This window comes from Sphingomonas sp. Leaf32, assembly GCF_001421765.1.
Classification (GTDB): Bacteria; Pseudomonadota; Alphaproteobacteria; order Sphingomonadales; family Sphingomonadaceae; genus Sphingomonas.
In genome coordinates this window covers 53,235-108,832 of sequence record NZ_LMLA01000010.1, presented here as the reverse complement: position 1 = coordinate 108,832, position 55,598 = coordinate 53,235, and the positions used below count along the sequence as shown (strand labels likewise).

Annotated in this window: 57 protein-coding genes (2 of these 57 cut by a window edge); 27 read left to right on the top strand and 30 right to left on the bottom strand. The window is 67.3% G+C overall.

The window, feature by feature from the left end:
* On the top strand, window positions 1–173 hold the end of the coding sequence (locus tag ASE83_RS14360) for a 5'-methylthioadenosine/S-adenosylhomocysteine nucleosidase (protein ID WP_443024322.1). 415 nt of this gene lie to the left of the window's left edge; the window shows 173 of its 588 coding nt (coding positions 416–588); the start codon falls outside the window, past its left edge; its stop codon occupies window positions 171–173.
* 3 nt (window positions 174–176) lie between these two features.
* On the opposite strand, the gene ASE83_RS14355 is transcribed toward ASE83_RS14360, so the two are convergent.
* From ASE83_RS14355 to xseA, 5 genes are read right to left on the bottom strand one after another with little or no spacing between them, the layout of a single operon-like run.
* The gene (locus ASE83_RS14355; protein ID WP_055791570.1) at window positions 177–1,253 is read right to left on the bottom strand and encodes a lactonase family protein; all 1,077 of its coding nucleotides are present in this window, start codon (window positions 1,251–1,253) and stop codon (window positions 177–179) included.
* Between the two features lie 35 nt (window positions 1,254–1,288).
* Window positions 1,289–1,819, bottom strand: coding sequence for a superoxide dismutase family protein (locus tag ASE83_RS14350; protein ID WP_055791566.1), 531 nt, complete (start codon window positions 1,817–1,819; stop codon window positions 1,289–1,291).
* A 56-nt stretch (window positions 1,820–1,875) separates the two neighbouring features.
* Window positions 1,876–2,667, bottom strand: a complete 792-nt coding sequence (locus ASE83_RS14345) for a M23 family metallopeptidase (protein ID WP_055791565.1) — start codon at window positions 2,665–2,667, stop codon at window positions 1,876–1,878.
* Window positions 2,664–2,861, bottom strand: coding sequence for a DUF2093 domain-containing protein (locus tag ASE83_RS14340; RefSeq protein WP_055791562.1), 198 nt, complete (start codon window positions 2,859–2,861; stop codon window positions 2,664–2,666). Before ASE83_RS14340 ends, ASE83_RS14345 begins: the two co-directional genes overlap by 4 nt.
* A 13-nt stretch (window positions 2,862–2,874) precedes the next feature.
* Entirely contained in the window at window positions 2,875–4,248 is a 1,374-nt protein-coding gene (gene xseA, locus ASE83_RS14335) for an exodeoxyribonuclease VII large subunit (RefSeq protein WP_055791559.1), read from the bottom strand.
* On the opposite strand from xseA, the gene purD reads away from it, so the two are divergent.
* The 3 genes from purD (at window position 4,247) to ASE83_RS14320 (ending at window position 7,072) form a co-directional block, all read left to right on the top strand.
* Entirely contained in the window at window positions 4,247–5,521 is a 1,275-nt protein-coding gene (gene purD / locus ASE83_RS14330; RefSeq protein WP_055791555.1) for a phosphoribosylamine--glycine ligase, read from the top strand. The genes xseA and purD overlap by 2 nt on opposite strands.
* 2 nt (window positions 5,522–5,523) lie before the next feature.
* Complete coding sequence (locus ASE83_RS14325; protein ID WP_055791550.1) at window positions 5,524–6,150, top strand: helix-hairpin-helix domain-containing protein; 627 nt, start codon at window positions 5,524–5,526, stop codon at window positions 6,148–6,150.
* A 94-nt stretch (window positions 6,151–6,244) separates the two neighbouring features.
* Window positions 6,245–7,072 carry an alpha/beta hydrolase family protein gene (locus ASE83_RS14320; RefSeq protein WP_055791546.1) on the top strand — a complete coding sequence of 276 codons (828 nt, stop codon included), beginning with the start codon at window positions 6,245–6,247 and terminating at the stop codon, window positions 7,070–7,072.
* Window positions 7,073–7,184: 112 nt separating this feature from the next.
* Here the strand turns inward: ASE83_RS14320 and ASE83_RS14315 are convergent, their stop codons facing one another.
* Window positions 7,185–8,489: a hemolysin family protein gene (locus tag ASE83_RS14315; RefSeq protein ID WP_055791542.1), complete on the bottom strand. Its 1,305-nt coding sequence runs from the start codon at window positions 8,487–8,489 to the stop codon at window positions 7,185–7,187.
* Between the two features lie 176 nt (window positions 8,490–8,665).
* Here ASE83_RS14315 and ASE83_RS14310 point away from each other — a divergent pair, with 176 nt between their 5' ends.
* Window positions 8,666–9,343 carry an OmpA family protein gene (locus tag ASE83_RS14310; RefSeq protein ID WP_055791540.1) on the top strand — a complete coding sequence of 226 codons (678 nt, stop codon included), beginning with the start codon at window positions 8,666–8,668 and terminating at the stop codon, window positions 9,341–9,343.
* A 122-nt stretch (window positions 9,344–9,465) separates the two neighbouring features.
* Here ASE83_RS14310 and map read toward each other — a convergent pair whose 3' ends face one another.
* The 4 genes from map to ASE83_RS14290 are packed head-to-tail and all read right to left on the bottom strand — an operon-like array spanning window position 9,466 to window position 11,218.
* Entirely contained in the window at window positions 9,466–10,239 is a 774-nt protein-coding gene (gene map, locus ASE83_RS14305) for a type I methionyl aminopeptidase (protein WP_055791538.1), read from the bottom strand.
* 1 nt (window position 10,240) lies between these two features.
* Window positions 10,241–10,447: a ParD-like family protein gene (locus ASE83_RS14300; protein WP_055791535.1), complete on the bottom strand. Its 207-nt coding sequence runs from the start codon at window positions 10,445–10,447 to the stop codon at window positions 10,241–10,243.
* 48 nt (window positions 10,448–10,495) lie between these two features.
* On the bottom strand, window positions 10,496–10,930 hold the full coding sequence (locus ASE83_RS14295; protein ID WP_055791870.1) for a nucleoside deaminase: 435 nt from the start codon (window positions 10,928–10,930) through the stop codon (window positions 10,496–10,498).
* Window positions 10,931–10,987: 57 nt separating this feature from the next.
* Entirely contained in the window at window positions 10,988–11,218 is a 231-nt protein-coding gene (locus ASE83_RS14290; RefSeq protein ID WP_055791532.1) for a hypothetical protein, read from the bottom strand.
* Between the two features lie 165 nt (window positions 11,219–11,383).
* Here ASE83_RS14290 and rpmB point away from each other — a divergent pair, with 165 nt between their 5' ends.
* Complete coding sequence (rpmB, locus tag ASE83_RS14285) at window positions 11,384–11,683, top strand: 50S ribosomal protein L28 (RefSeq protein WP_055791529.1); 300 nt, start codon at window positions 11,384–11,386, stop codon at window positions 11,681–11,683.
* 282 nt (window positions 11,684–11,965) lie between these two features.
* On the opposite strand, the gene ASE83_RS14280 is transcribed toward rpmB, so the two are convergent.
* Entirely contained in the window at window positions 11,966–12,940 is a 975-nt protein-coding gene (locus ASE83_RS14280) for an esterase-like activity of phytase family protein (RefSeq protein WP_055791527.1), read from the bottom strand.
* A 112-nt stretch (window positions 12,941–13,052) separates the two neighbouring features.
* On the opposite strand from ASE83_RS14280, the gene dapE reads away from it, so the two are divergent.
* The gene (gene dapE / locus ASE83_RS14275) at window positions 13,053–14,174 is read left to right on the top strand and encodes a succinyl-diaminopimelate desuccinylase (protein ID WP_055791524.1); all 1,122 of its coding nucleotides are present in this window, start codon (window positions 13,053–13,055) and stop codon (window positions 14,172–14,174) included.
* A gap of 207 nt (window positions 14,175–14,381) precedes the next feature.
* On the opposite strand, the gene ASE83_RS14270 is transcribed toward dapE, so the two are convergent.
* Complete coding sequence (locus tag ASE83_RS14270; protein WP_055791521.1) at window positions 14,382–15,362, bottom strand: SDR family NAD(P)-dependent oxidoreductase; 981 nt, start codon at window positions 15,360–15,362, stop codon at window positions 14,382–14,384.
* A gap of 134 nt (window positions 15,363–15,496) precedes the next feature.
* On the opposite strand from ASE83_RS14270, the gene ASE83_RS18635 reads away from it, so the two are divergent.
* Together ASE83_RS18635 and ASE83_RS18975 are read left to right on the top strand one after the other, a co-directional pair.
* The gene (locus tag ASE83_RS18635; RefSeq protein WP_156353193.1) at window positions 15,497–15,751 is read left to right on the top strand and encodes a hypothetical protein; all 255 of its coding nucleotides are present in this window, start codon (window positions 15,497–15,499) and stop codon (window positions 15,749–15,751) included.
* A 56-nt stretch (window positions 15,752–15,807) separates the two neighbouring features.
* Window positions 15,808–17,196: a sugar transferase gene (locus tag ASE83_RS18975; RefSeq protein WP_235513257.1), complete on the top strand. Its 1,389-nt coding sequence runs from the start codon at window positions 15,808–15,810 to the stop codon at window positions 17,194–17,196.
* A 286-nt stretch (window positions 17,197–17,482) separates the two neighbouring features.
* Here the strand turns inward: ASE83_RS18975 and ASE83_RS14260 are convergent, their stop codons facing one another.
* The 3 genes from ASE83_RS14260 to ASE83_RS14250 are packed head-to-tail and all read right to left on the bottom strand — an operon-like array spanning window position 17,483 to window position 19,975.
* Window positions 17,483–18,043 (bottom strand): Smr/MutS family protein, encoded by a 561-nt coding sequence (locus ASE83_RS14260; protein ID WP_055791515.1) that lies wholly within the window; start codon window positions 18,041–18,043, stop codon window positions 17,483–17,485.
* Entirely contained in the window at window positions 18,024–19,310 is a 1,287-nt protein-coding gene (locus ASE83_RS14255; RefSeq protein WP_235513256.1) for a murein transglycosylase A, read from the bottom strand. Before ASE83_RS14255 ends, ASE83_RS14260 begins: the two co-directional genes overlap by 20 nt.
* A gap of 20 nt (window positions 19,311–19,330) precedes the next feature.
* The gene (locus ASE83_RS14250) at window positions 19,331–19,975 is read right to left on the bottom strand and encodes a Tim44/TimA family putative adaptor protein (protein ID WP_443024321.1); all 645 of its coding nucleotides are present in this window, start codon (window positions 19,973–19,975) and stop codon (window positions 19,331–19,333) included.
* 179 nt (window positions 19,976–20,154) lie between these two features.
* Between ASE83_RS14250 and secB the strand changes: the two genes are divergently transcribed.
* The 4 genes from secB (at window position 20,155) to ASE83_RS14230 (ending at window position 25,000) form a co-directional block, all read left to right on the top strand.
* A complete protein-coding gene (secB, locus tag ASE83_RS14245) occupies window positions 20,155–20,655 on the top strand; it encodes a protein-export chaperone SecB (RefSeq protein WP_055791509.1) in 501 nt (166 codons plus the stop codon).
* Between the two features lie 28 nt (window positions 20,656–20,683).
* Window positions 20,684–22,264, top strand: coding sequence for a murein biosynthesis integral membrane protein MurJ (gene murJ, locus ASE83_RS14240; RefSeq protein ID WP_055791507.1), 1,581 nt, complete (start codon window positions 20,684–20,686; stop codon window positions 22,262–22,264).
* Between the two features lie 13 nt (window positions 22,265–22,277).
* Window positions 22,278–23,282, top strand: coding sequence for a tryptophan--tRNA ligase (gene trpS, locus ASE83_RS14235; protein ID WP_055791864.1), 1,005 nt, complete (start codon window positions 22,278–22,280; stop codon window positions 23,280–23,282).
* Between the two features lie 89 nt (window positions 23,283–23,371).
* The gene (locus tag ASE83_RS14230; protein ID WP_055791504.1) at window positions 23,372–25,000 is read left to right on the top strand and encodes an alpha-D-glucose phosphate-specific phosphoglucomutase; all 1,629 of its coding nucleotides are present in this window, start codon (window positions 23,372–23,374) and stop codon (window positions 24,998–25,000) included.
* 247 nt (window positions 25,001–25,247) lie between these two features.
* Here the strand turns inward: ASE83_RS14230 and dnaA are convergent, their stop codons facing one another.
* The 3 genes from dnaA to mutM all read right to left on the bottom strand — a co-directional run bounded on the left by dnaA (window position 25,248) and on the right by mutM (window position 28,309).
* Window positions 25,248–26,663 carry a chromosomal replication initiator protein DnaA gene (dnaA, locus tag ASE83_RS14225; RefSeq protein ID WP_055791500.1) on the bottom strand — a complete coding sequence of 472 codons (1,416 nt, stop codon included), beginning with the start codon at window positions 26,661–26,663 and terminating at the stop codon, window positions 25,248–25,250.
* Between the two features lie 476 nt (window positions 26,664–27,139).
* Entirely contained in the window at window positions 27,140–27,403 is a 264-nt protein-coding gene (rpsT, locus tag ASE83_RS14220) for a 30S ribosomal protein S20 (protein WP_055791497.1), read from the bottom strand.
* 93 nt (window positions 27,404–27,496) lie between these two features.
* Window positions 27,497–28,309 carry a bifunctional DNA-formamidopyrimidine glycosylase/DNA-(apurinic or apyrimidinic site) lyase gene (gene mutM, locus ASE83_RS14215; RefSeq protein ID WP_055791494.1) on the bottom strand — a complete coding sequence of 271 codons (813 nt, stop codon included), beginning with the start codon at window positions 28,307–28,309 and terminating at the stop codon, window positions 27,497–27,499.
* 177 nt (window positions 28,310–28,486) lie between these two features.
* Between mutM and ASE83_RS14210 the strand changes: the two genes are divergently transcribed.
* The 9 genes from ASE83_RS14210 (at window position 28,487) to ASE83_RS14170 (ending at window position 35,886) form a co-directional block, all read left to right on the top strand.
* Window positions 28,487–29,218 carry a class I SAM-dependent methyltransferase gene (locus tag ASE83_RS14210; RefSeq protein WP_055791491.1) on the top strand — a complete coding sequence of 244 codons (732 nt, stop codon included), beginning with the start codon at window positions 28,487–28,489 and terminating at the stop codon, window positions 29,216–29,218.
* A gap of 142 nt (window positions 29,219–29,360) precedes the next feature.
* A complete protein-coding gene (gene ubiB / locus ASE83_RS14205) occupies window positions 29,361–30,893 on the top strand; it encodes a 2-polyprenylphenol 6-hydroxylase (RefSeq protein WP_055791488.1) in 1,533 nt (510 codons plus the stop codon).
* Complete coding sequence (locus ASE83_RS14200) at window positions 30,890–31,984, top strand: hypothetical protein (protein ID WP_055791485.1); 1,095 nt, start codon at window positions 30,890–30,892, stop codon at window positions 31,982–31,984. Before ubiB ends, ASE83_RS14200 begins: the two co-directional genes overlap by 4 nt.
* Window positions 31,981–33,159, top strand: coding sequence for a bifunctional phosphopantothenoylcysteine decarboxylase/phosphopantothenate--cysteine ligase CoaBC (gene coaBC, locus ASE83_RS14195; protein ID WP_055791482.1), 1,179 nt, complete (start codon window positions 31,981–31,983; stop codon window positions 33,157–33,159). Before ASE83_RS14200 ends, coaBC begins: the two co-directional genes overlap by 4 nt.
* Window positions 33,146–33,952 carry an alpha/beta hydrolase gene (locus ASE83_RS14190; protein ID WP_235513255.1) on the top strand — a complete coding sequence of 269 codons (807 nt, stop codon included), beginning with the start codon at window positions 33,146–33,148 and terminating at the stop codon, window positions 33,950–33,952. The genes coaBC and ASE83_RS14190 overlap by 14 nt, the downstream gene beginning before the upstream one ends.
* A complete protein-coding gene (gene dut / locus ASE83_RS14185; RefSeq protein ID WP_055791479.1) occupies window positions 33,949–34,386 on the top strand; it encodes a dUTP diphosphatase in 438 nt (145 codons plus the stop codon). Before ASE83_RS14190 ends, dut begins: the two co-directional genes overlap by 4 nt.
* Window positions 34,383–34,817, top strand: coding sequence for a hypothetical protein (locus tag ASE83_RS14180; protein ID WP_235513254.1), 435 nt, complete (start codon window positions 34,383–34,385; stop codon window positions 34,815–34,817). The genes dut and ASE83_RS14180 overlap by 4 nt, the downstream gene beginning before the upstream one ends.
* A complete protein-coding gene (locus tag ASE83_RS14175) occupies window positions 34,814–35,563 on the top strand; it encodes a HesA/MoeB/ThiF family protein (RefSeq protein WP_055791477.1) in 750 nt (249 codons plus the stop codon). Before ASE83_RS14180 ends, ASE83_RS14175 begins: the two co-directional genes overlap by 4 nt.
* Window positions 35,551–35,886 (top strand): DsrE family protein, encoded by a 336-nt coding sequence (locus tag ASE83_RS14170; RefSeq protein WP_055791474.1) that lies wholly within the window; start codon window positions 35,551–35,553, stop codon window positions 35,884–35,886. The genes ASE83_RS14175 and ASE83_RS14170 overlap by 13 nt, the downstream gene beginning before the upstream one ends.
* A gap of 33 nt (window positions 35,887–35,919) precedes the next feature.
* Here ASE83_RS14170 and galU read toward each other — a convergent pair whose 3' ends face one another.
* Window positions 35,920–36,786 (bottom strand): UTP--glucose-1-phosphate uridylyltransferase GalU, encoded by an 867-nt coding sequence (galU, locus tag ASE83_RS14165; protein ID WP_055791854.1) that lies wholly within the window; start codon window positions 36,784–36,786, stop codon window positions 35,920–35,922.
* Window positions 36,787–36,915: 129 nt separating this feature from the next.
* On the opposite strand from galU, the gene ASE83_RS14160 reads away from it, so the two are divergent.
* On the top strand, window positions 36,916–37,698 hold the full coding sequence (locus ASE83_RS14160; RefSeq protein WP_055791471.1) for a metallophosphoesterase family protein: 783 nt from the start codon (window positions 36,916–36,918) through the stop codon (window positions 37,696–37,698).
* A 648-nt stretch (window positions 37,699–38,346) separates the two neighbouring features.
* On the opposite strand, the gene ASE83_RS14155 is transcribed toward ASE83_RS14160, so the two are convergent.
* The 7 genes from ASE83_RS14155 to ASE83_RS18250 all read right to left on the bottom strand — a co-directional run bounded on the left by ASE83_RS14155 (window position 38,347) and on the right by ASE83_RS18250 (window position 45,552).
* Window positions 38,347–38,583, bottom strand: coding sequence for a hypothetical protein (locus tag ASE83_RS14155; RefSeq protein WP_200909374.1), 237 nt, complete (start codon window positions 38,581–38,583; stop codon window positions 38,347–38,349).
* Window positions 38,584–38,798: 215 nt separating this feature from the next.
* A complete protein-coding gene (locus ASE83_RS14150) occupies window positions 38,799–39,830 on the bottom strand; it encodes a M48 family metallopeptidase (RefSeq protein WP_156353191.1) in 1,032 nt (343 codons plus the stop codon).
* 607 nt (window positions 39,831–40,437) lie between these two features.
* Window positions 40,438–41,049, bottom strand: coding sequence for an FKBP-type peptidyl-prolyl cis-trans isomerase (locus ASE83_RS14145; RefSeq protein WP_055791468.1), 612 nt, complete (start codon window positions 41,047–41,049; stop codon window positions 40,438–40,440).
* Between the two features lie 84 nt (window positions 41,050–41,133).
* Window positions 41,134–41,340, bottom strand: coding sequence for a 30S ribosomal protein S21 (rpsU, locus tag ASE83_RS14140; RefSeq protein WP_010545388.1), 207 nt, complete (start codon window positions 41,338–41,340; stop codon window positions 41,134–41,136).
* Between the two features lie 118 nt (window positions 41,341–41,458).
* The gene (locus tag ASE83_RS14135) at window positions 41,459–41,848 is read right to left on the bottom strand and encodes a response regulator (RefSeq protein ID WP_055791465.1); all 390 of its coding nucleotides are present in this window, start codon (window positions 41,846–41,848) and stop codon (window positions 41,459–41,461) included.
* Between the two features lie 63 nt (window positions 41,849–41,911).
* Window positions 41,912–44,101 (bottom strand): ATP-binding protein, encoded by a 2,190-nt coding sequence (locus ASE83_RS14130; RefSeq protein WP_055791463.1) that lies wholly within the window; start codon window positions 44,099–44,101, stop codon window positions 41,912–41,914.
* A gap of 296 nt (window positions 44,102–44,397) precedes the next feature.
* On the bottom strand, window positions 44,398–45,552 hold the full coding sequence (locus ASE83_RS18250; RefSeq protein WP_235513253.1) for an EAL domain-containing protein: 1,155 nt from the start codon (window positions 45,550–45,552) through the stop codon (window positions 44,398–44,400).
* Window positions 45,553–46,165: 613 nt separating this feature from the next.
* Between ASE83_RS18250 and cysD the strand changes: the two genes are divergently transcribed.
* Genes cysD through ASE83_RS14110 form a run of 3 tightly spaced genes read left to right on the top strand, consistent with a single transcriptional unit; the run spans window position 46,166 to window position 49,733 of the window.
* Window positions 46,166–47,083 carry a sulfate adenylyltransferase subunit CysD gene (gene cysD / locus ASE83_RS14120; protein ID WP_055791460.1) on the top strand — a complete coding sequence of 306 codons (918 nt, stop codon included), beginning with the start codon at window positions 46,166–46,168 and terminating at the stop codon, window positions 47,081–47,083.
* Window positions 47,083–49,008 carry a sulfate adenylyltransferase subunit CysN gene (cysN, locus tag ASE83_RS14115; RefSeq protein WP_055791457.1) on the top strand — a complete coding sequence of 642 codons (1,926 nt, stop codon included), beginning with the start codon at window positions 47,083–47,085 and terminating at the stop codon, window positions 49,006–49,008. Before cysD ends, cysN begins: the two co-directional genes overlap by 1 nt.
* Complete coding sequence (locus tag ASE83_RS14110) at window positions 49,005–49,733, top strand: 3'(2'),5'-bisphosphate nucleotidase CysQ (RefSeq protein WP_082443356.1); 729 nt, start codon at window positions 49,005–49,007, stop codon at window positions 49,731–49,733. Before cysN ends, ASE83_RS14110 begins: the two co-directional genes overlap by 4 nt.
* A gap of 10 nt (window positions 49,734–49,743) precedes the next feature.
* Here ASE83_RS14110 and ASE83_RS14105 read toward each other — a convergent pair whose 3' ends face one another.
* Together ASE83_RS14105 and ASE83_RS14100 are read right to left on the bottom strand one after the other, a co-directional pair.
* Window positions 49,744–50,880, bottom strand: a complete 1,137-nt coding sequence (locus ASE83_RS14105; protein WP_055791453.1) for a sensor histidine kinase — start codon at window positions 50,878–50,880, stop codon at window positions 49,744–49,746.
* Window positions 50,877–52,748: a putative bifunctional diguanylate cyclase/phosphodiesterase gene (locus tag ASE83_RS14100; protein WP_055791449.1), complete on the bottom strand. Its 1,872-nt coding sequence runs from the start codon at window positions 52,746–52,748 to the stop codon at window positions 50,877–50,879. Before ASE83_RS14100 ends, ASE83_RS14105 begins: the two co-directional genes overlap by 4 nt.
* A 479-nt stretch (window positions 52,749–53,227) precedes the next feature.
* Here ASE83_RS14100 and ASE83_RS14095 point away from each other — a divergent pair, with 479 nt between their 5' ends.
* Entirely contained in the window at window positions 53,228–54,178 is a 951-nt protein-coding gene (locus ASE83_RS14095) for a cation diffusion facilitator family transporter (protein ID WP_055791446.1), read from the top strand.
* Window positions 54,179–54,324: 146 nt separating this feature from the next.
* Here the strand turns inward: ASE83_RS14095 and ASE83_RS14090 are convergent, their stop codons facing one another.
* Entirely contained in the window at window positions 54,325–55,464 is a 1,140-nt protein-coding gene (locus ASE83_RS14090) for an aldose epimerase family protein (protein WP_055791443.1), read from the bottom strand.
* Window positions 55,465–55,562: 98 nt separating this feature from the next.
* Window positions 55,563–55,598, bottom strand: partial view of a UDP-N-acetylglucosamine 1-carboxyvinyltransferase gene (murA, locus tag ASE83_RS14085; protein ID WP_055791441.1) — the end only. 1,248 nt of this gene lie beyond the right edge of the window; 36 of the gene's 1,284 nt are visible here — the last part of the coding sequence; the start codon falls outside the window, past its right edge; its stop codon occupies window positions 55,563–55,565.

Here is a 55,598-nt window from a genome sequence, read left to right as displayed (position 1 = left end):
TCGATATGGAAACCTATGCCGTCGTGCGCGCCTGCCAGCGCTTCGGCGTGCCCGTCATGGGCCTGCGCGGTATTTCCGACGGGCCGGGCGAGCTGGAAGCGCTGGGCGGATGGACCGCGATGCTGGGCGTGCTGGACGAACGGCTGGCGGAGGTGGTCGACCGGCTGGGATAGGCGTCACGCCCGGTCGAGGAACACCACGCCCGGAACCGCGATGCGCGCGGGGGTAGCGCGCAGGCGGCCGTCATAGCCGAGATCGAAGACCGCGACTTCGCCGCTGCGTTCGTTAGCGACCAGCAACTGCCCGCTATCCTCCAGCAGCAGGAAGAAGCGCGGCCAGTCGCCACCGCACGGGATATGCTGGTCGAGGGTCGCGGTCCCGTCTTCGGCAAGGTCGAACACGGCGATGCTGTTATGCCCGCGGTTCGAGGCATAGAGGCGGCGGCCGGCGCTATCGATCGTGATATGGGCGCCATAGGAGGTCCCCTGCCAGTCGGGCGGGAGCAGCGAGGTCGTGGCGCGCGCCGTCAGCGTGCCGTCGAACTGCGCGTCGAGCGTGGTCAGCGTGTTGGCGAACTCGGTAACGACATAGGCGACCGGCAGCGTCGGATGATAGGCGAGGTGGCGCGGACCGGAGCCTGCGGGTGCGCGCCACGCGACGGCAGGCTCGCTGATCTCGCCGCTCGACAGCGCATAGGCGAAGACCGCATCGGCGCCGAGATCGACCGCATGAAGGAAGCGATTGTCGGGTGTGAAGCCGACCCAGTGGGCGTGCGGCCCCGCCTGACGATCGGCGCGCGGCCCGGTGCCCTTGTGCTGGCGGATGATCGGGGCTTGCGGCATCCCGGCGGCGAGGGGATAAAGTGCCACGGTGCCCGACGAATAATTCGCGACCGCCAGCAGCGCGCCATTCGGAGCGATCGCGATATGGCAGGGATCGTCCCCGCCGCTCGGCAGATCAGCCAGGATCTTGCCGTCGCGGTTCGTGGCGACCATCCGGCCCGCTGCTGTTTCGCGGACGAAATACCGCATGTCTCCCCGCGACACGCCGAACGAGGCGTCCTTGAGCGCCGGATCGGCAGTGCCCACGCTCCAGCCACGACCACGGGCAGGCAGGCGATAGACGCCCGCCCCGCCCTTTCCGGCATAGGTGCCGGCAATCAGCGCCTGCCGCCACCCCTGCGCCCGGACGGGCAGTGCGGACAAGGTGGCGGTGGCGGCCATGCCGGCCAGAACGGAGCGTCGCGTGGTCATGGACCCGCTATGCTCCGCTCGGGCGTGCGGCGCAATCAGGCGGCGGCGAACACACCGCAGGCGATGCGACCGCCCGAATTGCCCGATGGGTCGGTCTTATAGTCATCGGCCTGCGCGTGGATCACGAACGCCGATCCGTCGGCGTCGAGCAGCCCGTCCATCGTCCCGGCGGGCAGCATGATCGTGACCGACCCGGTGCCGTCGGCGCCGATGGTCAGGTTGGGTGCATCACCAGCGTGCGGGCCGGCCGGGTTGCTGGTGCCGTGCTGCTTGGCGGTCGGATTCCAGTGGCCGCCGGCCGTGGTGAAGTCGGGCGCGTCGCAACGGCCGGTGGTGTGGACATGCGCCCCGTGCATTCCGGCGGGCATACCACGCGCGTCGATCCGGATCTGGATGCCGCCGGCCATTTCGGTCGCGGTGACGGTGCCGACATCGGCCCCGGTGGCGGTGCGCAGCGGCGCGGTGGCGGTGCGCATCGTCTTGTCACCGGCCATGCCGGCCCCGGTGGTGGCGCAGCCGGCGAGGGTTGTAGCGGCAATGGCGGTGAGGAGGGTGGTACGCAGCATGATCTAATTCCCCTTCGATACAGATGCGGAATGTTTCGTGGCCCGGCGCGGTTCCGTCAGGGCGTCATCGGCCCGGCGAGCAGCAGCGGGTCGATCCGCGCATCGTGCCATTTCATGCCCCAATGGAGGTGTGGGCCAGTCGCGCGTCCGGTCGCGCCGATCGCGCCGACCACCTGCCCCTGCCGCACCCGGTCGCCCGGCTTCACGTCGATCCGCGACAGATGCAGGAACGCGCTGTTCAACCCCATGCCGTGGTCGATCATCAACAGATTGCCCTCCAGCGTGAAGGGCGCGGCCGCCGCGAGGATGACGACGCCATCGGCGGGCGCGGCTACCGGCGTGCCGGTCGGCCGCGCTACGTCGACGCCGGAATGATAAGCGCCGGGTGCGCCGGCATAGACGCGCTGCGATCCGAACCGGCCGGAGAGGCGGCCCTTTACCGGCCAGACGAAGCGCTGCCGCCAACCTTCCGCATCGCTCGATACCGCGCGCGCGGCATTGATCTGCGCCAGTTCGGGGGCGCGACGGCGCTGGAACTCGGCGGAGGGCTGCGACACGCGCGGGAGCGTCGGCAGGCGCTCGATCGCCCAGGCGCGGGGGGCGATGGCGAGCGGGCGGACGATCCGTTGGCCATCGGGCAGCGTCGCGATGAGCGTGGCGGCCGGACCGGCGTCACGGTCGAACGCGATCAGGAACCGGCCGTCGGCGGCGACATCGACCGGCTGTCCGTCCAATTGCAGCGTCGCGCCCGGTGCCACGCTGCCGGTCAGCGCCGCCCCCTGCCCCGGTGTACCGTCGAGCAGGATCGCCGCAGGCGCCGCCGCGATCAGGGCGGCGGCGGCGATCACTGGGGCGCCAGCGCCTTGGTCGACGCTTCGGCATCGACATAGGCTTCCTGCCGCGCGGCGTTCCAGTAGCGCAGTTCCTCGAGCGGGATGCGTGCGCCGGTGACTGCGCAGGTCACGAAATCGCCATCGGCCAGCACCCGGAAATTGTTGGTAAGGTAATGGAGCTTGGCGGGGCGGCTTTCGGGCTTCAGCATGGTCGTGTCCGGGTCAGAGCAGGGTGGGTTGGGTCGGTTCGACATAGGCGCGGCCCCCGGCCCGCTCAACCTTTGCATCCAGCACGCCGTCGCGGAAGTGGAGTTGCAGCGCGCCGGCCGCGCGGGCGTCGGCGGCGGTGGCGACCGTCTTGCCGTTCGTCTTCGCGACAACGCGGACATAGCCTTTTTGCAGCAGATTGTCCGGGTTCACCTGTTCCAGCATCCGTGCGGTGCCGTCGAAACGGGCGCGAGCCTGCGCCAGCCGCTGGGTCAGCATCGCGGGCCTGAGCGCATGGCCGTGGCGGTCGAGGTTGCGCCGCGCCGTGGCGACGCGCCGTTCGAGCGCCAGCGACAGGCGGCCGGCGACATCGTCCAGCCGCTGCCGCTGCGGTCCCAGCAGGGCGTCGCGGCGCGGCATCACGCGCACCAGCGCCGCCAGCTGCTCCCGGCCCCGGTCGTGATAGCGCCGCACGCAACGCTGGGTGCGCAGCGACAGGCTGGCGATGGTGTGGGCAAGGTCGGCGCGGACCGGCACGGCCAGTTCGGCGGCGGCGGTCGGGGTGGGTGCGCGCAGGTCGGCGGCGTGATCGCACAGGGTCGTGTCGGTCTCGTGGCCCACGGCGGAGATGACCGGGATCGGCGAGGCGGCGACCGCGCGGACCACGACTTCCTCGTTGAAGCACCACAAATCCTCGATCGACCCGCCGCCGCGTGCGACGATCAGGAGGTCGGGACGACGCACTGGCCCGTCCTCCGGCAGCGCGCCGAACCCCCGCACCGCCGCCGCGATCTCCGCCGCCGCACCCTCGCCCTGCACCTTCACCGGCCACACCAGCACATGGGTCGGGCAGCGATCCTCCAGCCGGTGGAGGATGTCGCGGATCACCGCGCCGGTGGGCGAGGTCACGATGCCGATGGTGCGCGGTAGATACGGCAACGGCCGTTTCTTCCCCGCGTCGAACAGCCCCTCGCCCGCCAGCTTCCCCTTGAGCTTTTCGAGCAGCGCCATCAGCGCGCCCTCGCCCGCCAGTTCCAGATGGTCGATCACGATCTGGTAACGCGAGCGGCCGGGATAGGTGGTGAGCTTACCCGTAGCGATCACCTCGACGCCGTCCTGCGGGGTGAAGGCCAGCCGCCCCGCCGATCCGCGCCACATCACCCCGTCGATCAATGCGGCATCGTCCTTCAGCGCCAGATAGACATGGCCCGACGACGCGCGCTTGTAGCCCGAGATTTCACCGCGCAGGCGGACGCGGCCGAACTCCCCCTCGACCATGCGCTTCAGCCGCCCGGCCAGTTCGCTGACGCTTTCCGGCGCGGCGTTGTCGTTCGCGCGCGGCTCGGCTACGAGCCGGCTCGACATAAAATCGGGGAAACGATCGTCCATGAATGTCCTGTTGATCGGATCGGGTGGGCGCGAACATGCGCTGGCGTGGAAGTTGGCGCGCTCGCCGCTTCTCGATACGCTTTATGCCGCGCCCGGCAACCCCGGCATCGCGAACTGCGCGACGCTGGTGCCGCTGGACGTGACCGATCACGCCGCGGTGGTGCGCTTCTGCGTCGAACGGACCGTGAAGCTGGTGGTGGTCGGGCCGGAAGCGCCGCTGGTAGCGGGGCTGGCCGACGACCTGCGGGCCGCCGGAATTGCGACGTTCGGGCCATCGGCGGCGGCCGCGCAGCTCGAAGGATCGAAGGGCTATACCAAGGACCTGTGTCGCGAGGCGGATATTCCGACCGCCGGCTATGTCCGGGTGACGTCGCTGGACGAAGGCGTCGCCGCGCTGTCGCCGTTTTCACTGCCGGTCGTCATCAAGGCGGACGGCCTTGCCGCGGGCAAGGGCGTGACGGTGGCGATGGACCGCGCCGAGGCCGAGGGCGCGCTCGCCGCGATCTTCGAACAGCCCGGCGGCGAGGCGGTGATCGAGGAGTTTCTGGCCGGCGAGGAGGCCAGCCTGTTCGTGCTGACCGATGGCGTGTCGCTGCTGCCGTTCGGATCGGCGCAGGACCACAAGCGGGTCGGCGATGGCGATACGGGTCCGAACACCGGCGGCATGGGTGCCTATTCCCCTGCCCCGGTGCTGACCCCCGCGCTGGAACGCCAAGCGATCGAGACGATCGTCGCCCCGACCGTGCGGGCGATGGCGGCGCGCGGCACGCCCTATTCGGGCGTGCTCTATGCCGGGCTGATGCTGACGACACGCGGGCCGAAGCTGATCGAATATAATGCGCGGTTCGGCGATCCGGAGGCGCAGGTGCTGATGGCGCGGCTGGACAGCGATCTGCTGCCGGTGCTGCTCGCGGTGGCGCAGGGGACGCTGGCGCAAGTCGAACCGCCGGTGTTCAGCGACGACACCGCGCTGACGGTGGTGATGGCCGCACCCGGCTATCCGGGCACGCCGGAGACGGGGCGTCCCATCGGCGGGATCGACGCGGCGGAGGCGACCGGCGCGACCGTGTTTCATGCCGGAACCCGATTTGGCGAGACGGGCGTTGTGACCGCCGGTGGCCGCGTGCTGGCCGTGACCGGGCGCGGAGCCGATGTGACCGCCGCGCAGGGTGCGGCGTACCGCGCGGTCGATGCGCTCGACTTCCCGGGCTTCTGCCGCCGCGACATCGGCTGGCGCGAAGTCGCGCGCGAAGCGGCGATGAAGGATGGATAACGATGGATAGCGGCACCACTCCCCTGCAATCGCCCGGTTTCCTGGGCGCGCTGACGACGGTTCATTTCGCCATCATCGCCGTGCTGGCGGTGCTGACCCTCATCGGGATCGCCTACGGCATGAAACTGGCGCGGGCGCGGCGTCAGGGCGTCCGCGATCTGGAGGATGCCGGGCATCTGACACGCGGCGATGCGCCGGTCGACGAGGCGGACATGGCGTCGTCGCAGGGGGAAGCGGCCAGCGTGTCCGCGCCGGTCGAGCGGGCGGCGGAACCCGCCGCGCCCGTGACGACGGCCGCGCCGGCGGAACAAGCCCTGGAAACGGCCGCAACACCTGCCCCTGCCCCCGTCGTCGTCGCAACTCCCGCCACGCCGGTCGCACCGGTTTCGGGCGACACCGACCTGACCCGCCTGAAGGGGCTGGGGCCGAAGGTGGCGGCGATGCTGGTCGAACAGGGCATTCCCGACATCGCGACGCTGGCAAAGCTCGACCCCGACCGCGCCGACGCCGTCGCCGGGCAACTGGGCATGTTCGCCCCACGCATGACGAAGGACCGCTGGGTCGAACAGGCGCAATTTCTGGCGGCAGGCAACATCGCCGGGTTCGAGGCCAGGTTCGGAAAACTGTAGGACAGGCAGCAAAGTCGCCGACAGGACGCATCCGCAGCTGGCAACCTTCCCCCATCCTGACTAGCGTCGTAGAAATCTCAGGGGGAAGCATATCATGACCATCGTCAGGCATCTGTCGATCGCACTCGCCGCCGCCCTATCGGTCGCGCCGGCATGGGCCGAGCCGGGACCCAGCGTACCGCTGGTAGTATCGCCCGCGCGATCCACGACGATGGTCATCTGGCTGCCGAAGCAGGTGCGCGGCGTGGTCCTGTTCTCGACCGGCCATGGGTCGTGGCCCGAGCGCTATGACGCGGTCGCGACGGCATGGCGGGACGCGGGGTTCGCCGTGCTGGCGCCGGTGCATGTCGATTCGATGCACTATCCCGACCGCGCGAAGTTCACGATGCAGGCGAGCTTCATGGAACGCATCGCCGATCAGCGCGCCGCGATCGCCTATGCCGCGCGGACATGGCCGGGCAAGCCGGTGGTCGCGGCGGGGCACAGTTTCGGCACGTTGATTGCGCTGTGCCTGGGCGGCGGACTGGCCCAGATCGCGCCGTTCCGCGAACCGGCGGTGAAGGCGGTGCTGGGATTTTCGTCGCCGGGCAAGATTCCCGGCCTGATCGGCGACGGCGCCTATGCCACCGATGCGTTGCCGATGATGGTCGTGACCGGCGATGCGGATGTCGTGCCGGGCTTTGTCAGCGATTGGCACGACCACCTCTTCCCGGTGCAGAGCGCACCGGCGGGCGACAAGTTCGCGCTGTCCTATCGCGGCGGCAGCCATGAGCTGATCGGCAAAGCCGACGCCCCCGGCCATGCAGACGCGATCGCGCAAAGCGTGCTGTTCCTCAAGGCCTATGGCCTGGGCGACACCGCCGCGCGCAAAAAGCTGGCAAAGGCGGCCGACACGCCGCAGGCGACGTGGCTGCGCCGGTGATTCCGGCGTGGCTCACCGGCCGATCGGCCCTTAGACTCTGACCCATCTGCCTGGAAACGTCGCCCCAGCGAAGGCTGGGATGACACCTGCGTCAAACGAGGTGGATCAGACCCTAATCGACCGCCTGCACCAGCAGCTTGTCGATCTTGCGGCCGTCCATGTCGACGATCTCGAAGCGCCAACGCTGTTCGGTGAAATACTCGCCCTCGGTCGGCAGATGCTTCAAAATGGCGAGCGCCAGGCCGGCGACGGTCGCATAGTCGCGGTCCTCGGGCAGGTCGATGCCGATGCGTTCGGCAAGCTGGTCGGCCGGGGTCTGGCCCGACACCAGCAGCGACCCGTCCTCGCGACGGATGATGTGCGGCGAATCGCCTTCCTCAGCATCCGATGCGAAGTCGCCGGCGATCGCGCGCAGCAGGTCGGCGGGGGTCACGATCCCTTCGAAATGGCCATATTCGTCATGGACGAGGCCGACCGGAACGGCGGCGCGACGGATCGCTTGCAACGCGTCCATGGCGTCGACCTGATCCGGCAGCACCGGCGCTTCGTGGAGCAGTGTGCGCAGGTCCAGCGGCTCGCCCCGGCACATCGCCGCCACGATGTCGCGCGCCTGCACGACGCCGATCACCGCGTCGACCGATCCTTCGGCGACCGGCAGGCGAGTGTGCGGCGTAGTCGCCATCGCCGCGCGGATGCCGGCTTCGTCGAGCGTGACGTCGAGCCATTCGACCTCGGTCCGCGGCGTCATCACCTCGCGCACCGGACGGTCGGCCAAGCGAACGACGCCGGAGATGATCGAGCGCTCATGCTCCTCGATCACGCCCGACTTGCTGGCTTCGGCGACCAGCAGGTGCAGCTCCTCCGCCGTCACCCGGTTTTCGGATTCGCGGTTCATCCGCAGCAGTTTGAAGATCAGGCTGGAGGTGGTGTCGAGCAACCACACGAACGGCGCGGTGATCCGCGACAGCCACAGCATCGGCACCGCGACCAGCACCGCGATCGGCTCCGGACTGCGCAGCGCGAACTGCTTGGGCACCAGCTCGCCGATCACCAGACTGGCGAAGGTCGTGACGCCGATAACCACGCCGAAGCCGACATTGGCCGCCAGCGATTCGGGCAGGCCCAGCAGCACCATCCGTTCGCCGACCGGCCCGCCCAGGCTCGACCCCGAATAGGCGCCCGACAGAATGCCGATCAGGGTGATGCCGATCTGGACGGTCGACAGGAACTTGCCGGGATCCTCGGCCAGCCGCATCGCGGTCTGCGCGCCCTTGCCCCCCGCTTTCGCCAGCCCTTCCAGCCGTGCCTTGCGCGCTGAGACGATGGCGAGTTCGGACATGGCGAACACGCCGTTCAACGCCACCAGCGCGAGGATGATGACGACGTCGAACCAGGGGAAGGGTGAGAGAGGTTCCATTGAACTGGCCCACCCATGCCGCAATGCCGCCCCGCGCACAACCGGCGAGTCGTCTGCCATCGGTCGATTCCTGCGCCGGGTCGGTCAGGCACCGTTCAAAACGGATGCGGAACAAGTGGCCCGTTGCCCGGTTTTTCCGGGCAAGACATGCAATCGGATACGTTGGAGGACTTCACATGGCGAATGGCTCGAAATTCTGGATCGCGGGTGCGCTGTCGGCGGCGCTGCTGACCGGCGGGTGCGTGACCGATCCCGAAACCGGCGAGCGCAGCATCTCGCGTGCGGCGATCGGCGGCATCGGCGGCGCGGTCGGCGGCTATCTGCTGGGCGATCTGGTCGGTGGCCGGCGCGACCGGACCGAGAAGATCCTGGGTGCCGGCATCGGCGGCCTCGCTGGCGCAGGGATCGGCGCGTATATGGACAAGCAGGAACGCGACCTGCGCGCGCGCACCGCCGGCACCGATGTCGAAGTGACGCGGCGCGGCGACGATCTCGTGCTGAACATGCCGGCCGGCATCACCTTCGCCTATGACAGCGCCAATGTGCAGCCGCAGTTCCGCTCGACGCTGGATCAGGTCGCCGACGTGCTGCGCGACTATAACCAGACCTACATCGACGTGTACGGCCACACCGATTCGACCGGATCGGACGCGTATAACCAGACGCTGTCGGAGCGGCGCGCCGGATCGGTCGCGACCTATCTGTCCTCGCGCGGGGTGCAGTCGGCACGCATCGGCACGCGCGGTTTCGGCGAGACCCAGCCGATCGCATCGAACGAAACCGAGGAAGGCCGCGCCGAAAACCGCCGCGTCGAGATCAAGATCGTGCCGATCGAGCAGGACCAGTTGCGGTAAGGCCCATCACCCACCAGCGTACCCCCGCGCAGGCGGGGGTCCAGGGTTACGGAGCATGACGCCTGTGGCCCTGGATCCCCGCCTTCGCGGGGATACGGAGCGCTCCAGCGCTACGGGACAAATCACCGCCCGCGCGGCGGCGCCTCGTCGCTGCGCAGCGTCAGCACTTCCACACCGGTCGCGGTGACCGCCACGGTATGTTCGAACTGGGCCGACAGCTTGCCGTCGGCGGTGACGACGGTCCATTCGTCGCCACCGCTAACCACCTTGCGCGATCCCTGGTTGACCATGGGTTCGATGGTGAAGGTCATCCCCTCGTGCAGCACCGCGCCGGTGCCGGGCCGACCGAAATTGAGGACCGAGGGTTCCTCGTGCATCTCGCGACCGATGCCGTGGCCGCAATATTCGCGCACGACCGAATAGCCCTGTTTCTTCGCATGACGCTCGATCGCCGCACCTATGTCGCCCAGCCGCGCGCCGGGGCGGACCTGTCCGATGCCAGCCCACATCGCGCCTTGCGCCGCCTGTACCAGCCGCCGCGCCTGCGGCGTGACCGTACCGACCATGTAGGTCTTGGACGAATCGGCGATGAAGCTGTTCTTTTCCAGCGTGATGTCGAGGTTCACGATGTCCCCGCCCTGCACGATCGCCGCCGCATCGGGCACGCCGTGGCACACGACGTCGTTGATCGAGCTGTTGAGGACATAGGCGAAGCCATATTGTCCCTTGCTCGCCGGGCGCGCCGCGCAATCGTCGACGATGAAGCGTTCGACCAGATCGTTGATCGCCAGGGTCGACATGCCGGCCAGCGCCTGGCGATCGAGCATTTCGAACACCGAGGCGAGCAGCCGGCCCGATTCGCGCATCAGGTCCAGTTCGGCAGGCGATTTTACCATGTCAGGCAGCGATCGCATCGACCGCGCGGACCTGTGCAGCGGCCAGCCGGGTGCGGATGATGTCGTTGAACGACAGGTCGGGATTGGCCTCCGCGATCATGCCGATCGTCATCCAGAATTCGGCCTGTGCATTGATCGAGCGGCACAGCACCCCGCTCGCCCGGCGCACTTCCTCGTGCAATGCATCGTCGATCTTCACGATACCCATGACGTTTCCTTCTATATACAAACCATATATGATTCGTATATCGTGCCGTCAAACATCGCGCCGGCTGGCGAAGAAGCCGCGCAGCAGGGTCGCCGATTCGGCTTCGGCGATGCCGGGATAAATATCAGGGCGATGGTGGCAGGTCGGCTGGGTAAAGAAGCGTGGACCATGTTCGACCGCCCCGCCCTTCGGATCGGACGCTCCATAATAGAGCCGCGCGATGCGGGCATGGGCGATGGCACCGGCGCACATCGCGCACGGTTCCAGCGTCACCCACAGGTCGCAATCCTCCAACCGGTCGCGGCCCAGCGCCTTCGCCGCCGCACGAATCGCAAGGATTTCGGCATGGGCAGTCGGATCGGCCAGCGCGCGCGGCGCATTGGCGGCGGTCGCGATCACCCGTCCGGCGCGCACCACGACCGCGCCCACCGGCACCTCGCCCGAATCGGCGGCGGCACGGGCGGCGGCAAGCGCGTGGCGCATCGGGGCGGCATCGAACATGCCCATCCCATGCCAGCGCCGTGCCGCCGCAGCCAGCCTTCACTGCCCGGCGGGGCGTTCGACCTTGATCGCCGGCACCTCGACCGATCTGTTGACGGTGCCGACCTCCACCTTGCCGACCTCGACGTCGAACTTGGGCGCCTGCCCGCCCTCGACCTTTACCTGCGGCAGGGCAGCGCGCTGCGTCTGGTCGATATTGATGAAATTGAACGCCATCAGCCCGGCGACGATCAGAACGACCACGCCCAGCAGCCCAAGAAATCCGCGCATCCACCGTCTCCCGATCTTGTCATCATCCGAATCGTTGCCGTAACAACGCAGCCGTGGCGGCGCAGGTTGCACGGCCACCCTTGCGGTTGACGCGGACGCCGTTCGACGCTATCCGCGCCGTCTTTCCGGGGCATGTGTCCCGACACAGAATCAGGATCAACGATCATGTCGCGCATCTGCGAGCTGACCGGCAAGGGCCGGCAGGTGGGTCACAATGTTTCCCACGCCAACAATAAGACCAAGCGCACGTTCCTGCCGAACCTGCAGAACGTCACGCTGATGTCGGAAGCGCTGGAGCGCTCGATCCGCCTGCGCGTGTCGACCCACGGCCTGCGTTCGGTCGAGCATGTCGGCGGCCTCGACAACTGGCTGCTGAAGACCAGCGACGACGACCTGTCGCTGCGCGCCCGCCGCCTGAAGCGCGACGTGAAGAAGAAGGCCGTCGCGGCAGCCGCCGCAGCGTAAGCCTCTTCGCGACGAAGGATTCGAAACCCCGGACGGCCCGCCCGCCGTCCGGGGTTTTCGTGTGCATGGTGGATGGGGTCATCGAACCCGTGACGGGTGGGGCAGGATTGTCCGGTGCAGGAAGTTGGTGGTCGACACCCCTTCGTAGCCACGACTGTCACCCCAGCGCAGGCTGGGGTCTTTCCGTGGCGGGTGCTGCGTGCTGCAACCGACAGACCCCAGCCTGCGCTGGGGTGACGCTGTTTGGCTGTGAAGTGCCGATCGAGGGGAACGTCGCCGCCCCTACAACTCCAGCCGGAACTTCAGCAGCAGCGAGCGTTGCCAGAAGGCCTGGTTGTCGTCGGACGCGATCCACAGCACGTCGCGACCGCCTTCGCGGGTCAGGGCCAGCGCTTCGAAATTGTCGTGGATCACATCGCCCTCGAACGCGGCGATGGTGCGGCCGGTGACGATCGCGCCCGGCCGGATCGCACCGGCATCGATCAGTTGCAGCCGCGCGGTAAACAACTGCGGCAGCCCGAACCGGCGGACCAGCACCAGCACCCGGCCATCGGACAATGCGACCGCATCGGTCACCGCGAACTGGGGCGGCGCGACATAGCGGAAGCGATGCCACGGCACCGCCGGGTCGATCGGATCGCCGTTCAGGCGAATCGCCGCAAACCCCTTCAGCCCGCGCTTCGCATTCGCTTCGCTGAACACGACCACGCTGCCGTCGGGCATCGTCGCCACCGCCTCCGGCCCGCTGTTCGCCGACCATTTGCGCATCGCGCGCGGCGCGCGCCAGCCGATCACGCGGCGCAGGTCGTGATCGTAGCGCCACAGCGCATTGGCGCGTTCGAACCCTACCAGCACGTCGCCGCCGGGCAGCACCGCCATCGATTCGCTGTCGCGGTCGCGCTTTTCCCAGCCGGTGCCGGGGCCGCCCGGCAATTCGCGCGTGGTCGCATCGTGCACCTGCCAGTCGGGTCCCATGGCGAAGCGGACGATGCCGCCGCCATCGGACAGCAGGGTGAAGCGCCTGCCGTCCACGCGCATCGATGAAAAGCCGCCGAACACCGGATCGGGATTGCGCAACTCGACGCCGCCAAGATAGGTCAGCGCGCCCAGCCGTCGCCGGGCCGGATCGCCCGGAAAAAGATCGACCGGCGTCGTAGTGACCACCGCCCCCCCCGGCCGCAGCAGCGGCAGCCGCTCCGCGCCCGACCAGCCGGGCACCATCAGCAGAACCGCGAGGATCACGAACAGGATACGCATCGCGATCGGCTCTACGGGGGTGCCGCCGCCACGGCAATGTCGCCGGCCCATTGCATCCGTCGCATGACTGGGCGATGCGGCGGTCCCCGTTCCCTGTTGCGAAAGCCGTCCGATGTCCGATGTCGTCGCCCTGACCAAGGCCCTGCTGGCGTGCGACAGCGTGACACCCGCGCTAGGTAGCGTATTCGACGTGGCGGAGGCGATGCTGGCGCCGCTGGGCTTCCACGTCGAACGATTCGTGGCGGGCGAGGCGCCGGACGGGCCGGTTGAAAATCTGCTGGCGGTGCGGGGAACAAGCGGGCGGCATTTCGCCTTTGCCGGGCATCTTGACGTCGTGCCGCCCGGGCCGGGCTGGACCAGCGGGCCGTTCGAGGCCGCCGAGCGGGACGGGCTGATCCACGGCCGCGGCGCGGTGGACATGAAGGGCGCAATCGCCGCGTTCATCGCCGCCGCAGCGACCCTGCCCGCCGATTGCGGTACGATCAGCCTGATCCTGACCGGTGACGAGGAAGGGCCGGCGATCTTCGGCACCCGCGCGCTGATCGACCGGATGGCGGAGCGCGGCCTTGCCCCCGACCTGATCCTGGTCGGCGAACCGACGTCGCAGACGCTGCTGGGCGACATGATAAAGATCGGGCGGCGCGGGTCGGTCAATATCTGGATCGACGTGCCCGGACGACAGGGGCATGTCGCCTATCCGCACCTCGCCGACAATCCGATCCCGAAGCTGGTCGCCGCGCTGGCGGCGGTCGAGGCGGTGGTGCTGGACGCGGGCAATGACTGGTTCCAGCCGTCGAATATCGAGGTCACCGACATCACCGTCGGTAATCCGGCGACCAACGTCATCCCAGGCCACGCGCAGGCGCGGCTGTCGATCCGCTTCAACGACCTGCACCGGGGCGACGCCCTGATCGAACGGGTGCGCGCCATCGTCCACGCCCATGCGCCCGAGGCGGTCGTGACCGGACGCGTGTCGGGCGAAGCGTTCCTGACGCCGCCGGGCGATTTCTCCACGCTGATCGCCGATGCGATCCGCCGCCACACCGGGCGCGCGCCGGAGCTGTCGACGACCGGCGGCACCTCGGACGCGCGGTTCCTGTCGCGCCTCGCACCCACGGTCGAATTCGGCCTGCTCAACGCGACGATGCACAAGGTCGACGAAGCGGTCGCGATCGACGACCTGCGCCTGCTGACCGCGATCTACGCCGATATTGCGCGCGGGGCGCTGCGCTAAGCGTCGGCTTGCAGGACCAGGACCGTCGCCCCAGCGCAGGCTGGGGCCTCCCGCGGCTCCTGCTGCGCGCTATCAGCGGAAGATCCCAGCCTGCGCTGGGATGACGCTTGGTGCGATACCGGTCATGGGTATCGGTCGAAACGCGAAACGCCGCCCCGACCTCGGTCGAAGCGGCGTTCCCGTCGTCCCGTCGGGTGCTGATCCGGCTCAACCGACCCGGTAATAGTCCCGGTACCAGTCGGCGAACCGTTGCAATCCTTCGGCCAGCATCACCTTGGGCTGATAGCCGGTCAGGTCGCGCAGCTTCGACACATCGGCATAGGTCGCGGTGACGTCGCCGGGCTGCATCGGCTTCATGATCTTCACCGCCTCGCGCCCGATGGCGCTTTCCAGCGTCGAGATCATTTCCATCAGTCCGACCGGGTGGCTGTCGCCGATGTTCAATACGCGGTGCCCGCCCTGTTCCGGCGGATGGTCAAGCGCGCCGAGGATGCCGGTCACGATGTCGTCGATATAGGTGAAGTCGCGCGCCATCTTGCCTTCGCCGTACACCTCGATCGACTGCCCCGCCATGATGCGGTTGGTGAACGAGAAATAGGCCATGTCCGGCCGGCCCCACGGGCCATAGACGGTGAAGAAGCGCAGGCCCGTCTGCGGAAAGCCGTACAGCTTCGCATAGGACTGGCTCATCAGTTCGCACGCGCGCTTGGTCGCGGCATAGAGCGAGACGGGATCGACCGACGGTTCGTCCTCGCTGAATCCCTGCCCGCCCATCGGCTTGTCGCCATAGACCGAGCTGGACGAGGCATAGACGAGATGTTCGAAGCCCGGCGCGTGGCGGCACGCCTCCATGATCGACAGATGCCCGGCCAGGTTCGACCGTTCATAGGCCATCGGATTGTCGATGCTGTAGCGTACCCCCGCCTGCGCGGCGAGGTGTACGACGCGGGTCACGCCATTATCGCGCACCAGCTTCGCCATCGCCTCGGTATCGGCGATGTCGGCGCGGTGGAAGCTGAATTCGCGCCGTCCGTTGAAGGTCGACAGGCGCGCTTCCTTCAGCGACGGGTCGTAATAATCATTGACGATATCGACGCCGATCACCGTCTCGCCCCGCTCCAGCAGGCGGTGGGCGGTGGCGTGGCCGATGAACCCGGCGGCACCGGTAACGAGGACAGGGTTAGTCATGAATCAGCACCCCAATACGGTGTAGGAACAGCCGGCGACCTTGAGAACGCCACGCCGGAATCGAACAAAGGCGCCTGTGACGCAACGCCGACACGGCCCATGCCGAAGGCCACGACACCCATTCCGGAGCCATTATGGCTACGTTCGTGCGCGGCAGCGTGATTTTGCGGCAGGGCAACATGAGAACTGCCACACCCCGTTTCCATAAAAATGACAAGCCCTGTTTTTATGGAACGGGCCATGCGCGGGACGAATCGTCAGGATGGAAGATGACTGACGCGCTTTGTTCGGGTAAATCCGGTTACGGCTTGGCTCTGGAATGCTTCCATTCACCGGACGTTTACGGCAAGGGTCCAATTGAGGCTTTCTATTTAGTCGCTTTTGCATAACGGCTTCGGTCAACGGACCGGTGCATGGTCAAAACCGTCCAAGGGGTGCGAATCCGGTGAACTCTACGCCGACCGACATGATCGTTTCGCCAGATGATACCGCGGTGCAGCAAGGTTTCTGGACTGCACCGCGCGCGCTGCGGTTGCAGGTGTTCGGCGTGTTGCTCGTTCTCGACCTGTTTTCGATCGCGGTCGGCTTCGCCATGCCGGGAATCTGGTATCGTTTCGATCCGGCTCTTATCGGTGCCTTCTTCGTCGCCTCCGCCGTCTATGTCGCCATCGCCTTCAATGGCGGGGCGTTTTCGTTCAAGCCGTCGCGGACGCTGATGATCGATACCGGCCCGGCCGTGCGGTCGTTGCTGTTCACCTATGGCACGCTGTTCGTCATGTCGTACTTTCTGCGGCTGGACCAGACGCTGCCACGCGGACTGCTGCTGGTCGCGATGGTGACGGGCGTCGGCCTGCTCGCCATCCTGCGGCAGATCGTGGTCGTCTATACCGCGACCCATCTGCGCGACCGGCTGCTGACGCAGTTGCTGGTCGTCGACGGGATGCACGTCACCCCGCCCCAGGGTTTTCAGGTGTTCGACGCGCGGGCGCGCGGCCTGCGCCCCGACCTGCGCGATCCCGCGATGCTCAACGCGTTCGGCCTGCTGATCCGCGGGTGCGAACGGGTCGCGATCGCGTGCCAGCCCGAGGATCGCAATAACTGGGCGATGATGCTGAAGGGCGTGAACGTTCGTGGCGAGATCGTCGTCAACGACCTCGAATCCTATGGCGCGTTCGGCGTGTCGCATGTCGGCGACCTGCCCGCGCTGACCGTGGCGGTGGGGCCGCTGCCGCTGCGCAAGGCGCTGGCCAAGCGACTGTTCGACCTCGCCATCTGCGCGCCCGCGCTTATCGCGCTGCTGCCGGCGATCATCCTAATCGCCATCGCAATCAAGATGGACAGCAAGGGGCCGGTCCTGTTCCGCCAGCGGCGCGTCGGTCAGGGCAACGAATTCTTCTACATCCTGAAATTCCGCTCGATGCGGGTCGAACAAAGCGATCCCGACGGCAAGGTATCGGCCAGCCGCGACGACGACCGCATCACCCGCGTCGGCTATTTCATTCGGCGGACCAGCATCGACGAACTGCCGCAGCTCTTCAACGTGCTGCTGGGCGACATGAGCATCGTCGGTCCGCGCCCCCATGCGCTGGGGTCGCTCGCCGGGGACAAGCTGTTCTGGGACATCGACGAACGCTATTGGCATCGCCATTCGTTGAAGCCCGGCATCACCGGCCTGGCGCAGGTCCGCGGCTTCCGCGGCGCAACCGCCGAGACAACCGACCTGACCCATCGGTTGCAGGCCGACCTCGAATATATCTCCAAATGGTCGTTCTGGCGTGACGCCGCGATCCTGTTCATGACCGTCCGGGTGCTGGTCCACCGCAACACCTTCTGACCCGCCGAACGCGGGTTTCCGGTCAGCGCGCTCCATTATGCTGAGCGACGGACAATCCCTTCGTCACCCCGGACTTGTTCCGGGGTCCACGGTGCGGCGGTCGGTGCAGCCAGATTTTCTCAGGACAAGTTGAGCGGCAAGGTGGACCCCGGAACAAGTCCGGGGTGACGGTAGGCCGGTGCATGTCGATCCGTCTTAGAATCGATCCACCCCGTTCGAACCAGCAGGAGCCAGTTGAGACCCCAGTCTGCGCTGGGACGACGTTTCCGGGCAGACGTATCAAACGCTAATCGACACGGCGCACCGGTCGCCGCAGGATCAGGTAAAGCGCCCCCTGCCCGCCATGGCGGAGATGCGCGCCACGAATCGATGCCACGCGGTCGGCATAGGGACCGGCGATGATCCAGTCCTGTACCGCCGCCCGGATCGCCCCGCGCGCGTGGGGCCGCTCCGATTCGGCGCGGGGCGGCTTGCCCGTCACCAGCAGCAGCACCCGGTCGCCACGCTGGATCGCCCGCGCCAGCCCCTGATCGAGCAGGGCATGGGCCGATGCGAGCGTATGGCCGTGCAGGTCGAGCGTCGAATCCGGGCTGACCAGGCCCCGCGCCAGCTTCCGGTCCCATCCGGCATCCAATGTCGGTCCGGGCGTGCGCGCCTTGGCCGGAACGGGCGGGGCAACGACGGCGCGCGCGCGGACCGGTTTGGGCGTCGGCGCACCATGTTTCTCCAGCCTTTCGAGCAGGAGCGGCGCGGGCGGCGTCGGGCGGGCGGCGTGCAGCGGCTTTACCGCCGCGACCACCCGCGCCCACAGCGCCGCCTCACCAGGATCAAGGCGTCGCCCGGCCACCCGCGATCCGTGCGACGGTGCCGATCGGCAGCAACAGGAAGGCGGTGCCGCGCGCGCTCATGCCGCCGGCGATCGCCCGTGCCTCGTCGCCCGCGCCCCAGAAGGTGTCGAAGCGATTGGTGCCCTTGATCGCGCCGCCGGTATCCTGTGCGACCCACAGTCCGCTGGCGTCGGTGCGGTCCATCGACAGGAAGACGGGCGCGCCCAGCGGCACGAAGCGGACATCGGCGGCGACGCTCGCCTGCCCTGTCACCGGCAGGCCGAGCGCGCCCAGCGGCCCCGGCCCGGTCAGTTCGCGGAAGAAAACGAAGCTCTTGTTCTCGCGCATGATGGCGCGACCCTGGTCAGGGTTGGCGCGCAGCCACGCCATCAGCCCCTGCATCGACGCCTGTCCCGGCTGCACCAGCCCGCGGTCGCGCATCAGCTTGCCGATGCCGGTATAGTCGCGGCCATTCTGCCCGGCATAGCCGATCCGCATCACTCCGCCATCGGGCAGGCGCAACCGCCCCGACCCCTGCACCTGCAGGAAGAACATCTCGACCGGATCGGCCGCCCAGGCGATTTCCAGCCCGCGCCCGGCAAGCGCGCCCTCCTCGATCGCGGTGCGGTCGTAATAGGGGACGAAGGCGGCGCCATCCACCCGACCGCGCACCCGCTTGCCCTTCAGATCGGTCGAAAACAGGCCGAGATCGGCCTCGACCAGATCGCCCGGCACGCCATAGATCGGCGTTTCATAGCCGCTGCGCCGGGTCCGCGATCCGTGGATTTCCGGTTCGTAATAGCCGGTGGCGAACGCCTTGCCGTCACCGACCTGCGCGGTTTCGAACCAGCGCACGAAGAAGGCGCGTACACCACCCGCCGATACACTCCGCGCCGCCTCGCACGACGCCTGCCAGTCGGCGGGACGGGTCAGGCCGGTCGGATCGGCCTTGCGCGTGACCGAGGGGCAACTGATGCGGAACGCGGCCAATGCACGGGCGGCGACGTCCTCGGTGATCGGCAGATCGGCGACCGGCGGGCCGGCAACGACGCCGGCGGCCAGCGCGGTGGTCGCGCCGTCGACCGGACCCCCACCGGTAATCGGCGGCAGGGGCACCGACGCCGTCGGCTGCCGCACCGGCATCGGCCGGGTCGGCGTGCCCGGCGTCGATGCCGATCGATCAGCTATCGGACGCTCGGGCGCAGGCCGCGACGCCGCACTGTCCGCGCCGCGCGGCACGATCGCATTCGAACAGCCCGCCAGCAGCAGCGCGGCAACGGCCGCCATCCCCCCCTTGCGCATCGATGTCAGGCTTCGTCGGTGTCGGCGAGCTTCCAGTTCGGATCGCTGCTCTTCAGCACCCGCAGGAACGTCCAAACGTCATGCGTCTCGACAGCATCCGACCGCGACCCGGCGATCATGTTGCCATCGGCGTCGCGGGTGATCGCGGCGATGTCCGCATCGAAGCGTACCGCGACGCGGGCGACGCCGCCTTCGACCGATGCTTCGGTCACGACGGCACGTTCGATCGACACCAGCCGGTTTTCCAGCACATGGCCCGCCGCGTTGCGCTCGGCGATCGCCTGCGCGAATGCCTCGCGCACATCGCGTTCGGTCAGCCATTCGAGGGTCGCTTCGTCGCCCTTCCAGAAGGCTTCGAGGATCATGCGATAGGCCGACTTCGCGCCTTCGACGAACTGCGCGACGTCGAAGGTCGGATCGGCGGCGATCAGCGCGCGCAGGCCGGCTTCGGCCCCGCCGTCGACATGACGCGGCCCCAGCACGCGTGCTTCCGGCGTCACCTCGATCGGGCGGTTGACCGGCGGCGTGCCGATGCGTTCCTCGGCCGTGCGCGGCAAGGGTTCATGGCCGGTACGCTTGCCCAATACGGCATAGAGCCGCATGGCCAGAAACGCCGCGACCATCGCGAGCAGGACGACAAAAACCACCATGCCTTCACTTCCTTCCGTCGACCGGACATAGGACCGATCGGGCGCGGATACAAACGGTGCGGCGCCCATCCGGTTCGCGGGGCCGGTCGACCCGTTGAATCGCGGTCCTGCCGCTGCTAGTCCGCGCCATCTTAACGCGGCAAGCGCCAAAGCTTTCCGCCTTGCGGACAGGGAATACCATGGAAGATCAGAACGACGCCACCGGCATCGACGCGTTTGCCAACGGGGACGACAGCCAGCCGTCGGTCAACGTCATCACCCAGTACGTCAAGGACCTGTCGTTCGAGAACCCGGGCGCGCCGGGCGTGTACCAGCTGCCGGGCACCCCGAAGCTGGACGTGCAGTTCAACATCGGCGCCAACCAGGTCGGCGACGACGTCCATGAAGTGGTGCTGAAGATCGAGGCGCGCGCCGATATCGAAGGCCAGGTGATGTATCTGGTCGACCTGTCGTTCGCCGGGCTGTTCGGCCTGCGCAACATCCCGGCCGAACATCTCCAGCCGTTCCTGCTGGGCGAAGCGCCGCGCATCCTGTTCCCCTTCGCCCGCCGCGTGCTGGCCGATGCGGTGCGCGACGGCGGCTTCCCGCCGCTGATGCTGGAGCCGATCGACTTCGCGCAGCTCTACATCACCCAGGCCGAGCAGCAGGGCGGACTCGGCGAAGTCGCCGGCCACGCCTGATCGATAGGGGCGGGCGCGGACTAGCCTCATGAAGCTGGCGAAATCGCTGGGATCGGTCGGCGGGCTGACGCTCGCCAGCCGGGTGCTGGCGCTGGTCCGCGACTCGCTGCAGGCGACGTTCGTCGGCGCGGGGTTCGCGTCCGACGCGTTCCTCGTCGCGTTCCGCCTGCCCAACATGTTCCGCGCGCTGTTCGCCGAAGGGGCGTTCAACGCCGCCTTCGTGCCGCTGTTCAACAAGAAGGTGGCCGAAGGCGACGAAGCCACCGAGGGACAGGGGTTGGTGACTGCCATCGCCTTTGCCCGCGACGTGTTGTCGGTGTTGCTGCCTGTGCTGATCGCATCGACGATCGTTATGCTTATCGCGGCATGGCCGCTGACGTACCTGCTTTCGCTCGGGTTCAACGATCCCACGCCCGACCAGTTCGCCTATGCGGTCACGTTGTCACGGATAACGATTCCATACCTGCTGCTGATCTCGATCGTGTCGCTGCTCGGCGCGATCCTTAATTCGCTCGACAAGTTCTGGGTGAATGCCGCCGCCCCCATCCTGCTCAACATCGCGATGGTCACCGGGCTGCTGTTCTTCCACGGACCCGATCCGTATGCGACCGCTCGGGTACAGGCATGGACGGTGACGATCGGCGGGGCGTTGCAACTCGGCTGGTTGATGCTCGCCTGCCGCCGGGCCGGGGTGTCGCTGCGTCCGCGTCGCCCGCGCATGACCGACGATGTGCGGCAGATGCTGCGGCTGATCGTACCGGCCGCCGCCGGAGCCGGTGCGATGCAGTTCAATCTCGTTATTTCCACCGCACTGTCGGCAAAGCTGCTCGATCCGGGTTCGATCTCGTACATCTATTATGCCGACCGGCTGAACCAGCTGCCGCTGGGGCTGATCGGCATCGGCCTCGGCACCATCCTGCTCCCCACCATCTCGCGCCAGCTTTCGCGCAAGGACGATGCCGGGGCGATGGATACGCAGAACCGGGGTATCGAACTGGCGCTGCTGCTGACGCTACCCGCGACCATCGCGTTCCTGATCGTCGCCGAACCGATCATCCGCGCGCTGTTCCAGCATGGCGCGTTCGGCGCGGAGGACACGATCCGCTGCGCGCAATCGCTCGCCGCCTTCTCGCTGGGCTTGCCCGCCTATGTCCTCATCAAGGTGCTGACCCCCGGCTTCTATGCACGGCAGGATACGCGGACGCCGGTGCGCTTCGCGCTGTGGTCGATCGGTATCAACATCGTCCTCAACCTCGCGTTGATCCCGACCGTCGCCCATATCGGCCCGCCGCTGGCGACCGCCGTGGCGGCATGGGTCAATGTCGCGATGCTGTACGCGACGCTAAGGCGGCGCGGGCATTTCGCGCTCGACCGGCAGTTGACCCACCGCCTGCCGCGCTTCGCCGTCGCGGCACTGCTGATGGGCGCGGCGCTGTTCTTTGCCGATACGCTGGTGGCGCCATGGACCACGGGGGCGGTCGTCACCCGCATCCTCGGCATGGTCGCCCTCGTCGGCGCGGGCGCCATCGTCTATGGCCTCGCCTGCCTTGCTACCGGAGCGTTCCGGCTGGCCGATCTTCGCGCGCTGCTCCGGCGGCGTGCCGCGTAAACAGGAAATCAACATGCGTGTCGTCTCCGGCATCCAGACCACCGGCAATCTCCATCTCGGCAATTATCTGGGCGCGATCCGCAACTGGGTGCGGTTGCAGGACCGGATGGGCGCGGACGATATGTGCCTGTTCTTCCTTGCCGACCTCCACGCGCTGACCGTGACGCAGGACCCCAAGGAACTGGCGTCGAACACGATCGAGATGGCGGCGACCTTGCTGGCGGCCGGGATCGATCCCGACCGCTCGATCCTGTTCAACCAGGCGCGCGTTCCTGCGCATAGCGAGCTGGCATGGATTTTGGGCGGCACCGCGCGCGTCGGCTGGCTCAACCGCATGACCCAGTGGAAGGACAAGGCGGGCAAGAATCGCGAAGGCGCCAGCGTCGGGCTGTTCACCTATCCGGTGCTACAGGCGGCCGACATTCTGGCGTACCGGGCAACGCATGTGCCGGTGGGCGAGGACCAGAAGCAGCATCTGGAGCTGGCGCGCGACATCGCCACCAAGTTCAACCTCGATTTCGGGGTCGAGCTGTTCCCGCTGCCCGAGCCGATGATCCCGGAGGATACGCCGCGCATCATGTCGCTCCGCGACGGCAGCGCGAAGATGTCCAAGTCCGACCCGTCGGACATGAGCCGTATCAACCTGATCGATTCGGACGATCAGATCGCGACCAAGTTCCGCAAGGCGAAGACCGATCCCGAACCGCTGCCGTCCGAAATCGCCGGCCTTGCCGAGCGGCCCGAGGCACGCAACCTCGTCACCATCTTCGCGGCATTGTCGGGCCAGACGTCGCAGGACGTGCTGGGGCAGTTCGGCGGACAGGGGTTCGGCGCGTTCAAGCCCGCGCTGGCCGATCTGGCGGTGGCCAAGCTCGGGCCGATCCGCGACCGGCTGGTGGCGTTGCTCGACGACCGCCCGGCCGTAGGCGCAACGCTGGCCAGGGGCGCGGCCAAGGCCGAGGCGCTGGCCCGCCCGACCTTGCGGGCAGCACAGGATGCGCTGGGGTTGCAAGTTTGAGCAAGAATTCAAGATAATCTTGAATTTTCCTGTCATACTGAAAGTCGGCGCGATATGCGCTCCCCGTTATACCAGACGGGGAGCCGTTCGTGACCAGCACCATCGAAACCAAGCCCTTCACCGACCAGAAGCCCGGCACGTCGGGCCTGCGCAAGAAGGTGCGGGTGTTCCAGCAGCCGCATTATGCCGAAAACTTCATCCAGTCGGTGTTCGACGTGGTCAAGGACAAGGCCGGTGCGACGCTGGTGATCGGCGGCGACGGCCGCTATCTGAACCGCGAGGTCATCCAGACCGCGATCCGCATGGCCGCCGCCAACGGCTTCGCCCGCGCCATCGTCGGGCAGGGCGGCATCCTGTCGACTCCGGCTGCCTCTAACGTCATCCGCACGCGCGGCGCGATCGGCGGCCTCGTCCTGTCGGCCAGCCACAATCCCGGCGGCCCGGACGAGGACTTCGGGATCAAGTACAACGTCTCGAACGGTGGCCCGGCGCCCGAGAGCTTCACCGACGCGCTGTATGCCCGCACGCTGGAGATCGACCGCTACGCCATCAGCGACGTGACCGGCATCGATCTCGACACGCTCGGCGAATCGAGCGTCGACGGCATGGCGGTCGAGGTGATCGACCCGGTCGCCGCCTATGTCGCGTGCATGGAAGGGTTGTTCGACTTTGCCGCGATCCGCGACCTGATCGCCGGCGGCTTCCGCCTGTCGTTCGACGCGATGAGCGCGGTCACCGGACCCTATGCGACCGAGATCCTCGAACGCCGCCTCGGCGCGGCACCGGGCACGGTCGTCAACGGCACCCCCCTGCCCGATTTCGGCGGCCACCACCCCGACCCGAACCTCGTTCATGCGCACGAGCTCTACGAACGGATGATGGCCGACAACGCCCCCGATTTCGGCGCGGCATCGGACGGCGACGGCGACCGTAACCTCATCATCGGGCGCGGCATTTTCGTCACGCCCTCCGACTCCCTCGCGGTACTGGCGGCCAATGCGCATCTCGCGCCCGCCTATAAGGACGGGATCGCCGGCATCGCCCGCTCGATGCCGACCTCGGCCGCCGCCGACCGCGTGGCGCAGGCGCTGAACGTGCCGCTGTACGAGACGCCTACGGGTTGGAAATTCTTCGGCAACCTGCTCGATGCCGGCCTCGTGACCATTTGCGGCGAGGAGAGCGCGGGGACGGGATCGAACCATGTCCGCGAGAAGGACGGGCTGTGGGCGGTGCTGCTGTGGCTCAACATCCTCGCCGTGCGGCGGCAGCCGGTGGCGGAGATCATGGCCGACCATTGGGCACGCTATGGCCGCAACTATTATGCACGGCACGATTATGAGGGCGTAGAGCAGGCCGGGGCCGATGCACTGGTCGCATCGCTACGCGCGCGGCTAGCGACGCTGCCCGGCACGACGATCGGCGACCTGACGATCTCCGAGGCGGACGACTTCGCCTATCACGACAGCACCGACGGGTCGGTCAGCCGCAACCAGGGCATCCGAATCCTGTTCGCCGATGGCTCCCGCATCGTGTTCCGCCTGTCGGGCACCGGCACGCAGGGTGCCACGCTGCGGGTGTATATCGAACGCTACGAACCGACCGACGGCGATCTGGCACAGGCGACCGGCGACGCGCTGGCCCCGCTGGTGGCGGCGGCGGAGACGCTGGCGTCGATCCGCGAGCATACCGGGCGGGATGCGCCGGACGTTATCACGTAAGAAGAAGAATGGGTTCACGCGAAGGCGCGGAGTCGCGGAGGGGATGCGTCCAGCGGCACCGTCACCCGCGCCAGCGGCCTCATCTATGCGGCATCCGCCAACGCAAGCGTCTCCTGATCGCGGAGGGGCTGCCAAAATCGCAACCCCTCCGCGCCTCCGCGCCTTCGCGTGAACCCATTCTTCTTGCTACCTTTACCCCTGATCCGGGCAGGTTCGAGCCAAGGGATGACGTAGAGAGGTAGGTCGCTCAGCCTTCGAGCGAGCGCATCAGCGTACGAACCGCGCTGTCGATCTCGCGATCGACGCCGCGCAGTTCCTCGATCCGGCGCACGGCATGGATGACCGTCGAATGGTCGCGATTGCCGAACTTGCGGCCGATTTCGGGCAGCGAGCGCGTGGTCAGGCGCTTGGCGAGGTACATCGCCACCTGGCGCGGGCGAGCGATCACCTGCGCCCGACGCGCCGACACCAGATCTAGCTGCTTCACCTCGAAATGCACCGACACCGCGCGCTGGATGTCGTCGATCGTGACGCGCTTCGCCGGCCCCGCCAGCATCTCGCCCAACGTCGCATGGGCGAACGCCATGTCGATCGTCTCACCGGTCAGCGACGCATAGGCGACGAGGCGGTTGAGCGCCCCTTCCAGTTCGCGCACGCTGCCGCGAATCCGCCCGGCGAGCAGGTCGACGACATCCTCGGGCACCGGCGTGCCCGGCACCTCGGCCAGCTTCGCGGCGAGGATTTCGTGGCGCAGTTCGGTCTCAGGTGTCTTGATGTCCGCCACCAGGCCGCCGCCCAGCCGCGACAGCAGCCGGGGATCGATCCCGTCGAGCAGCGCGGGCGAGCGGTCGCAGGCGATCACCACCCGCTTGCCCGCGTCCATGAACGCGTTGATCGTGTGGAGGCATTCCTCCTGCGTCGCATCCTTGCCGGCAACGAACTGCAGGTCGTCGATCATCAGCAGGTCGACGCCGCGCAGGCGCGCCTTGAAGCTGTGCGTGTCGCGCGCGCGCATCGCCGCGACGAATTCGAACATGAACCGCTCGGCCGGCAGATAGACCGCGCTGGCCGCCGGATCGGCGTCGAGGAACGCATGGCCGATGGCGTGCATCAGGTGCGTCTTGCCGAGGCCGGTCGCACTGTGGAGGAACAGCGGGCTGAAGCGCGGCACACCCGGTTCGGCCAGCGCCCTGGCGGCATTGAACGCCACGCGATTTGACGGCGCGACCACGAACCGGTCGAAGCGATAGCGCGGATCGAACGTCGGGCGGTCGGCGGGAGCACGCTGCGGAACGGCGGGCAGCGCGGCGGGTGCCGCCGCCATCAGCGGCAGCGGCGCTTCGGCCGGAGCCGAATCGAACAGCGGCGCGGGAGGAACGATTCGGGTGGGCAAGGCGGTGGCGGTTTCGACTACGACGTCACGGACCTGGGGAAGCTGGGCGCGGAATTCATGCGCGAGGCGCTCGGCATAATGGTTGCGAACCCAATCGGTCATGAACGCGGACGGGAGCGTCAGGCGGACCACCCCGTCGCCGTCGGGGGCGACCAGCTCCATCGGCTTCAGCCAGCGGTCGAACAGGCGCTGTCCGGCGGACACGCGCAGGTTCTGGCGCACGCGGGCCCACGCCGCCGCTACCTCCACCTGTTCATGATCCACCGGCATCGTCACTGGCAAAAACTCTCCCGTGCCGGGAAGACATGCCTCCCGACCACCCTTGGTCCGTCGTCTAAAAATCCCCCCTCGACCGTGCCGAAGCGTCGATCGCACACGAAGATTCGCGTGGGCCCCGGTGCACCGTAACGGCGTCGGGGAATGCTGTTTAGGAACCGGAACGCCCGTCGATCAAGTCATCAAACCGAAATAAAGACTGTTGACACGCCCCCAGCCGCAGAAATGCGTCGAATTTCTTTTTTAACGTTCAATATCAATATCTTAATCAGAGCGCGACGCGCTGAATCGCCGGAATCCCCGGTTTTCCGCCATTTCCCGACGGCTTGATTCGACGCCGTTCGACGGAACCAAATTTTCAAGGTCACCCCCGCCCCCGGCACAACCCCAAATGGCGTAGGGCGGACGCAGAAAACCCCGCCGGCGCAGTGGCCGACGGGGTGTCATGCTTGCCGACGATGGCCGCGCGATCAGGCGATCGCGCCGACCGCCTTCGTCAGGCGCGCGAACTTGCGGCTCGCGGTGTTCTTGTGGAGCACGCCCTTGGCGACGCCACGGGCCAGTTCCGGCTGGACGTTCGTCAGCGCCGTCGTGGCGGCTTCGCGGTCGCCCGCGACGATCGCTGCTTCGACCTTCTTCACGAAGGTACGGATGCGGCCGACGCGCGCACCATTGATTTCCGCACGACGCGCATTGCGCCGGATACGCTTCTTCGCCTGTGGCGTATTCGCCATGCCGTCCTCGACTCTCGCAAATGATTGGTGCCGATCGAGCAGATCCCGACCGGAGAAGGTGCGCCCCTTAAACGCTCATGGGCGCGCGGTCAACTATTGCTGGCACTTGCGGCACCAGAAGGTGGAGCGTCCGCCATCGACCCGGCGTTCCACCACACCACCACAAGGGCACGCCTCGCCTTCCCGGCCATATACCCGGAATTGCTTGGAAAAATAGCCGAGTTCGCCGTCCGGCCGGGCATAATCGCGCAAGGTCGATCCCCCCGCTTCGATCGCCGACAGCAGCACCGCGCGAGTCGCGTCGACCAATGCTGCCAGCCGTTCAGGCGCGATCTGCCCCGCCGGGCGGGTCGGAGCGATTCGCGCGACGTTCAGCGCCTCGCAGACATAGATGTTGCCCAGGCCCGCGACGATCTTCTGGTCGAGCAGCAGCAGCTTCACCGGCGCGATCCGACCGGCGAAGCGGCGCTCCAGATGCTCCGCCGTGAAGTCGGGCCCCAGCGGCTCCGGCCCCAGCGCCACGAAGGGCGGCCATGCCGCGACGTCGGCGGTCGGCATCAGGTCGACCGACCCGAACCGGCGCGGATCGTTCAGCACCACCTGCCGCCCAGCCGCCGTTTCCAGCACGAGGTGATCGTGCGCCAGCGCCTCTTCCGGGTCGACCCGCCAGCGGCCCGACATGCCGAGGTGAAAGATGAAGCTGTCGCCGCGATCGGTGTCGATCAGCCCGTATTTGGCGCGGCGCGACAGGCCGGTGACGGTCGCACCGGTCAATCGCTGGCCCAGATCGACCGGCATTACCCGGCGCAAGTCGGCGCGGTTGGCGACGACGCGGGTCAGCCGCTGTCCGTGCAGGACGGGGGCAAGGCCGCGGACGGTGGTTTCGACTTCGGGCAGTTCGGGCATGGAGTCCTTCAAGCTACGCTACCAACGTCACCCCAGCGCAGGCTGGGGTCTCCCGGGACTGGCGCGCCACCCTTGCCGCGAAAGATTCCAGCCTGCGCCGGGATGACGTTCTTTTGGTACTGATAAACAGCTAGGTTCGGTTTGCCCCCGCCACAAGGCACCGCTAGGGCTGTGCCTATGAACGACACGGTATCCTTCGGTTACGAAGACGTAGCCCCCGATGAAAAGACGCGGCGCGTCGGCGATGTGTTCGCGAATGTCGCTGCCCGCTACGACCTGATGAACGACGCCATGTCGGGCGGGATGCACCGGTTGTGGAAGGATCGGTTCGTCGCGCGGGTGAAGCCGCAGAAGGGCGAATCGATCCTCGACATGGCCGGCGGCACCGGCGACATCGCGTTCCGCATGGCCAAGACCGGCGCGAATATCACTGTGGCCGACATCAACCCGGCGATGCTGGGCGTCGGTATGGAACGCGGCGAAAAGCGCCGGATCGACGGCCTCGTCTGGTCCGAACAGAATGCAGAGACGCTGGATTTCGCCGATCGCAGCTTCGATGGCTACACGATCGCGTTCGGTATCCGCAACGTGACCGACATCCCGAAGGCGCTGCGCGAGGCGCACCGCGTGCTGAAGCGCGGCGGGCGGTTCTTCTGCCTCGAATTCTCGACCGTGACGTGGCCGGGCTTCGCCGACGTGTACGACCAGTATTCGCACAAGCTGGTACCCAAGCTCGGCAAGCTGCTGGCGAATGACGAGGACAGCTATCGCTATCTGATTGAATCGATCCGGCGCTTTCCCGACATGCCGACCTTCGAGGCGATGATCGGCGATGCCGGGTTCATCCGCACCCGGGTAGAGCCGATCATGGGCGGGCTGGTCGCAATCCATAGCGGGTGGAAGATTTGACGCCAGATGCGTCGCATTGTCGGAGCCGTCATCCCGGCGCAGGCCGGGATCCATTGTGTCGGGCCGGCTCGATGACCCGCCGCCTTGCCCCATCCATGGATTCCGGCCTGCGCCGGAATGACGTCGGGGACGCGGCGGTCGCATGACGTCCACCCTCACGCATGGCTGGCGCATCCTGAAATGGGGGCGCACGCTGGCACGCCACGGCGCGCTGATCGAGATCGAGCGCAACCCGCGCACGCCGCCGCGCCTGCGCCGCGTGGTGCGCCTCGCTCGCTTGGGCGCGCGCGTGCCCGCGACGCCGCGCTATGCCGAAGCGTTCGCCGCCTTGGGACCGGCGGCGATCAAGCTGGGACAGACACTCGCCACCCGCCCCGACCTGGTCGGCGAGGCGGTCGCGCAAGACCTGTTGTCGCTGCAAGACGCACTGCCGCCGCTGCCATGGACCGTGGTGCACCCGGCGATCGAATCCGGCCTCGGCCAGCCGATCGAGGCGCTTTTTTCCTCGATCGAGGAAACCCCGGTCGGTGCCGCCTCAATCGCGCAGGTCCACCGGGCGATCACCACCGATGGCCGGCAGGTCGCGGTGAAGGTGCTGCGCCCCGGTGTCGAGGCGCAGTTCTTCGACGCGATCGACACCTATGAATGGGCCGCCGCCCGGCTGGAGACGATGGGCGGCGAGCTCAAGCGCCTGCGCCCGCGGCTCGTGATCGAGACGATGAAGCGCTGGACCGCGCGCGAGCTGGACCTGCGCCGCGAAGCCGCCTCCGCGTCCGAATTGGCCGACGGAATGGAGGCCGAACCCGACTTCACCGTCCCCGACATCGATTGGCAGCGCACCACGTCGAAAGTGCTGACCACCGCCTGGATCGACGGCATCAAGCTGTCGAACCGCCCCGCGCTCATCGCCGCCGGGCATGACTTGACCGCGATGGCGACGCGGCTGGTCCGGGCCTTCCTGCGGCAGGCGATCGCCGACGGTTTCTTCCATGCCGACATGCACCAGGGCAATCTGTTCGCGCTGCCCGACGGGCGCATCGCCGCGATCGATTTCGGCATCATGGGTCGCATCGACCGCCGCGCGCGGGTCTGGCTGGCCGAGATCCTCTACGGCCTCATCACCGGCGACTATAAGCGCGTCGCGGAAATCCATTTCGAGGCGGGCTATGTCCCCGCACACCACAATGTCGCCGAGTTCGCGACCGCCCTGCGCGCGGTGGGCGAGCCGATGCGCGGCCTTGCGGTCAAGGACATGTCAGTCGGCATGATGCTCGATTCGCTGTTCAACATCACCCGCGATTTCGACATGCAGACCCAGCCGCACCTGCTGCTGCTGCAAAAGACGATGGTGATGGTGGAGGGGGTGGCGACCGCGCTCGATCCCGATATCAACCTGTGGGAGACGGCGGCCCCGTTCGTGCGCGGCTGGATTCGCGATGAGCTGGGGCCGGAGGCGATGGTCGCCGACCGGATCATCACCGACCTGCGCACCTTTGCCCGCCTGCCCGACCTGCTGCGCAATATCGAGGCGCGCTATCCCGCGCCCGGCGGCGCCCCGCCCTCCCCGCCGCTGCCCGACATCGCGGTGGTCAAGGTCGGCGGCGGCTGGCGCTATGCCCTGGTCGCGCTGGTGAGCGGGGCGGCGGGTGCCGCATTGATGCAGTTGCTGGGATGATCCGGCCGCGACCGCCGCTCTGGCTGTCGTTGCCCAGCCGCTTTGCCGGACTGCGGCCCGGCATGGCGCTCGCCCTGCTGATCCTGGCCACCGCGCTGCTGCTGTCGGCATGGGTTCGCCCGGTCGAGGACGACGGGGCGCGTGCCGGGGCGCAGGCCGATCTCGGCCTGTACGGCGCGGTCGTCGACGGCCTGCGGCGGGGCGACGAGTATTACGGCGTGGTCGCGACCGAATTTCGCGCGGCCGGCTATCCGTTGCGGCCCTTCACCGCCGTCCGCCTGCCGACGCTGAGCGTAGTGCAGGCGGCGCTGCCCGATAGCGTCTCGGTCGTGCTGCTGGTGCTGGTCGCCGCCGCCGCCGGCTTCGCCTGGACCCGGCGAATCGGTGACTGGTTCGGTCGCGGGCCGCCGCGGATCACTGCGCTGTTCCTGCTGGCGGGCGGGATGGTCGCGTTCGTCCAGCCGTCGCTGGTGCATTTCCATGAGCTGTGGGCCGGGCTGCTGGTCGCCTGGTCGCTGGCGATCCGGCGGGAGGGGCGCTGGGTCGAGGCGGTTGCCCTCGCGCTGTGCGCCATGCTGATCCGCGAGACCGCCGCGCTTTACGCAATCGTCATGCTGATCGCGGCGCTGGTCGAGCGGCAACGCCGCGAGGCGCTGGCATGGGGCGCGATCCTGTTGCTGTTCGTCGCGATCCTGTCGCTCCATGCCCGCGCGGTCGGCATGGTCGCTGGGCCGCTGGACGCGACCGCCGCCGCATGGGGCGGCTGGCACGGCCCTGCCCTGTTCGCATCGGGCATGGCGCGCTCCACCGCGCTCACCATGCTGCCCTGGTGGCTGGGCGCGCCGCTGGCGATGATCGCGCTGGTCGGATGGGCGGCGGCGCCGGGGCCGCTCGGCGCCCGTGCCGCCGCCGTCTTCGGTGCGTTTGCGCTAATGATCGCATTGTTCGCACGGACCGACAGCTTCCACTGGGTATTGGTCGCAGCGCCCGCCTATCTGGTCGGCATGGCCTTTTTGCCCGATGCGTTGCGCGACCTGACGCGCACCTTGCTCGACAGGCGGCGCGTTCGGGTGCAGAGGATCACGCGATGACACGCATATTGCTGATCGTCGGTGGGGGCATCGCCGCGTACAAGGCGTGCGAGCTGATCCGCCTGCTGCGCGGTGCCGGGCACGGCGTGCGCTGCGTGCTGACCGATGGCGGCGCGCAGTTCGTCACGCCGATGACGCTGGCGGCGCTCAGCGAACAGCCGGTCCATACCAGCCTGTGGGATCTGAAGGACGAGGCGGAGATGGGCCATATCCAGCTCAGCCGCCAGGCCGATCTGGTCGTCGTCGCGCCCGCCACCGCCGACCTGATGGCGCGCATGGCCGCCGGAGTCGCCGACGACCTCGCCACCACGCTGCTGCTCGCGACCGACAAGCCGGTACTGGCGGTGCCGGCGATGAACGTCCGGATGTGGCAGCATCCCGCGACCGTCCGCAACGTGGCCACGCTGCGCGCCGACGGCGTGACCGTGCTCGACCCGGATGAAGGCGCGATGGCCTGCGGCGAATATGGCCCCGGCCGCCTGCCCGAACCCGCCGCGATCGTCGCGGCGATTGCAGGCATGACCATGCCCGCCGCACCGCAGACGCTAACCGGCCGCCACGTGCTGGTCACCGCCGGTCCGACGCATGAGGCGATCGATCCAGTCCGCTACCTTGCCAACCGGTCGTCGGGCAAACAGGGGTTCGCCATCGCCGCCGCCTGCGCCGCGCGCGGGGCGCGGGTAACGCTGATCGCCGGGCCGGTGACACTTCCTACCCCGCCGGGTGTCGACCGGGTCGATGTCGAATCGGCGCGCGACATGGCCAATGCGGTGGCGCAGGCATTGCCGGTCGACGCGGCGGTGATGGTCGCGGCGGTGGCCGACTGGCAGGTCGATGCCGCCCCGTCCAAGCTGAAGAAGGGCGATGGTCCGCCGGCGCTGACCCTGCTCCCCAATCCCGACATTCTGGCGATGCTGGGCAAAAGTCCGCGTCGCCCGCGCCTGCTGGTCGGCTTCGCGGCGGAAACCGACGATGTGCTGGCCCATGCCACCGCCAAGCGGACCGCGAAGAATGCCGACTGGATCGTCGCCAACGACGTGTCGGGCGATGTGATGGGCGGCGACCGCAACGCCGTCCATCTCGTGACTGCCGAGGGTATCGAGCCTTGGGCCGACGCCCCCAAGGGTGATATTGCCGGCCGACTGGCCGACCGGATTGCCGATGCGCTGGCTTAACCCCCTGCTGCTCCTCGCCGTCGCCGGTTGCGCGACGCATGGCGCCGTACCGCCGGCAACGACGCTGGCCGGGCAGAGCTTCGGCCCCAGCGCGCCGCGCGACGTCCGCACGCTGGTCCTCGTGCTGCATGGCGACGGCGATGGCGAAGTCCCGGCATCGTTCGCCGGATCGGCACAGCATCTCGCCGATGCCATTCCGCACGCGCGCGTGGTCGCGCTGCTTCGGCCGGGCTATCACGATGCCGCCGGCCACCATTCGCCCGGATCGCGCGGCGGGATCGGTGGCGACGCCTATACCGCCGACCGGATCGCGGCGGTGGCCGATACGATCAGGAGCTGGCGCACCCGCTATCCGCAGGCGCGGACCATCCTGGTCGGCCAGTCGGGTGGCGCGGCGATGGCGGCGGCGCTGGCCGGCCTGCGCCCCGGCCTGGTCGATGGCGCGGTGCTCGCCGGATGCCCCTGCATGTTGCCCGAATGGCGCAAGTTCCGCGCGAAACAGGGGCATGGCGGGTTCGCCGTCCCGGTCGCCAGTTTCGATCCGCTGATGACGGTGGGCGGTGTCGCGCCCGCCACCCGTATCGCGCTGCTGGTCGGGGCGGACGATGGCGACACGCCGCAGCGCTTCTCCCGCCCCTATGCCGAGGCGCTGGCGCTGCGCGGCATCGCCACCGATTATCGCGTGTTGCCGGGGCGCGGGCATGAATTGCTGGACGATCCCGACCTGATCGACGCCGTACGCCGCATGTCGGCCGACCCCGCACCCCGTCAGAACGCCATGGTGACCCGATGATCGCGCTCCATATCCTTCGCCTGCCCCATGGGGCCGGGCTGCCGCTGCCCGCCTATGCCACCGCCGGCGCGGCGGGGATGGATGTCGTCGCGGCGGAGGATATCGAGCTTGCCCCCGGCGCACGCCACGCCGTCGCCACCGGCTTCGCGATGGCGATCCCGGAGGGATATGAGGTGCAGGTCCGCCCGCGTTCCGGCCTTGCGCTCAAACACGGCATCACCTGCCTCAATACCCCCGGTACGATCGACAGCGACTATCGCGGCGAGGTGAAGGTGATCCTCGCCAATCTGGGCCAAGAACCGTTCCGCGTGGTACGCGGCGAACGCATCGCGCAGTTGGTGCCCGCAGTCGTCACCCGCGCGACGCTCGGCGAAGTCGACGCGCTCGACGACACGGTGCGCGGCTCGGGCGGATTCGGGTCGACCGGACGATGATCCCGCTGGCGCTGATCGGCCTGACGGCGCAGTTGGTGCAGGCGATACCGCTGGCGCCACCGCCCGCGTCGCAGTCGGTGCCGGTGGCGCGCTCGCCGATCGACTGGCAGGCGCTGCCGCCGCTGCCCTATCGCCGCACGCCGCGCCCGACTGCGCAGATGGCGACGTTCGTCCAGTCCGAACTGCGGCGCTCCGGGTGTCCCCGCCCCATCCCGGTCGGGGGGCGCACGCAGTTGCAGGTGGATGTCGCGGTGCTCATCGGCGAGGATCATGTCGTGCGGGCGACCATCCCGCGCGCGATCGACTGTCCGACCGTCGAACAATATGCCGCCGGGCTGGTGGTCAGCTATGCGCGCGGCAATTTGGTCCCGCGCTTCGTCAGCGCCGGCAACTGGTACCGCGCGGTGCTGTTGTTCGATTGGGCCGAATGACCTTTTCCGACGCCGAACTCGACCGCTATGCCCGCCACCTCGTCCTGCGCGAGGTCGGCGGCGCGGGCCAGGCTGCGCTGAAGGCCGCGCGGGTGGTCGTGATCGGCGCGGGCGGCATCGGATCGCCCGCGCTGCAATATCTCGCGGCGGCGGGGGTCGGCACGCTGGTCGCGATCGATGACGACCGGGTCGATGCCAGCAACCTGCAACGCCAGACGCTGTTCGGCGATAGCGATATCGGCGCGCTGAAGGTCGACGCGGCGGCAGCGGCGATCGCACGGATCAATCCCTTCGTCGCCGTCGAACGTCAGGCGCTACGGATCGATGCCACCAACGCCGCCGACCTGCTCACCGACGCGCAGGTGGTGCTGGACGGCTGCGACAATTTCGCGACCCGCCTGACCGTCGCCGACGCGGCGCTTGCCGCCCGCATTCCGCTGGTGTCGGCGGCGGTGGGGCAGTTCGAGGGGCAGTTGGGCGTGTTCCGCGGCTGGGAACCGCACCTCCCCTGTTACCGCTGCTTCGTCGGCGACGATCCCGCCCGCGCCGACGCCAGCTGCGCCGATCAGGGCGTGCTGGGCGCGCTGACCGGGATCATCGGCAGCATCGCCGCGCTGGAAACGATGCGCGCGATCATCGGCTTCGGCGACGATCCGGCGGGCAAGCTGCTGATCGCCGACCTGCTGGCATTCCGCTTCCGCACGCTGACCTTGCCCAAGGACCCCGGCTGTCGATGCGCGGGCTGACGATCGTCGTCGCCGGTCCCGACCCGGACCGGTTGCGCGCCGCGCTGACCATGGCCTGTGCCGCCGCAGCGTTGGGCGGTCGCGCGCGGGTCTATCTGCATGAAGCCGCGGTCGGGTTGCTGCGCCAGAATGCCACTGCACCCGCCGGCCTGCCCGACCTGACCGAATTGCGCGCCATCGCGGCCGACAGCGGGGTCGAACTGATCGCGTGCCAGACCGGCCTCGCCCTCGCCGGCCTGTCCGCCGACGGGCAAAAGGTCGCGGCAGGCGGGTTGATCGACCTGCTCGCTACCTTGCAGAGCGACCGGCTGGTCACCCTGTAGCGGCGGAGGCCAAAGGCCCCCGCCCCGCCCCGGTCAACCGTTCGCCAATGCTTCCTCGGCGAAGGCGCGCACCGCCGGGCCAATGTCCGCACGGGCCAGCGCCAGCGCGATGTTCGCCTGCACCCACCCGGCCTTGTCGCCGCAGTCGTAGCGCTTGCCGTCGAAGGTGAAGCCGTGGAACGGCTGGTTGCCGATCAGCTTGGCCATCGCATCGGTCAGCTGGATTTCGCCCCCGGCACCCGGCTCCTGCGAATCGAGAATCTGCATCACTTCGGGCTGCAAGATGTAACGGCCCGGGATCATCAGGTTCGATGGCGCCTTGCCCTTGGGCTTTTCGACCAGCGCGGTGACTTCGGTCAGGCGGCCATCGGTCTTGCCCGGCGAAATGATGCCGTACTTGTCGGTTTCGCTGTCGGGCACTTCCAGTGCACCGATGACGTTGCCGCCGACCTGGTTGTACGCCTCGACCATCTGGCGAAGGAACCCGCCGACCATCAGCTCATCGGGCAGCAGCACCGCGAACGGCTCGTCGCCGACGATCTCGCGCGCGCACCACACCGCATGGCCCAGGCCCAGCGGCTCCTGCTGGCGGACATAGACCGGGCTGCCCGGCTTCTGCCGAATGCCCTCGATCAGCGCCATCGACTTGCCGCGCGCCTTCATCGTCGCTTCCAACTCGTAGGAAACGTCGAAATGATCCTCCAGCGCGCCCTTGCCGCGGCCGGTGACGAAGATGATCTGCTCGATCCCGGCTTCCAGCGCCTCTTCGACCGCATATTGGATCAGCGGCTTGTCGACGACGGTCAGCATTTCCTTCGGCATCGACTTGGTCGCGGGAAGAAACCGCGTGCCCAGACCGGCGACCGGAAAGACTGCCTTGCGTACCTTCTTGATCGTCATCGCTTCCATCCTGAAATTGCTGCACCGCAATAGAGCTTTGCCCGATGATTGGCAAACCCGGACCGGTGCGGCCATTCGGTCCGGTTCATTGATCGTGCAGCCCCTTTGCCATAGAGGCGTTCGACAATCATGGTTTTCTCCAAGCTATTTCGCCGGACCGCCGCACCAGCGCCCCGTATTGCCGATGGCCACATCGTCTATGCGATCGGCGACATCCACGGGCGGCTCGATTGCCTGGAGGATTTGCTGGCGCGGATCGATGCCGATCCGGGGCGCGGCGACCGGCGCGTCACGCTGGTGTTCCTCGGCGACCTGATCGATCGCGGACCCGATTCGCGGGGCGTGGTCGAACGCGTCATGGCGCTGTGCGCGGCCAGCGACGACGTGCATTGCCTGTTCGGCAACCATGAGGAACTGCTACTGGAGGCCGCCGAGGGCGCGCGACAGGCGCTCGGCATCTTCAACCGGGCCGGTGGCCGCGAGACCCTGCTCAGCTACGGCGTGGACGACGCGACCTATGAGCGCGAGGATTTGAAGGGCGTCCAGCGCCTGATCCGTGAACATGTACCCGCCGACCATCTCACCTTCCTGCGGTCGCTGCCCGACAAGATCGTGATCGGCGATTATGTGATGGTCCATGCCGGCCTTCGTCCGGGCGTGGCGCTGGAGGATCAGAAGGCGTCCGACCTGCGCTGGATACGAGCCCCGTTCCTCGACCATGGCGGTCGGTTCGAACGCTTCGTGATCCACGGCCATACCGTCACCGACGAACCCGATGTCCGCGCGAACCGGATCGGAATCGATACCGGCGCCTACCGTACCGGGCGGCTGACGGCACTGGTGCTGGAGGGCGACTCGCGCCGCTATCTGACGACTGCCTGCCCCGAGGGAAGCGGTATCAGCGTCGATTGAGAAACAGCGCGCGGTCCCGTTGGTTACGATCGTCGGGCACTCCGCAGCGCCGGGCAGTTTCTGCCGCCGATCATGGCGGCATCCGTGGCCCAAGCCGATCGACCTTCACCGGTCTATCGTCACCCCGGGCTTGACCCGGGTCCACGGTACGGCGATCGGTGCAGCCAGTGCTTCGCAGGACAAAGTGAGCGGCGAGGTGGACCCCGGAACACGTCGAGACCTCTGCGAAAGTCTCGAACAGAGCCAACGCCTCGCCGTACCCCGGCGAAGACCGGGGTACAGTTGGAAAGGCTTTTCCGTATCTCAACGACGCCCCCCAGCCGGACCCCGACCTTCGCCGGGGTACGGATCGAGGGCTTTTGCAGAGGTCTCGAACACGTCCGGGGTAACGAGGGGATTGTACGTCGCCCAGCGAACACCCTCGGATTGGCTGAATATCGATCGATCCAGAGCCTCGTGCAGACGAACCCCTACCGACTGTAGATGCCCTTGAAGCCGTTCGAGGAACGTCGGTTGGGCCGTTTGGGGCGCCCTGCCGGTCGACCGCACCCACCCGACAAGCACGATCGCACCGCAACGCAACGAAAAAGGGCGCCCCGTGAGGGACGCCCTTTCCGCAGATCGTAGCGCAGTTGCCCGCGCGAACAATCAGTTGCTGTCCGAATCGCTGTCCGAGTCGGCGACGACGACGATGCCAGCGACGACGGCAGCAGCAGCCAGCAGAGCGACGATGATGCCGCCGCCGGCGAGCTTCTCACCCTTGGCAGCCGGCGCCGACGCGCGAGCAACCGACAGCTTCGAAGCGTTGGCAGCGTTGGCGATCGTCGGAGCGACGGTCATCGACACGGCCGAAGCCGCGATCAGCATCTTCTTGGCAAAACCCATTTCTACACTCCCTTGTAAAACTCTACGTCGGATCGCCTTTTGCATAGCAGCACGCCACCTGCAAGTCTTATCCACCCGTTCGCGACCAGCCGTTGATTCCGGAAGACCAATAATGGTCGCGCGGGTGACTGCCCCCGAACAGGTTAAATTCATGTTAGTTCCCGGTCGGAAAATAGTCGAATCGTGACTTGCCGATACATCCGGTGGCATTCGCCCTAGTCGAGCGGTTGGTCGCGGGTCACCAGAACTGGTGGGCGATACGGAATGGGTGCGTCCTTGGGCAGTGCCGCCAGTTCCGCCGCGATCAGTTCGGCGCGCTTGCCGGCCGACGAATGGGTTCTGCTGTGGAAAATCCCGCCATCGATTCGCGCGCCCGGCCCCTGCCAGAACCGCACCGCCTCCTGCGGGTCCCACCCGGCATTGCGGAGCAGGTGCACGCCCAGCCGGTCGGCTTCGTCCTCCGTCCGGCGGTGAATGCGGCCATTGCGGCCGAGTTCGCGCAGCAGGCCCCGACTGACCCCGGCCGCCTCCAGTCGGGCGTGGTGATTGAGGATATTGTGCGACAGTTCATGCGCGACGACCACCGCCAGCGCCGGGTCGGCCAGCCGATCGAGGAACGCGCTGGAAATCTGTACCAGCCGCCCATCGGCGACGGCATCCATCGCCGTCCCCACCCGCAGTTCGAACAGCGTCCGGCATCCCGGCGATGGCGCGACGCGGACCGCCCGCTCCGCGCTGGCGCGGCGCAGGACGAGGGCCAGCGGCCGGTCCGCCGGCTGCGCATCGATCAACGCCACCATCGCGTCGCGGGTGCCGACATGCCCCCCTCCGCTGGCGACCGGAACGGCCTTGCCGTTGACGCTGACGATCGAATCGTCGGCGCGAATCCCGGCACGATCGGCCGGACTGCCCGGTATCACCCCTTCGACCGCGATGGCGGTCGCGAACCCGAACACGGTGCGCGCGGTCGCCTGCTCCGATTCGGCATATTGGTCGATGGCGTGGACGACCATCCCCGGTACCGGCACGATCTCGCTGCACAGAGGGGCATTGGCCGTCGCCAACCGGTAACCGATCGCGCCCAGCCGCAGATCGGCCACACGCAGCGCCTCCAGCGTCGCGACATCCGCCGGCGCGGGCGCGGGAGCCGCACCGATGACGAGCAACGCCGCCAGCAGCCACGGCCGACGCCGAAAACGAAATTGCGCGCCGCGGCCAGTGCGCGCCAGAAAGGTGCCAGAAGCCATGCGCGTCGAATATCATGAAAGCGGCGGATCAGGCGATCCGCTGCGTGGCCAAAAGGACCGTCCCGGTGCGAGGTCCATCCGCAAGGCTCCGGAATGCGGCGGTGACGTAGGTTCGATCGACGTTCAGTGTGTCAGTGCACGATGTTTGTGCGAAGCCGCGAAGCGAAGAAAGAAGATGGTTCGCGCGGAGGCGCGGGGGACGCGGGAACGGCGCGTGAAGCAAAGCGGAACTCGCTTCATCGACGCTACGATGACGGACCGACCGGTAATCGACCCTGCGATCAGCCCCGTGAACGACACCTCCGCGTCCTCCGCGCCTCCGCGCGAAAATCCGACTTCTTGGTGTTTTAGCCGTCGTCGCGTGGACATCTCCCACCGGCGAATAATGTCGATCGGCCTTAGGACCCTTAAAACGCGCATGGGGCGAAGGAAACGTCCGGACCATGAGCGACATGGCGGCCACCATTATTCCCTACAAAGCTATCACTCGCCGGAAGGCATGAAGACCGGGACGCTCCGGGGGCAGCCCCACATTCCGACTTGCCCGTGCCCCAAACGAAAACGGCGCCGGTACTACCGGCGCCGTCTGCGATCGGTGCGAATGGTGTCAGCGTCCGGCGGGCGGGGCTCCCGCACCCGGCGGCGGCACTGCGCCTCCCTGCTGCTGCTGCATCATCTGCTGCATCTGGAGCTGCTGGAGCACGGTTTCCGGAATGAAGTCGATCATCTCGACATCGAACACCAGCACCTGCTTCGCCAGCTTTTCGACTTCCGGCGACATGGGCGGCGCGCCTTCGGGACGCGGGGCGGCATAGCCCAGTTCCGGCTTCAGCCAGAACCGGTACTTCGCACCCTTCGGCATCAGCTTGATCGCCTCGCCAAAGCCGGGGACGACGCTCTTGGGCGACATCGGCATCGGCTGACGGCTCTGGTCGAAGATCGTGCCATCGGTGAACTTGCCGACGTAATTGACCAACGCCACGTCGGCGTCGGTCGGCGTCGGGCCGCTCCCCTTGGTCAGCACTTCATATTGCAGGCCGCTGGCGGTCGTGACGATGCCGGGGCGCGAAGCGTTGGCAGCCAGGAACGAATCGGTACCGCTGCGCGTGCCGGCCCATGCGAAGCCGGCCGCGAGCAGCAGGGCCAGCACGATTCCCACCCATATCCAGACGATATGACGCTGCTTGACGGGATGCAGCGGAACGGCAGTGACCGACATCGAAACCCCTTATGGCGCGGCAGGATGCCGCATCGCATGGTATAGCGGGGTCACCGGCGAACGGCCGGCGACCCGATTCGCTTCTTACCGGGCGCTGTCGCGTTCCATCCGCTTGCGCTCCAGCTTGCGGGCGCGACGGACGGCGGCGGCACGCTCGCGAGCGCGCTTTTCCGACGGCTTTTCGTAGTGACGGCGCAGCTTCATCTCGCGATACACGCCTTCGCGCTGCAGCTTCTTCTTCAGCGCACGAAGGGCCTGATCGACATTGTTGTCACGGACGATGATCTGCATGGGGTCGTAAAGCTCCGGGTCTTTATCGCAATAGAATAGGGTTCGCCGAAGCATGGCTGCGGCGTGACGAATCCCCCTAACAGGACTGTCCGCGCCGGGCAAGTTAAACCGCCATGGTTCAGAAGATGAGGTCGCCCCCCGCGCGGCCAGCGAGGATTCGCCCGATCGCATCGAACAACGCGTCCATCGCCACTGGCTTGAACAATACTTCGTCGGCACCGGCGGCGATGCAGCGCTCGGTCAGATCGACCGCAGTGTCGGCGGTCACAACGATGATGGGCAGCGCCCGCTTCGCATCGTCCCGGTCACGCACCCGCCGAATCACTTCGAACCCGTCCATGCCGGGCATCCGCAGGTCGAGCAGCACCAGGTCGAAATCGCCTTCGTCGATTCGCTGCAACCCCGCCTCGGCGCAATCCGCCTCGACCATGGCCGCACCGGCCACGTCGAGCATGTCGCGGACGACCCGACGGTTCATCGCATCATCCTCGACGAAAAGGATTTTCATGCCGCTTTCGCCGTTCGGGCATCGAAGGATATGACGCTGTTCATATGGCAATCCGCTATCGCGCTATGCGGCGTTCGGTACAAGGGGAACCGCAGGCGCGCCTTGTGATGATACGACAAATAGCGCGTCGATTAGTTGCGTAGCCGAAACAGGTTTTTGCAGCAATGTAACCGTCTGCGGATTGATCGGGATTTCATCGTTCGCCCGCGCCATGACGACCATTCGCAAATTACGCGTGGCGGCGATCCGGGCGAGGTCGGACAGGTCGCTTGCCGGGTCGCTCGACCCGGCGGACAGCGATGCCATGTCGACCAGCACCGCCTTGGTAGCGACGTCCGACAATCGCTCGCGAAGTGCGCCGGCATCGTCGACGAACGCGGTGTCGCCGACATGGCTGGCGAATGACGTCCGCATCATGCCACGCGCGATCGGATTGCGCTCCAGGATCACCAGCGTTTCGGCCGGAACCGCATCGCCCGGACACGCATCGCCCGATTCGGGCACGACCGGCACCAGCGGCAGGTCGAGCAGGAACGTCGCGCCTTCGCCCGGAACGCTGTGGACGGTGATGTCGCCCCCCATCGCCCGCGCCAGATTGCGACAGATGGTCAGGCCAAGGCCGGTGCCGCCGAATCGGCGGGTCGTGCTGTTGTCGGCCTGCTGGAACGATTCGAACACGTCCTCCAGCCGGTCGGGCGCGATGCCGATGCCGGTATCGGCCACCGCCATCGTCAGCCGATCGCCGTTCGCGGCCACCCGCATCGCGATCTCGCCCGACTGGGTGAACTTCAACGCGTTCGACAGCAGGTTGAACATGATCTGCCGCAACCGGACCGGATCCCCCTCCACCCACCGCGGAACGTCGCCCAGATCAAGGACGAAGCCCAGCCCGCGATCCTCGGCCTGACGCCGCCACAACCGCGCCAGGTCCTCGACGGTCGCGATCAGGTCGGTCGGCACCCGTTCGACCGTCAGCTTGCCCGACTGCATCTTGGCCACGTCGAGAATATCGTCGACCAGCGAGCGCATCGTGACGCCGGCATCGTGGATGATGTCCAGCCGGTCGCGCATCTCGGGTGCCAGCCGTTCGTCGCACAGCATGACCTGCGCCATGCCGAGAATGCCGTTGAGTGGCGTGCGGATTTCATGACTGGTCGTGGCGAGGAAATCGCCCTTCGCCTTCAGCGCCTTCTCCAGCGCGGCATTGGTCGCCGCCAGATCGACGTTGGCGAGCCGGATGGCATTGCGGCTGCGGCGAAGCGTGACGACGCCGAAGACCAGCAGCGCGATGAGCACCGCCACCGCCGCCGCGATGCTCCCGAACAGGATGCGCTGAAACCGCGCGCTTGCCCGTTCGAACGCGACGTTGCGGCGCAGTTCCTCCTGCTTCAGCCGCGCGATGCGCAACTCCTGATTCTGGAAATCGAACCGCGCCGACATCAGCGCGGTCTTGGTGGAGGTGGTCAGTTGCGTCGCCTGCGCATTCAATCGGTCGAGCGCTTCAAGATGCTTCAGCGCCTTCTCGGTCTCGCCCGCGGCGGCGTAGACACCGTACGCATTGCGGTGATTGTCGCGTGCAGTGAGCGGCGTCTTCGTCAGGTCGACACCGGCGAATGCAGCATCCACCAATGTTACGGCCAGGGAAGTGTCGCCGCGATCGATCGCGATCCTGGCAGCCAGCGCCTGCAACTGACTTACCGTCGAAGGCGAATCCGCCCTCCGCGCGATCGCCATGCCCCGAACGACGGCCTGCCAAGCCGATCTTGGCTGTCCCGCACCGTGATAAGCGCGGGCGATATTGCCGAAAATGCGTGCCTCGAATGTCGGATTTTCGATCCGGCGCACTAGCCCCAATGCCCGCCGAAAATCCACCAGAGCGCCTTCATATCGGCCCATTTCGGTCAGGACGTTACCGCGATTGTTCAGGAGCGAGACCAGCAGCAAAGGATCGGCGGCATAGGCGTCGATCGCCTGATCATAGTAGCGCAGGGCCGCTTCGAAATCTGCACCTTGCCGATACAGTGCGCCAATACTCAACAAGGCCATGGCCTGGCCTCGACGATCGCCGGTTTCGCGATAGATGCGATAGGCGGCCTGATAGTCCGCCAATGCCAGCGCAACTCCGCCGCCATCCGAAGCAACATCGCCACGAGTCCGGAGAATATCGCCTTCGAGCGCGACCCGCGGTCGGATTTTTTCAACAATGTTCAAAGCGAGAGCGATTTCGCGCCGCGCGTTGGCAGCGTCGCCCATTCTGGAATAGGCCTCTGCCTGAAGCCAGATACTTGCGGCCGCCAGACGCGAACCACTCCCTTCGCGCGCTACCGCCTCCCGCTCCAGCGCCTCACTCTCCCGCAGACCACGCTCCGGTTCGGCAACCAGCCGGCTGCGCACAGCGTCGTAACGCTGCTCTAGAACCTGATCCGTGCCTTGGGCTGTCGCTACGGAAATCGAGAGCGGCAGGATCAGTATGGCGAAGAAAATACGACGCACTCGACCAGACCTGTCGCAACCTTCGCCATTGACGGTCAGCGATTGGCGGCGGACCATCACCCAGCCCTCCACTGACCCTCGTTGCGGCGGAACGAGAAGCGCGGACCAGCCATCGCCGCGACGTGGCGTTCTTCGGACAGAAACGTCAGAAAGGCACCGAACTCAATCGGGCGGCTGATGAGGAATCCCTGCACCATGTCGCAGCCCATCACCCCCAGCAGCGCGAGCGCGGCCGGCGTTTCCACCCCTTCCGCCGTGACCTCCATGTCGAGGGCGTGCGCGAGATCGATGGTCGAGCGGACGATCAACGGATCGCGGTTGCTGCTGGTCAACTGGGTCACGAACAGCTTGTCGATCTTGAGTTCGGTGGCGGGCAGGCGCTTGAGATAGGCAAGCGACGAGAGTCCCGCGCCGTAATCGTCGATGGCCAGCGGCACGCCGATACCGGCGAAGATGCGCAGGTTGGCGATGGCGCTTTCCGGATCGCGAATGACGGCGGTTTCGGTGATCTCGAACCCGATCTTTGCACCGCCGGCACTCACCAGCGCGCACGCATCCCGGACGAACCCCGCATCGGACAGCAGAATTCCGGAAATATTGATGAAGATCGGAATGTCATGGCGCTGTGCAGCCATCGCGCGCTGATCGGCGATCGCGCGTTCGATGATCCATAGCGTCAGGGGACCGATGGCATTGGAACGCTCTGCCGCCTCAATGAACATGCCCGGCAGGATCAGCCCGCGCACCGGGTGGCGCCAGCGCACCAGGGCCTCGGCGCTGACCACCTGCTGCTGCCGCACGCGAACCTTGGGCTGATATTGCAGGAAGATTTGTCCGCTCGCGATCGCGTCGGGCAATTCGCGCATCAGCTGGATCGGATCGTCACCTGCCGACGGGTTGGCAAGGTCGCGGATGACGTCGCTGCGGATTTCGCGCGCATCGATCAGTGCTTGCTCGGCCGCCTCGACCAGTTGAACGTCGTCGGCATCCAGCGTTGGCGCTCCGACACCCCCGATTCGCAACGACAGGCGATGGGTTTCGCCGTCGAGATCGAACGGCTCGGACATGAGCGCCCGCACCTGCTCAACGATCGCAACCCCGTCGGCAGACGAGTCGCAGTCGAACGACAACTCCATCGCCATCTGTCCGGATGACGCGGCGCGAATCATCGGCAGCGCCGTCATCAGGCGCGCCACGACGTCCGCGATCACCAACCGGGCGCGCGGTACGCCTACGCTCCGGCGAAGCGCGACGAAGTCTTCCAGCTCCGCCAACAGGAGAAAGCGGTAGAGCGAGAGATCGCGGGGGAGCTGCGTCAGATCGATCGCCGCAGCGGACAGATCGCGAATCGGCGCCCCACGCTGGGATCGTGGGCGATTCCTGGCTCTTACAAGCGGGAATTGATCCGATGTGGCGCGACGCATGACCCGCCCGGACTACCCTCCGAACTGGAAAGCTTTGGTTAACATCGGTGACCGGAATCCCACGCAGAGTCGGCGCGATTCCGGTTTGGCTTTAGGTTAATTTTGCGTTAATAGTTGTGAGCGCTTCGGCGTAACTGGGAGAAAGAAAATGCAGGCGTTTTTCGCTCTGTTCCGAGATCACTACGGCGACGATCTGCGTCCGATCTGAACGGAACCGGCGCCTGGGTCGGCCCGGCTCGCCGGGAAGGTCCAGGCGCTTTTTATTCGCCCATCCCCCGATTACGGACGGCCGCTATCGTCCGCCCCTGCTCCCGCCACTCGACACGATAGCTGAACTGCCGCGCGCTGCAGGAAACGTTGTTTTGGTGGATGGACCCGGATCGCTACCTGCGATCCCATAATGACCGACATCCCCACCGATCGCCTGACCCATCTCCAGCGGCTGGAGGCGGAGAGCATCCACATCCTGCGCGAAGTCGTGGCCGAGGCCGAACGCCCGGTCATGCTCTATTCGGTCGGCAAGGATTCGGCGGTGATGCTGCACCTTGCCAAGAAGGCCTTCTATCCCGCGCCGCCGCCCTTCCCGTTGCTGCATGTCGATACGACGTGGAAATTCCGCGCGATGTACGATCTGCGCGACAAGGCGGCGCGCGATGCGGGGATGGAGCTGCTGGTCCATCGCAATCCCGACGCGATCGCCCGTGGCATCAACCCGTTCGACCATGGCAGCCTGCACACCGACCTGTGGAAGACCGAGGGGTTGAAGCAGGCGCTGGACCATCATGGCTTCGACGCGGCGTTCGGCGGTGCGCGGCGCGACGAGGAGAAGAGCCGTGCCAAGGAGCGCGTCTTCTCGTTCCGCTCGGCCAACCACCGCTGGGACCCAAAGGCACAGCGGCCCGAGCTGTGGCACCTCTACAATGCGCGCAAGGCGAAGGGCGAATCGATCCGCATCTTCCCCTTGTCGAACTGGACCGAGCTCGACATCTGGCAATATATCCTCGCGGAGAAGATCGAGATCGTCCCGCTCTATTTCGCCGCCCCCCGCCCGACCGTGGAGCGCGACGGCATGTTGCTGATGGTCGATGACGATCGTTTCCCGCTGGCACCCGGCGAAGTCCCGGTCGAGCGGTCGATCCGTTTCCGCACGCTCGGCTGCTACCCGCTGACCGGCGCGGTCGAGAGCGAGGCGGCGACATTGAGCGAAGTGATTCAGGAAATGCTGCTGACCACCACCTCCGAACGGCAGGGCCGCGCGATCGACCGTGATGCAGGCTCGGCCAGCATGGAGAAGAAGAAGCAGGAGGGGTATTTCTGATGACGAACGCCCCCGCCTATACCCCCGACGCGCTGATCGCCGACGACATTGACGCCTATCTCGCGCAGCACCAGTCGAAATCCCTGCTGCGCTTCATCACTTGCGGGTCGGTGGACGACGGCAAGTCGACGCTGATCGGCCGGCTGCTCTATGATTCGAAGATGATCTTCGAGGATCAGCTCGCCGCGCTGGAAAGCGATTCGAAACGAGTCGGCACACAGGGGCAGGAGATCGACTTCGCCCTGCTGGTCGACGGCCTCGCCGCCGAACGCGAACAGGGCATCACCATCGACGTCGCCTATCGCTTCTTCGCGACCGAAAAGCGCAAGTTCATCGTCGCCGATACGCCCGGCCACGAACAATATACCCGCAACATGGTGACCGGCGCGTCCACCGCCGACCTGGCGGTGATCCTGATCGACGCGCGCAAGGGCGTGCTGACCCAGACGCGGCGGCACAGCTATCTGGCGCACCTGATCGGCATCCGCCACATCGTGCTGGCGGTGAACAAGATGGATCTGGTCGGCTATGACCAGGGCGTGTTCGACCGCATCGTCGCCGACTATGCCGCATTTGCCGAATCGATCGGCATTGCCGGCTTTACCGCGATCCCCCTGTCGGGGTTCAAGGGCGACAATATCGCCACCGCACCGTCGACCAACACGCCATGGTATGCCGGTCCGGCGCTGATCGAGCATCTGGAATCGGTCGAACTGGACAGTGAGGCTGCCGCCGGCCGCGCGTTCCGCCTGCCGGTGCAATGGGTCAATCGTCCGACCCTCGACTTTCGCGGGTTCGCCGGACTGATCGCCAGCGGGACGGTGCGGCCGGGCGATGCGGTGCGGGTGCTGCCGTCGGGCAAGACCAGCCATGTCGCGCGCATCGTCAGCATGGACGGCGACCTGCCCCGCGCGGTCGCGGGCCAATCGGTGACGATCACGCTCACCGACGAGATCGACTGTTCGCGCGGCGACGTGATCGCGGCGGCGGACGCTCCGCCGCAGGTCGCCGACCAGTTCCGCTCGACGATCGTGTGGATGGACGGCGAACCGCTGCTGCCCGGTCGCGCCTATTGGCTGAAGACCGGGTCGGGCACGGTGTCGGCGACGATCCAGCCGCCGCGCCATGCGATCGATGTCAACACGCTGGCCGAGCTGTCGGTCAAGACGCTGCAGCTCAACGACATCGGCGTGGCGGACGTGTTCACCGATCGCGGCATCGCGTTCGAACCCTATGCCGAAAGTCGCGACCTGGGCGGGTTCATCCTGATCGACAAGATCACTAACGCCACCGTCGCCGCCGGCATGATCGACTATTGCCTGCGCCGCAGCCAGAACGTCCATTGGCAGTCGATCGACATCACCCGCGAGGCGCACGCCGCCCAAAAGAACCAGTCGCCGCGCGTCCTGTGGTTCACCGGCCTGTCGGGATCGGGCAAGTCGACCATCGCCAATCTGGTCGAAAAGAAGCTGCACGCGCTGGGCAAGCACAGCTTCCTGCTCGACGGCGACAATGTCCGCCACGGCCTGAACCGCGACCTGGGCTTCACCGATGCCGACCGGGTCGAGAATGTCCGCCGGGTGGGCGAGGTCGCCAGGCTGATGGCCGATGCCGGACTGATCGTGCTGACCGCGTTCATCTCCCCCTTCCGTGCCGAGCGCGACCTTGCGCGATCGATGCTGCCCGAGGGCGAGTTCGTCGAGGTGTTCGTCGACACGCCGCTGGCCGTGGCCGAAGCGCGCGACGTGAAGGGCCTTTATGCCAAGGCGCGCAGCGGCGGCCTTGCCAATTTCACCGGCATCGACAGCCCGTACGAACCGCCGCTCCGCCCCGACATCCATGTCGACACCACGCGCGAGACGCCAGAGGCAGCCGCCGAACGCATCGTCGAACATGTGCTGGGCATCTGGGCGCCCACGCTGTGACCGACGACGCGCTGCTGGCGACCGCCATCGCCGCTGAAGCGGGCAAGCTGTTGCTGGCGATCCGGGCCGAGGGGCGCGAGACCGGCAAGGCATTGGGCGACCGTGCCGACGCGCAGGCCAATGCGCTGATCCTCGAACGGCTGCGCACCGCCCGGCCCGATGCGTTCGTGCTGTCGGAGGAATCCGCCGACGACAAGGCACGCTGCGCGGCGTCGCAGACGTGGATCGTCGATCCGCTCGACGGCACGCGCGAATATGCGGAGGGGCGGGACGACTGGGCAGTGCACATCGCGCTGGCGGTCGGCGGTCGGGCGGCGGCGGGCGCGGTCGCGCTGCCGGCGCTGGGCATCGTGCTGTCGAGCAGCCCCGCGCCGATCGTGCCCCCCGCCCCGCCCCGGCCGCGCATGGTCGTCAGCCGCACCCGCCCCGCGCCCCAAGCGCTGGCGGTGGCGGAGGCGATCGGTGCCGAGCTTATCCCGATGGGATCGGCGGGCGCGAAGGCGATGGCGGTGGTGCGCGGCGAGGCCGACATCTACCTCCACGCCGGCGGACAATATGAATGGGACAGTTGCGCACCGGTCGCGGTGGCGCTCGCCGCCGGGCTGCACGCGTCGCGGATCGACGGGACGCCGCTTTATTATAATTGCCACGATACCTGGCTGCCCGACCTGCTGATCTGTCGCCCGGCCGATGCGGCGCGGATCCTGCCGCTGATCGGAACCTGACGCCGCCCCCCTACCCGGCCGGCAGCGTCAGGATCGCACGTGCGCCCAGCCCCGGCCCTTCGCTTTCCAGCCGCAGGCTGCCGCCCATCGCCGCCATCCAGTTCGCGCACCAGTGCAGTCCCAGCCCGCCGGACTTGGCCTTGCGGGTCGAATAGCCGCGCTGGAACAGCATCGGCGCATCGACCGGATCGAACCCCTCGCCGTCGTCGAGGATCGTCACGCTTACCGCCGGCCCGTCGGCGATCGTCACGATGACCTGCCCGTCGCCGTCGCCTCGCGCCGCGATGGCTTCGGCGGCATTGCGGAACAGGTTGCCGATCACCTGGCTCAGGATCACCCGATCGGCGCGGACCCAGCAGGGCGACGCCGGAAAGGACACCGCGATCGATCGCGTGTCGCCATAGCGCGCGATCGCGCCGTTGCGCGCGATCAGGTCGGTCACGTCGCACCGGTCGAGCATCGGCGCCTCTCCGCCCGCCTCCTGCGGTCCGCCGATGATGTCGAGCACATTGTCCAGCGCCGCCCGCCCGGTTTCGAACTGCGCCAGCCGGTCCGCCCGCGCTCGCGCCGCCGCGTCGATGGCGGCCAGGATATAGGCGAGGAGCTTTTCCCGGCGGTCGGGCGATGCGTCCTGCCCCGCCAGTTCGGCCACCGCCCGTTCGATCATCGCGCGTTCGGCGACCGGCGGCTGGGCAAGGCCGTGCGACAGGATCGCGCTGATCGGCGACAAGGCGTTGCGGGCATTGTGCACCAGCGCCGCGCGGCTCTCCGTCCGTCCCAGCCGAAAGGAGCGTAGTTCACGCTGGCCCGCCTGCTCCTGCAACTGCCGCCGCACCTGCACCAGATGGCGCGACAGCGACCGTATCTCGGCCGGCATCGACGGGGCAGCGGTGTCCGCTTCTTCCATCGCCGACAGCGCCTGCCTGATCCGGTGCAGCGGGTCGGTCACCCACCGCGCAACGGCGTGCCGCAGGGTCGCCAGCAGCAGCAGGAGAAGCACGATGCCGGCCGCCATGCTCCACATCGCGACGGCCGTGCCCGCAAGAACCGCCAGCACCGTCGCCGACAGCACGATAGCGACCCCTCCGACCAGCGCCAGTCGCCGGAGCAGCACGGCGCCGATCGACCGGGCGTCGCGTACGGTCATTCCGTCGCCATCCGCTCCCGCATCATTCCGCCACGTGCCATGGCGGTCGCGGTCGCGCCGTCGACGGGCCGCGCGAAATAATAGCCCTGAAGATGCGAACAGCCCGCCAGTCGCAGCGCCTGCAACTGATGTTCGGTTTCCACCCCCTCGGCGATCACCTGCAACCGCAGGGCGCGGGCGAGGTGGATGATCGAATGGACGATCGCCGCGCTTTCGCGCTCGCGCCCCATGCCGTCGATGAAGCTGCGATCGATCTTCAGGCAGTCGAGCGCGAACTTGCGGATGTTGTAAAGCGAGGAATAGCCGGTCCCGAAATCGTCCAGCGCGATGCGAAAGCCCATCTGCCGCAGCCGGTACAGCGTATCGGCGGCGCGTTCGGCATCGTCGAAGATCGCGGTTTCGGTAATCTCGATCTGCAACCGGTCGGGGGCGACGCCGGCCCGCTGCACCTTTTCCACCAGATGCCCGACGAAATTCTGTCGCCGGAACTGGCGCGGCGAAAAATTGACCGAGACATACTGCCCCGGCCATGCGGGCAGCATCGCCAGCGCGGCATCGAGTACCCATTCGCCGAGGTCATGAATCAGGTTCGATTCCTCGGCGATGGGGACGAACGTCGCCGGACCGATCGCGCCGTGATCGGGGCTGTTCCAGCGCAACAGCCCTTCGAACCCGACGACCGCCAGCGTGTCCTGCGCCACGATCGGCTGATAGAGCAGCGCCAGTTCCCGGTTCGCGATCGCCTGTGTCAGCCCCTGTTCGACGCGGCGGCGAAAGCGGATCGTTTCGTCCATGCTGTCGTCGAACAGCCGCACGACGCCGCGACCCGACCGCTTCGCCTCGTTCAGCGCAAGGTCGGCGCGACGCATGACGTCGACCGGGTCGCGCCCCCCGTCCCCGGCCACCATCACCACGCCGATCGACGCCGCGCCATGGATCGGATGGCCGAACACCTGCAGATCCGCCGAACAGGCCAGCACCAGCCGTTCGCAGCGCAGCACCGCTTCATCGGCATTGTCCGCGCGGAGCAACACGCCGAACTCGTCCCCGCCCAGCCGCGCGACGAACCCGTCCTCGCCGACCTGATCGATCAGGATCGCGCAGATGGTACGGATCAGTTCGTCCCCGACCAGATGGCCCAGCGTGTCGTTGATGAGCTTGAACCGGTCGAGATCGATCATCGCCATCGCGAAACTGTCCGTCCGGCGCGCCTGTTCGGACAGGATGCGCAGGAACGCCAGCCGGTTGGGCGCACCGGTCAGCGAATCGCGATTGGCGAGGCGGATCGCCTTGCTCTCGTTCGCTGCCAGTTCGCGCGCCTGTTCCTCCAGCTCCTCGATCTTGGTGGCCAGCGCCGCGCGGGTACGGGCCAGCGCGCGATCCGCCAGCCAGCGATGCGACAGCGCGGTCGCGGTCTGCACCACTTCGTCGGCGGTGAAGGGCTTGGCGATGTAGAACAGCCGGTCGGGAGGGCCGGCGACATGGGCGATCTGCGCCGGGGAGAAATCGGAATAGCCGGTCACGATCACGATCTGCACGTCGGGGTCGATCGCCCGGATACGCCGCCCGGTTTCGCGCCCGTCGATGCCCGGTGGCATCCGCACGTCGATGAAGGCGACGGCGAAGCGGCGATCGGCCCGCACCGCCCGCTCGACCGCCGCGACCGCCTCGCCGCCCTGGTGCACATGATCCAGCGTCAGCCGCAGCGGTTTCGCATTGCCCGGCGTCACATCGTCGAACAGCTGCGCGGCAAGATCGGCCAGCGCCGCCGCGTCGTCCGCCGGGGCGAACGACATGCGGTAGGAGTCATGCACCACGGGATCGTCGTCGACGATCAGGATGCGTGCCACGGGATCATCGGGTTCCATAACGTCTGCAAACTTGCCCGGCTGGCGACGAAGGTCGCTGGAATTGCCGGGTCAGCGCGCGACGGGCCGTTTCGATCCCGTTTCATATGCCGGACCGCCAAGCTCGGCGGGGGAACGGTCGGTGGGATGCGTGCTGCCTTGCTTCGTCAACCCGGACTGGTTCCGGTCGACATTCATATTCTATTTCGTCACCCCGGACTTGTTCCGGGGTCCACAGAGCCGCAATCGCGATTGCCGCGCCGTGGACCCCGGCCTTCGCCGGGGTACGGCGAGGCGTTGGCTCTGTTCGGCACCTTCACAGAGGTCTCGAACAAGTCGGGGGTGACGAAGGGATCGTACGTCGCTCATCGATCACCTTCGGATTGGCTGAATGTCGCGTCCGCGCTGGTTCCGGGGTGACGACAAGAGAAGCGTCGCGATCGATCCGACGGAGAGCATCGCGTCTGGTCAGCGGGGCGGCACGATGCCAGAAGGCGCGCATGGGCGCACAGCATTCCGGCCATGGGCATGGCAACCACGATTACGGACATGGTCACGCGCACGGGCCGGGCGGGCATCATCACATGCCGACCGATTTCGGCCGGGCCTTTGCGATCGGGACGCTGCTGAACATCGGCTTCGTCATCGTCGAAGGGGGCGCCGGCTTCTGGTTCGATTCGGTCGCGCTGCTGGCCGATGCCGGGCATAATCTGTCCGACGTGCTGGGCCTGTTGATCGCATGGGGCGGCATGGAACTGGCCAAGCGCCCGGCGACGCCGCGCTTCACCTATGGGCTGGGCGCGTCGACCATCCTCGCGGCGCTCGCCAATGCACTGGTGCTGTTGATGGCGGTGGGCGCCATCCTGCTGGAGACGATCCAGCGGCTGGGCAGCCCGCGCGCGATCGACGGCTGGCCGGTGGTGTGGGTCGCGCTGGCGGGGATCGTCGTCAACCTGGCCACCGCCCTGTTGTTCGCGCGCGGGCGCCATGGCGACGTGAATGTCCGGGGCGCCTATCTCCACATGGCGGCCGATGCCGCCGTGTCGGCGGGGGTGGTCGTCGCGGGGCTGGTGATCCTGTGGACCGGCGCGACGTGGATCGACCCGCTGGTCAGCCTGATCGTCGTCGCGATCATCCTGATCGGGACGTGGGGGCTGCTCAGCGAATCGCTGCTGCTGGCGCTACAGGCGGTGCCGCGCGGGATCGATACGCAGGCGGTCGAGGCGGTGCTTGCCAGCCAGCCGGGCGTCGTGCGTGTCCACGACCTGCATATCTGGCCGATGAGCACCACCGAAACCGCGCTCACCGCGCATCTGGTGATGCCCGGCGGCCATCCGGGGGATGCGTTCCTGTCCGCGCTGGGCGAGCGGTTGCAGCGCGACTTCGGTATCGGCCATGCGACGGTGCAGATCGAGACGGGCGACGATTGCGCGATGGTGCACGCGCATTGAGGGCGGAGAAGCGAACCCACCCCCACCACCGTGACCGTCATCCCCACGCAGGCGGGGATCCATATACGCCATCGTCGCTGATGGATTCGAACCGTTAGTGTCTATGGATTCCCGCCTGCGCGGGAATGACAACGCACTTCGTCCGATTACCGCGCCACCGACACGCGGTAGACCATGCGGTGATGGTACGGCTTGCCCGGCTCGACCCGTGCCGATCCGAACGCCGGCTGGTTGGGCGTGTCAGGGAATTTCTGTGGTTCCAGCGCGATGCCGTCGCCCATGCGGTACACATGGCCCTGCTTGCCCACCAGCGTCCCGTCGAGGAAATTGCCCGAGTAGAATTGCACGCCCGGTTCGGTCGTCAGCACCTCCAGCACCCGGCCCGAGGCGGGGTCCTCCAGCCGGGCGGCCAGCTTCGGTTCGCGGGTGATGCCGGCGTCGAGGACGAAATTATGGTCGTACCCCCGTCCGGCAACGATCTGCGCATCGCGGCCGTCGCGCACATCCTGCCCGACGATCCGGCCACGGGTGAAGTCGAACACCGTGCCCTTCACCGCGCGACGCTCCCCGGTCGGGATCAGCGCGGCGTTGACCGGCGTGTACCGGCTGGCGGGGATGGTCAGGCGATGATTCATCGTCCCGATCGTGCTTCCTTCCCCGCCCATGTCGAACAGCGCGTGGTTGGTCAGGTTGACGATGGTCGGCGCATCGCTCTTCGCATCGAAATCGATCGTCAGCGCGCCCTTATCGTCCAGCGCGTAGGTGACGGTGACGTCGAGGGTGCCGGGATAGCCCTGATCCCCACTCGGGCTGTTCAGCGCCAGCGTGACCGAGGCAATCGGGCCATTCTTGACCGACACGATCCGCCACACCCGCTTGTCGAAACCGACCGTGCCGCCGTGCAGCGAGTTGGCCTTGTCGTTCCGGGTCAGCTGATACGCTTTCCCATCCAGCGTGAACGTGCCGCCGGCGATGCGGTTGGCATAGCGGCCGATCGTCTGCCCCCAGTAATTGGGCGCGGTGATATAGCTGGCGGCATCGTCATAGCCGAGCGTCACGTCGGCGACCTTGCCATTGCGATCGGGCGCGTTGAACGCCTGGAGCGTGGCGCCCAGCGTCATGATCCGCGCGCTGACGCCGTTGCTGCCGGTCAGCGTTACTGCCTCGACCGCCGTCCCGTCGGGCAGCTTGCCGAAGCTGAACCGTTTGGCCGTCGCCGCACCGGCTTCGCCTGCGCACAGCGCCAGCGCCGCGACCATCGTGCCGGCCCAGATTGCCCGTTTCATCGTCACCCTCCCAAAGCGACCGGCGGGCCTATCGTGCCGCGTCCGATCCGTCGGGGACGATATAGTCCGACAATAAGCGCCAGTTCAAGCGTGGTGCGTCAGCCGTCGCCCAGCCGTTCGATGTCGGCGCCTAC

Coding starts and splice junctions, on each gene's coding strand:
- ASE83_RS14355 (WP_055791570.1), bottom strand. CDS start 1,253: ATGACCACGCGACGCTCCGTTCTGGCCGGCATGGCCGCCACCGCCACC.
- ASE83_RS14350 (WP_055791566.1), bottom strand. CDS start 1,819: ATGCTGCGTACCACCCTCCTCACCGCCATTGCCGCTACAACCCTCGCC.
- ASE83_RS14340 (WP_055791562.1), bottom strand. CDS start 2,861: ATGCTGAAGCCCGAAAGCCGCCCCGCCAAGCTCCATTACCTTACCAAC.
- purD (WP_055791555.1), top strand. CDS start 4,247: ATGAATGTCCTGTTGATCGGATCGGGTGGGCGCGAACATGCGCTGGCG.
- xseA (WP_055791559.1), bottom strand. CDS start 4,248: ATGGACGATCGTTTCCCCGATTTTATGTCGAGCCGGCTCGTAGCCGAG.
- ASE83_RS14325 (WP_055791550.1), top strand. CDS start 5,524: ATGGATAGCGGCACCACTCCCCTGCAATCGCCCGGTTTCCTGGGCGCG.
- ASE83_RS14320 (WP_055791546.1), top strand. CDS start 6,245: ATGACCATCGTCAGGCATCTGTCGATCGCACTCGCCGCCGCCCTATCG.
- ASE83_RS14315 (WP_055791542.1), bottom strand. CDS start 8,489: ATGGAACCTCTCTCACCCTTCCCCTGGTTCGACGTCGTCATCATCCTC.
- ASE83_RS14310 (WP_055791540.1), top strand. CDS start 8,666: ATGGCGAATGGCTCGAAATTCTGGATCGCGGGTGCGCTGTCGGCGGCG.
- map (WP_055791538.1), bottom strand. CDS start 10,239: ATGGTAAAATCGCCTGCCGAACTGGACCTGATGCGCGAATCGGGCCGG.
- ASE83_RS14300 (WP_055791535.1), bottom strand. CDS start 10,447: ATGGGTATCGTGAAGATCGACGATGCATTGCACGAGGAAGTGCGCCGG.
- ASE83_RS14295 (WP_055791870.1), bottom strand. CDS start 10,930: ATGCGCCACGCGCTTGCCGCCGCCCGTGCCGCCGCCGATTCGGGCGAG.
- ASE83_RS14290 (WP_055791532.1), bottom strand. CDS start 11,218: ATGCGCGGATTTCTTGGGCTGCTGGGCGTGGTCGTTCTGATCGTCGCC.
- rpmB (WP_055791529.1), top strand. CDS start 11,384: ATGTCGCGCATCTGCGAGCTGACCGGCAAGGGCCGGCAGGTGGGTCAC.
- ASE83_RS14280 (WP_055791527.1), bottom strand. CDS start 12,940: ATGCGTATCCTGTTCGTGATCCTCGCGGTTCTGCTGATGGTGCCCGGC.
- dapE (WP_055791524.1), top strand. CDS start 13,053: ATGTCCGATGTCGTCGCCCTGACCAAGGCCCTGCTGGCGTGCGACAGC.
- ASE83_RS14270 (WP_055791521.1), bottom strand. CDS start 15,362: ATGACTAACCCTGTCCTCGTTACCGGTGCCGCCGGGTTCATCGGCCAC.
- ASE83_RS18635 (WP_156353193.1), top strand. CDS start 15,497: ATGGCTACGTTCGTGCGCGGCAGCGTGATTTTGCGGCAGGGCAACATG.
- ASE83_RS14255 (WP_235513256.1), bottom strand. CDS start 19,310: ATGGCGGCCGTTGCCGCGCTGCTGCTGGCGGGCTGTTCGAATGCGATC.
- ASE83_RS14250 (WP_443024321.1), bottom strand. CDS start 19,975: ATGGTGGTTTTTGTCGTCCTGCTCGCGATGGTCGCGGCGTTTCTGGCC.
- secB (WP_055791509.1), top strand. CDS start 20,155: ATGGAAGATCAGAACGACGCCACCGGCATCGACGCGTTTGCCAACGGG.
- murJ (WP_055791507.1), top strand. CDS start 20,684: ATGAAGCTGGCGAAATCGCTGGGATCGGTCGGCGGGCTGACGCTCGCC.
- trpS (WP_055791864.1), top strand. CDS start 22,278: ATGCGTGTCGTCTCCGGCATCCAGACCACCGGCAATCTCCATCTCGGC.
- dnaA (WP_055791500.1), bottom strand. CDS start 26,663: ATGCCGGTGGATCATGAACAGGTGGAGGTAGCGGCGGCGTGGGCCCGC.
- rpsT (WP_055791497.1), bottom strand. CDS start 27,403: ATGGCGAATACGCCACAGGCGAAGAAGCGTATCCGGCGCAATGCGCGT.
- mutM (WP_055791494.1), bottom strand. CDS start 28,309: ATGCCCGAACTGCCCGAAGTCGAAACCACCGTCCGCGGCCTTGCCCCC.
- ASE83_RS14210 (WP_055791491.1), top strand. CDS start 28,487: ATGAACGACACGGTATCCTTCGGTTACGAAGACGTAGCCCCCGATGAA.
- ubiB (WP_055791488.1), top strand. CDS start 29,361: ATGACGTCCACCCTCACGCATGGCTGGCGCATCCTGAAATGGGGGCGC.
- ASE83_RS14200 (WP_055791485.1), top strand. CDS start 30,890: ATGATCCGGCCGCGACCGCCGCTCTGGCTGTCGTTGCCCAGCCGCTTT.
- coaBC (WP_055791482.1), top strand. CDS start 31,981: ATGACACGCATATTGCTGATCGTCGGTGGGGGCATCGCCGCGTACAAG.
- ASE83_RS14190 (WP_235513255.1), top strand. CDS start 33,146: ATGCGCTGGCTTAACCCCCTGCTGCTCCTCGCCGTCGCCGGTTGCGCG.
- dut (WP_055791479.1), top strand. CDS start 33,949: ATGATCGCGCTCCATATCCTTCGCCTGCCCCATGGGGCCGGGCTGCCG.
- ASE83_RS14180 (WP_235513254.1), top strand. CDS start 34,383: ATGATCCCGCTGGCGCTGATCGGCCTGACGGCGCAGTTGGTGCAGGCG.
- ASE83_RS14175 (WP_055791477.1), top strand. CDS start 34,814: ATGACCTTTTCCGACGCCGAACTCGACCGCTATGCCCGCCACCTCGTC.
- ASE83_RS14170 (WP_055791474.1), top strand. CDS start 35,551: ATGCGCGGGCTGACGATCGTCGTCGCCGGTCCCGACCCGGACCGGTTG.
- galU (WP_055791854.1), bottom strand. CDS start 36,786: ATGACGATCAAGAAGGTACGCAAGGCAGTCTTTCCGGTCGCCGGTCTG.
- ASE83_RS14160 (WP_055791471.1), top strand. CDS start 36,916: ATGGTTTTCTCCAAGCTATTTCGCCGGACCGCCGCACCAGCGCCCCGT.
- ASE83_RS14155 (WP_200909374.1), bottom strand. CDS start 38,583: ATGGGTTTTGCCAAGAAGATGCTGATCGCGGCTTCGGCCGTGTCGATG.
- ASE83_RS14150 (WP_156353191.1), bottom strand. CDS start 39,830: ATGGCTTCTGGCACCTTTCTGGCGCGCACTGGCCGCGGCGCGCAATTT.
- ASE83_RS14145 (WP_055791468.1), bottom strand. CDS start 41,049: ATGTCGGTCACTGCCGTTCCGCTGCATCCCGTCAAGCAGCGTCATATC.
- rpsU (WP_010545388.1), bottom strand. CDS start 41,340: ATGCAGATCATCGTCCGTGACAACAATGTCGATCAGGCCCTTCGTGCG.
- ASE83_RS14135 (WP_055791465.1), bottom strand. CDS start 41,848: ATGAAAATCCTTTTCGTCGAGGATGATGCGATGAACCGTCGGGTCGTC.
- ASE83_RS14130 (WP_055791463.1), bottom strand. CDS start 44,101: ATGGGCGACGCTGCCAACGCGCGGCGCGAAATCGCTCTCGCTTTGAAC.
- cysD (WP_055791460.1), top strand. CDS start 46,166: ATGACCGACATCCCCACCGATCGCCTGACCCATCTCCAGCGGCTGGAG.
- cysN (WP_055791457.1), top strand. CDS start 47,083: ATGACGAACGCCCCCGCCTATACCCCCGACGCGCTGATCGCCGACGAC.
- ASE83_RS14105 (WP_055791453.1), bottom strand. CDS start 50,880: ATGACCGTACGCGACGCCCGGTCGATCGGCGCCGTGCTGCTCCGGCGA.
- ASE83_RS14100 (WP_055791449.1), bottom strand. CDS start 52,748: ATGGAACCCGATGATCCCGTGGCACGCATCCTGATCGTCGACGACGAT.
- ASE83_RS14095 (WP_055791446.1), top strand. CDS start 53,228: ATGGGCGCACAGCATTCCGGCCATGGGCATGGCAACCACGATTACGGA.
- ASE83_RS14090 (WP_055791443.1), bottom strand. CDS start 55,464: ATGAAACGGGCAATCTGGGCCGGCACGATGGTCGCGGCGCTGGCGCTG.